The 57,671-nt window shown below is 43.7% G+C and carries 54 protein-coding genes, 2 pseudogenes and 2 riboswitches (2 of these 58 running past the window's edge); of the genes and pseudogenes, 36 read left to right on the forward strand and 20 right to left on the reverse strand.

All coding sequences use genetic code 11. The annotated features are described in order from the left end of the window. Positions 1–291 carry the 3' end of an L-methionine/branched-chain amino acid transporter gene (yjeH, locus tag R7P72_RS02625; RefSeq protein ID WP_005373616.1) on the forward strand. It extends 972 nt beyond the left edge of the window, so only the last 291 of its 1,263 coding nucleotides appear in the window; its start codon lies beyond the left edge, outside the window; it ends in the stop codon at positions 289–291. Here yjeH and R7P72_RS02630 read toward each other — a convergent pair whose 3' ends face one another. After that, entirely contained in the window at positions 292–1,737 is a 1,446-nt protein-coding gene (locus tag R7P72_RS02630) for a PLP-dependent aminotransferase family protein (RefSeq protein ID WP_318110373.1), read from the reverse strand. It abuts the gene before it with no gap. A gap of 100 nt (positions 1,738–1,837) precedes the next feature. On the opposite strand from R7P72_RS02630, the gene R7P72_RS02635 reads away from it, so the two are divergent. After that, the gene (locus R7P72_RS02635; protein ID WP_005373620.1) at positions 1,838–2,494 is read left to right on the forward strand and encodes a pyridoxamine 5'-phosphate oxidase family protein; all 657 of its coding nucleotides are present in this window, start codon (positions 1,838–1,840) and stop codon (positions 2,492–2,494) included. On the opposite strand, the gene R7P72_RS02640 is transcribed toward R7P72_RS02635, so the two are convergent. Continuing rightward, a complete protein-coding gene (locus tag R7P72_RS02640) occupies positions 2,475–3,797 on the reverse strand; it encodes an ATP-binding protein (RefSeq protein ID WP_005373622.1) in 1,323 nt (440 codons plus the stop codon). The genes R7P72_RS02635 and R7P72_RS02640 overlap by 20 nt on opposite strands. A 3-nt stretch (positions 3,798–3,800) precedes the next feature. Beyond that, the gene (locus R7P72_RS02645) at positions 3,801–4,493 is read right to left on the reverse strand and encodes a response regulator transcription factor (RefSeq protein WP_005373624.1); all 693 of its coding nucleotides are present in this window, start codon (positions 4,491–4,493) and stop codon (positions 3,801–3,803) included. 366 nt (positions 4,494–4,859) lie between these two features. Between R7P72_RS02645 and R7P72_RS02650 the strand changes: the two genes are divergently transcribed. Beyond that, positions 4,860–6,401 (forward strand): hypothetical protein, encoded by a 1,542-nt coding sequence (locus R7P72_RS02650; RefSeq protein WP_031778832.1) that lies wholly within the window; start codon positions 4,860–4,862, stop codon positions 6,399–6,401. Between the two features lie 12 nt (positions 6,402–6,413). Further along, positions 6,414–7,103, forward strand: coding sequence for a hypothetical protein (locus tag R7P72_RS02655; protein ID WP_031778833.1), 690 nt, complete (start codon positions 6,414–6,416; stop codon positions 7,101–7,103). 86 nt (positions 7,104–7,189) lie between these two features. Here the strand turns inward: R7P72_RS02655 and R7P72_RS02660 are convergent, their stop codons facing one another. Continuing rightward, complete coding sequence (locus tag R7P72_RS02660) at positions 7,190–8,191, reverse strand: AraC family transcriptional regulator (protein ID WP_005373633.1); 1,002 nt, start codon at positions 8,189–8,191, stop codon at positions 7,190–7,192. A gap of 107 nt (positions 8,192–8,298) precedes the next feature. Here R7P72_RS02660 and R7P72_RS02665 point away from each other — a divergent pair, with 107 nt between their 5' ends. The 14 genes from R7P72_RS02665 (at position 8,299) to R7P72_RS02730 (ending at position 22,960) form a co-directional block, all read left to right on the forward strand. After that, positions 8,299–8,625, forward strand: a complete 327-nt coding sequence (locus R7P72_RS02665; RefSeq protein WP_005373635.1) for an MFS transporter — start codon at positions 8,299–8,301, stop codon at positions 8,623–8,625. Beyond that, complete coding sequence (locus R7P72_RS02670; RefSeq protein WP_005373637.1) at positions 8,625–9,848, forward strand: HlyD family secretion protein; 1,224 nt, start codon at positions 8,625–8,627, stop codon at positions 9,846–9,848. The genes R7P72_RS02665 and R7P72_RS02670 overlap by 1 nt, the downstream gene beginning before the upstream one ends. A gap of 101 nt (positions 9,849–9,949) precedes the next feature. After that, positions 9,950–11,272: an ABC1 kinase family protein gene (locus tag R7P72_RS02675; RefSeq protein ID WP_005373639.1), complete on the forward strand. Its 1,323-nt coding sequence runs from the start codon at positions 9,950–9,952 to the stop codon at positions 11,270–11,272. A 112-nt stretch (positions 11,273–11,384) separates the two neighbouring features. After that, complete coding sequence (locus R7P72_RS02680) at positions 11,385–12,731, forward strand: magnesium transporter (RefSeq protein WP_005373641.1); 1,347 nt, start codon at positions 11,385–11,387, stop codon at positions 12,729–12,731. Between the two features lie 804 nt (positions 12,732–13,535). Next, positions 13,536–14,774 (forward strand): cytosine permease, encoded by a 1,239-nt coding sequence (codB, locus tag R7P72_RS02685; RefSeq protein ID WP_005373644.1) that lies wholly within the window; start codon positions 13,536–13,538, stop codon positions 14,772–14,774. A 9-nt stretch (positions 14,775–14,783) separates the two neighbouring features. Then, positions 14,784–16,061, forward strand: a complete 1,278-nt coding sequence (locus tag R7P72_RS02690) for a cytosine deaminase (RefSeq protein ID WP_213907148.1) — start codon at positions 14,784–14,786, stop codon at positions 16,059–16,061. Between the two features lie 248 nt (positions 16,062–16,309). After that, on the forward strand, positions 16,310–16,948 hold the full coding sequence (locus R7P72_RS02695) for an HD domain-containing protein (protein WP_017819864.1): 639 nt from the start codon (positions 16,310–16,312) through the stop codon (positions 16,946–16,948). Next, positions 16,949–17,707, forward strand: coding sequence for a helix-turn-helix domain-containing protein (locus R7P72_RS02700; RefSeq protein ID WP_005373649.1), 759 nt, complete (start codon positions 16,949–16,951; stop codon positions 17,705–17,707). A gap of 146 nt (positions 17,708–17,853) precedes the next feature. Beyond that, positions 17,854–19,707: an MFS transporter gene (locus tag R7P72_RS02705; RefSeq protein WP_005373651.1), complete on the forward strand. Its 1,854-nt coding sequence runs from the start codon at positions 17,854–17,856 to the stop codon at positions 19,705–19,707. Between the two features lie 117 nt (positions 19,708–19,824). Beyond that, on the forward strand, positions 19,825–20,442 hold the full coding sequence (locus tag R7P72_RS02710) for a hypothetical protein (protein ID WP_005373653.1): 618 nt from the start codon (positions 19,825–19,827) through the stop codon (positions 20,440–20,442). 104 nt (positions 20,443–20,546) lie between these two features. Next, positions 20,547–20,687: riboswitch (FMN riboswitch) on the forward strand. Positions 20,688–20,800: 113 nt separating this feature from the next. After that, positions 20,801–21,457, forward strand: a complete 657-nt coding sequence (ribB, locus tag R7P72_RS02715) for a 3,4-dihydroxy-2-butanone-4-phosphate synthase (RefSeq protein ID WP_005373655.1) — start codon at positions 20,801–20,803, stop codon at positions 21,455–21,457. Between the two features lie 105 nt (positions 21,458–21,562). After that, positions 21,563–22,108, forward strand: a complete 546-nt coding sequence (locus tag R7P72_RS02720; protein ID WP_005373657.1) for a glutathione peroxidase — start codon at positions 21,563–21,565, stop codon at positions 22,106–22,108. 10 nt (positions 22,109–22,118) lie between these two features. Continuing rightward, positions 22,119–22,562 carry a DUF3429 domain-containing protein gene (locus tag R7P72_RS02725; protein WP_005373660.1) on the forward strand — a complete coding sequence of 148 codons (444 nt, stop codon included), beginning with the start codon at positions 22,119–22,121 and terminating at the stop codon, positions 22,560–22,562. Positions 22,563–22,714: 152 nt separating this feature from the next. Then, positions 22,715–22,960: a hypothetical protein gene (locus R7P72_RS02730; RefSeq protein ID WP_005373664.1), complete on the forward strand. Its 246-nt coding sequence runs from the start codon at positions 22,715–22,717 to the stop codon at positions 22,958–22,960. A 70-nt stretch (positions 22,961–23,030) separates the two neighbouring features. Here the strand turns inward: R7P72_RS02730 and R7P72_RS02735 are convergent, their stop codons facing one another. Next, positions 23,031–23,630: a thiol:disulfide interchange protein DsbA/DsbL gene (locus R7P72_RS02735; protein WP_005373667.1), complete on the reverse strand. Its 600-nt coding sequence runs from the start codon at positions 23,628–23,630 to the stop codon at positions 23,031–23,033. Between the two features lie 83 nt (positions 23,631–23,713). Beyond that, positions 23,714–24,094, reverse strand: a complete 381-nt coding sequence (locus tag R7P72_RS02740) for a hypothetical protein (protein WP_192948007.1) — start codon at positions 24,092–24,094, stop codon at positions 23,714–23,716. Positions 24,095–24,372: 278 nt separating this feature from the next. Between R7P72_RS02740 and R7P72_RS02745 the strand changes: the two genes are divergently transcribed. The 10 genes from R7P72_RS02745 (at position 24,373) to R7P72_RS02790 (ending at position 33,410) form a co-directional block, all read left to right on the forward strand. Continuing rightward, a complete protein-coding gene (locus tag R7P72_RS02745) occupies positions 24,373–24,669 on the forward strand; it encodes an isoamylase early set domain-containing protein (protein WP_005373671.1) in 297 nt (98 codons plus the stop codon). A gap of 213 nt (positions 24,670–24,882) precedes the next feature. Further along, entirely contained in the window at positions 24,883–25,596 is a 714-nt protein-coding gene (locus R7P72_RS02750) for a response regulator (protein ID WP_104980484.1), read from the forward strand. Further along, positions 25,596–26,894, forward strand: a complete 1,299-nt coding sequence (locus R7P72_RS02755) for an ATP-binding protein (protein WP_104980482.1) — start codon at positions 25,596–25,598, stop codon at positions 26,892–26,894. The genes R7P72_RS02750 and R7P72_RS02755 overlap by 1 nt, the downstream gene beginning before the upstream one ends. Before the next feature lie 119 nt (positions 26,895–27,013). Then, the gene (locus tag R7P72_RS02760) at positions 27,014–27,406 is read left to right on the forward strand and encodes a glycine zipper family protein (RefSeq protein WP_005373677.1); all 393 of its coding nucleotides are present in this window, start codon (positions 27,014–27,016) and stop codon (positions 27,404–27,406) included. A gap of 127 nt (positions 27,407–27,533) precedes the next feature. Then, positions 27,534–27,890: a diacylglycerol kinase gene (locus R7P72_RS02765; protein ID WP_031778834.1), complete on the forward strand. Its 357-nt coding sequence runs from the start codon at positions 27,534–27,536 to the stop codon at positions 27,888–27,890. A 21-nt stretch (positions 27,891–27,911) separates the two neighbouring features. After that, a complete protein-coding gene (locus tag R7P72_RS02770; protein WP_005373681.1) occupies positions 27,912–29,567 on the forward strand; it encodes a phosphoethanolamine transferase in 1,656 nt (551 codons plus the stop codon). A gap of 123 nt (positions 29,568–29,690) precedes the next feature. Further along, on the forward strand, positions 29,691–30,623 hold the full coding sequence (locus tag R7P72_RS02775; RefSeq protein ID WP_017635148.1) for a Gfo/Idh/MocA family protein: 933 nt from the start codon (positions 29,691–29,693) through the stop codon (positions 30,621–30,623). A 218-nt stretch (positions 30,624–30,841) separates the two neighbouring features. Further along, positions 30,842–31,273 carry a YccF domain-containing protein gene (locus tag R7P72_RS02780; RefSeq protein WP_005373685.1) on the forward strand — a complete coding sequence of 144 codons (432 nt, stop codon included), beginning with the start codon at positions 30,842–30,844 and terminating at the stop codon, positions 31,271–31,273. 690 nt (positions 31,274–31,963) lie between these two features. Beyond that, positions 31,964–32,302: a hypothetical protein gene (locus R7P72_RS02785; RefSeq protein WP_017635147.1), complete on the forward strand. Its 339-nt coding sequence runs from the start codon at positions 31,964–31,966 to the stop codon at positions 32,300–32,302. Between the two features lie 259 nt (positions 32,303–32,561). Continuing rightward, entirely contained in the window at positions 32,562–33,410 is an 849-nt protein-coding gene (locus R7P72_RS02790) for a patatin family protein (protein WP_042522690.1), read from the forward strand. Positions 33,411–33,552: 142 nt separating this feature from the next. Here the strand turns inward: R7P72_RS02790 and R7P72_RS02795 are convergent, their stop codons facing one another. Continuing rightward, positions 33,553–34,401 (reverse strand): pirin family protein, encoded by an 849-nt coding sequence (locus tag R7P72_RS02795; protein WP_042522691.1) that lies wholly within the window; start codon positions 34,399–34,401, stop codon positions 33,553–33,555. A 401-nt stretch (positions 34,402–34,802) separates the two neighbouring features. Here R7P72_RS02795 and R7P72_RS02800 point away from each other — a divergent pair, with 401 nt between their 5' ends. The 5 genes from R7P72_RS02800 (at position 34,803) to R7P72_RS02820 (ending at position 37,696) form a co-directional block, all read left to right on the forward strand. Next, positions 34,803–35,012, forward strand: a complete 210-nt coding sequence (locus R7P72_RS02800) for a cold-shock protein (RefSeq protein ID WP_005373691.1) — start codon at positions 34,803–34,805, stop codon at positions 35,010–35,012. A 240-nt stretch (positions 35,013–35,252) separates the two neighbouring features. Continuing rightward, entirely contained in the window at positions 35,253–35,462 is a 210-nt protein-coding gene (locus tag R7P72_RS02805; protein ID WP_005373692.1) for a hypothetical protein, read from the forward strand. Positions 35,463–35,512: 50 nt separating this feature from the next. Then, on the forward strand, positions 35,513–35,653 hold the full coding sequence (locus tag R7P72_RS02810) for a PA3496 family putative envelope integrity protein (RefSeq protein WP_017633782.1): 141 nt from the start codon (positions 35,513–35,515) through the stop codon (positions 35,651–35,653). Positions 35,654–35,890: 237 nt separating this feature from the next. Continuing rightward, positions 35,891–35,990, forward strand: a riboswitch (purine riboswitch). An 89-nt stretch (positions 35,991–36,079) separates the two neighbouring features. After that, complete coding sequence (locus R7P72_RS02815) at positions 36,080–37,096, forward strand: adenosine deaminase (protein ID WP_017819853.1); 1,017 nt, start codon at positions 36,080–36,082, stop codon at positions 37,094–37,096. A 126-nt stretch (positions 37,097–37,222) separates the two neighbouring features. Continuing rightward, positions 37,223–37,696 (forward strand): peroxiredoxin, encoded by a 474-nt coding sequence (locus R7P72_RS02820; RefSeq protein WP_005373699.1) that lies wholly within the window; start codon positions 37,223–37,225, stop codon positions 37,694–37,696. Between the two features lie 50 nt (positions 37,697–37,746). Here the strand turns inward: R7P72_RS02820 and R7P72_RS02825 are convergent, their stop codons facing one another. From R7P72_RS02825 to yghU, 3 genes are all read right to left on the reverse strand, one after another. After that, positions 37,747–38,154 (reverse strand): SPOR domain-containing protein, encoded by a 408-nt coding sequence (locus R7P72_RS02825; RefSeq protein WP_005373701.1) that lies wholly within the window; start codon positions 38,152–38,154, stop codon positions 37,747–37,749. A 211-nt stretch (positions 38,155–38,365) separates the two neighbouring features. Beyond that, positions 38,366–39,535, reverse strand: coding sequence for a D-alanyl-D-alanine carboxypeptidase family protein (locus R7P72_RS02830; RefSeq protein WP_213866918.1), 1,170 nt, complete (start codon positions 39,533–39,535; stop codon positions 38,366–38,368). 1,183 nt (positions 39,536–40,718) lie between these two features. Next, entirely contained in the window at positions 40,719–41,576 is an 858-nt protein-coding gene (yghU, locus tag R7P72_RS02835; RefSeq protein ID WP_005373705.1) for a glutathione-dependent disulfide-bond oxidoreductase, read from the reverse strand. A 253-nt stretch (positions 41,577–41,829) separates the two neighbouring features. Between yghU and R7P72_RS02840 the strand changes: the two are divergent. Continuing rightward, a pseudogene (locus tag R7P72_RS02840) lies at positions 41,830–41,940 on the forward strand (dihydrofolate reductase); the annotation flags it as partial. A 77-nt stretch (positions 41,941–42,017) separates the two neighbouring features. Here the strand turns inward: R7P72_RS02840 and R7P72_RS02845 are convergent. From R7P72_RS02845 to R7P72_RS02855, 3 genes are all read right to left on the reverse strand, one after another. Then, positions 42,018–43,472 (reverse strand): sucrose-6-phosphate hydrolase, encoded by a 1,455-nt coding sequence (locus R7P72_RS02845; RefSeq protein ID WP_213893539.1) that lies wholly within the window; start codon positions 43,470–43,472, stop codon positions 42,018–42,020. Positions 43,473–43,503: 31 nt separating this feature from the next. Beyond that, positions 43,504–44,427 carry an aminoimidazole riboside kinase gene (locus tag R7P72_RS02850; protein WP_047102744.1) on the reverse strand — a complete coding sequence of 308 codons (924 nt, stop codon included), beginning with the start codon at positions 44,425–44,427 and terminating at the stop codon, positions 43,504–43,506. 165 nt (positions 44,428–44,592) lie between these two features. Next, a complete protein-coding gene (locus R7P72_RS02855) occupies positions 44,593–46,032 on the reverse strand; it encodes a sucrose-specific PTS transporter subunit IIBC (RefSeq protein WP_031778838.1) in 1,440 nt (479 codons plus the stop codon). 235 nt (positions 46,033–46,267) lie between these two features. On the opposite strand from R7P72_RS02855, the gene R7P72_RS02860 reads away from it, so the two are divergent. Further along, a complete protein-coding gene (locus tag R7P72_RS02860; RefSeq protein ID WP_005373712.1) occupies positions 46,268–47,254 on the forward strand; it encodes a LacI family DNA-binding transcriptional regulator in 987 nt (328 codons plus the stop codon). A 63-nt stretch (positions 47,255–47,317) separates the two neighbouring features. On the opposite strand, the gene R7P72_RS02865 is transcribed toward R7P72_RS02860, so the two are convergent. From R7P72_RS02865 to R7P72_RS02880, 4 genes and pseudogenes are all read right to left on the reverse strand, one after another. Then, positions 47,318–48,691, reverse strand: coding sequence for a carbohydrate porin (locus R7P72_RS02865; protein WP_318110380.1), 1,374 nt, complete (start codon positions 48,689–48,691; stop codon positions 47,318–47,320). 696 nt (positions 48,692–49,387) lie between these two features. Further along, positions 49,388–50,038 carry a hypothetical protein gene (locus R7P72_RS02870; protein WP_005373718.1) on the reverse strand — a complete coding sequence of 217 codons (651 nt, stop codon included), beginning with the start codon at positions 50,036–50,038 and terminating at the stop codon, positions 49,388–49,390. Next, positions 50,028–52,694, reverse strand: coding sequence for a DUF2235 domain-containing protein (locus R7P72_RS02875; RefSeq protein ID WP_005373720.1), 2,667 nt, complete (start codon positions 52,692–52,694; stop codon positions 50,028–50,030). Before R7P72_RS02875 ends, R7P72_RS02870 begins: the two co-directional genes overlap by 11 nt. 412 nt (positions 52,695–53,106) lie before the next feature. Continuing rightward, positions 53,107–53,375: pseudogene (locus tag R7P72_RS02880) on the reverse strand (transposase); the annotation flags it as partial. Positions 53,376–53,769: 394 nt separating this feature from the next. Between R7P72_RS02880 and R7P72_RS02885 the strand changes: the two are divergent. Next, a complete protein-coding gene (locus R7P72_RS02885) occupies positions 53,770–55,374 on the forward strand; it encodes a S8 family peptidase (protein ID WP_213907147.1) in 1,605 nt (534 codons plus the stop codon). A gap of 261 nt (positions 55,375–55,635) precedes the next feature. Here the strand turns inward: R7P72_RS02885 and fabG are convergent, their stop codons facing one another. The 3 genes from fabG to R7P72_RS02900 form a co-directional block, all read right to left on the reverse strand. Then, entirely contained in the window at positions 55,636–56,355 is a 720-nt protein-coding gene (gene fabG / locus R7P72_RS02890; RefSeq protein ID WP_033906346.1) for a 3-oxoacyl-ACP reductase FabG, read from the reverse strand. Positions 56,356–56,655: 300 nt separating this feature from the next. Beyond that, positions 56,656–57,450 (reverse strand): metal ABC transporter permease, encoded by a 795-nt coding sequence (locus R7P72_RS02895; RefSeq protein WP_005373725.1) that lies wholly within the window; start codon positions 57,448–57,450, stop codon positions 56,656–56,658. Positions 57,451–57,452: 2 nt separating this feature from the next. Further along, a protein-coding gene (locus tag R7P72_RS02900; RefSeq protein WP_025767961.1) for a metal ABC transporter solute-binding protein, Zn/Mn family crosses the window boundary here: on the reverse strand, positions 57,453–57,671 show its 3' end. Its footprint extends 708 nt past the window's final position; the window shows 219 of its 927 coding nt (coding positions 709–927); the start codon falls outside the window, past its right edge; its stop codon occupies positions 57,453–57,455.

Raw genomic sequence — 57,671 nt, forward strand, 5'->3', positions numbered from 1 at the left:
GGCATATTATTGATATCTTGTGTGATAGGAACCCTATCACAGCTCGATCTGGAGTTTTTCCTAAAACTCGCAAACAGTGTATTCGTTCTGGTTTACATGTTGGCGATGTTAGCCGCTTTCAAATTGCTTCGAGGATTTGGTAAAACACTTGCGGGACTGTCCCTACTGCTTTGTACCGGTGTTTTTATATGTTTAGGCTGGTCAATGTTTTATGCACTTGGCATTTTTACTCTACTTTTACTGCCTTGGAAACAGTGGCGACATAAGCGACAAACACGTGTAGTTGAATAGTCATCGCTTCCCATTTCGAAATATGTGAGCTAAACGTTGGATACCAGCGTCTATGTTCTCTAACGCGATATTGCCGTAACCAAGCACGGCACCATGCCAGTGACGTGCTTGAAAATCTGGGTATTCATAATAGCTCAAAGGTCGCAAGATGATCCCTTCATGCTCTGCTAGTTTCGTAAAACGCTGCTCATCCATACCGTCTTGCCATTTCAACGTAATATGAAGCCCCGCCGCTTGGCTAACGACGCAAACACGGTCGCCAAAATGCTGTTGAATGGATAAATGCATCTGTTCATGCTTAGTTTTGTACAGTCGACGCATTTTTCGAATATGACGTAATAACCCACCTTCAGTAATAAAATCTGCCAATGCTTCTTGTGTATGCGTCGACGAATCACCACTTAACGCATCCTTAACCACCAAACATTGCTCTACTAAACGTTCAGGAGCTACAAGGTAGCCAAGCCGCAATCCGTTAAACATCACTTTACTGAAGGAACCCACATACAACACACGCTCATCTCGACCCATTTGAGCCGCTAGCCCCTGTAAGCTGGTATAGGGACGATGAGCAAACTGGAATTCGCTGTCATAATCGTCTTCGATGATCCAACGTGACTGTTCGACTGCCCAGTTGATGATCTTCCCTCTTTGCTCAGTATTGAGTGTGGTGCCCATCGGATATTGATTGCTTGGGGTGATATACAGGGCATCGGCATCGCTTGTGGTCACCGCTTCCACATCAAAACCTAATGTCTCTCTTACGAACAAAGGCTCAAATTGATAGTTTTGGAACTGAATCAACTTCCGCATTTGCGCGTAACCTGGTTGCTCCATCAGAACCTTATCACCTTGTTTGAGCACTACCATCGTCGCAATTGACAACGCTTGCTGCGCCCCAGAGGTAATAATAATGCGCTCTGGAGAACAATTCACTGAACGGCTTGATGCGAGGTAGTCAGCTAAAGCACAGCGCAATGCCCAACTACCCTGAATATCTTGATTCCCCAACAAGCAAGTACGAGACATATGGCGAGTGAGTAACTTTTGCCATTGCGCCATCGGAAATGCGTCCAAATCCGGCACACCCGGTGCAAATGCGCGGTTGATATCAAAGTGAGCTTTCGGTGATGAGTCTCTCTGAACTGAACTAGGTTCAGGCAAGTACTGCTCTGGCAGTTCTACGGCAACATAAAAACCAGAACCTTTTTGGCTGTTCAAGTACCCTTCCGCCACTAACTGTTCGTAGGCAGAAATCACGGTATTCCTACTTAGATTAAGCTCTTGTGAAAGCTTCCGCGTAGAAGGCAGCTTCCCATTCTTCACCCACAGTCCTTGAACAATTTTCTTGCGAATAGCAAAAAACAACGCTTGCTGACGCGTTCCATCACTGTCTTTTAAATGCAGGTCACCGATATCAATCAAAGACAAACTGGATCCATCCATTAGTTAAAAGTGGCTCTCTTTAAGCTACCAGTTAAACGCTACATTGCAATCAAAGAATGAGGATCAATCGCTCGTAATCGTGAGCAAACAAGGAGAGAAAATGCTATCCAACACCAATAGAACGGAAATTAAGAAAGGCGCACATAAAGCCGTCTCTGATGTTAGCAAACTGCACGCCATCATAGATGAAAGCCTAATCGCTCATATTGCGATAACCAACGAGTCAGGCCCTGTGGTCATCCCTATGCTGGCATGGCGTGTCGATGATTACGTGTATATCCATGGTGCCAACAACAGTCGACTATTACGCTCACTCAAACAAGGAGTGCAAACGTGCTTAACCTTTACTTTGTTTGATGGTTGGGTATTGGCTCGAAGTGCGTTTCACCACAGTGCGCATTATCGCAGTGTTGTGGTCTTTGGCCAGTTTGAGATGGTGGAAGATAACCAAGAGAAAGACAGGTTGCTGAATCACTTTATTGAACAGATCGCTCCGGGGAGAACAGAACAAGTCCGTTTGAGTAATGAAAAAGAACTCAAAGCCACCATGCTGCTGCGTATTCCACTCCTAGAAGCATCAGTGAAAATCAGCAATTTTGGCGTCAACGACGATGCGGAAGACATGGACATCCCTGTTTGGGCAGGTGTCCTACCCTACCGAACCGTCGTAGGTCCGCTGCAAGCTTGTGACGATTTGTATGAAGGTATCGCAGAGCCAGACTACCGCAGTGCCTACTCTAACCGTTGGCAGGAATAAGCACCGTAAAACGTGCGCCGCCTAAGTGACTCTCGCCGACAGAAAGCTCCCACCCCAGTTGCCGCGCTGCACTGGTAGCAATGGCAAGCCCTAAACCAAAGCCTTTCATGTCGGCGTTGCGGCTTTTGTCTAAGCGCGAAAATGGCATAAATACTTCTTCTCGCATCGCCTCAGGGATGCCCGGACCATCGTCCTCAATATCGATGCTCCAGCAATCCGCTACCGTTCGAATCGTCACCTCAACGCAGGACTCACCATAACGCTTGGCGTTTTGCAGTAAATTATCGAGGACAAGGTTACCCAAAGTAGGCTGAAAGTGAATCAATTGGTTCGCGAGTTTATTTTCTGCTCTCAACATGGCGGACTCTAAGCCTAGGTAATTCATGCGGCTTTTACACCAAAGTGGCAGTTCCATGGTTTCAACAGAATCGATCCATGAGTGGTTTTTCACACTCAAGCGAGACAGCATGACAATGTCGGACGTTAAATCCGTCACGACATCAACGTATCGTTCAATATCGTCATGTAACTCTGCCTGCATTTCACCACTCGTGCGTCGAGCTAAATCCGTCGCTAGCTGAATACGACTCAGCGGAGTGCGCACTTCATGAGGAATAGCTTGAGTAAAGATGTGTGTTTGGCGCACTCGTCTCTCAATCTCTTCAGACATGCAGTTGAAGCCTTGGGCGAGCTCTTTCACGGGTTGCGAAAATTGCTTTAGCTCGACTCGCGTATTCAACTCACCAGAACCAAATTGTTGTTGCGCAGCCGTTAGTTGCCGAATTTGGCGGTCAAGACGTCGTACAGGTATGTAAACCATAATGCCTAAACTGCATACAACAACCAAAAGTAGAGTAAGTATAAATACAATCTCAGAATCTTCATTCCAATCAACGTGTGGGCTAAAGAAATCCGTTTTTTCTTTGAAAACTAAACTCTTCGAAGTGTTAGGCAAAGGGAATACCGCAGCATAGGTACTGCCATCAATAAGATAAACAGGTATCCCTTGCATACGGTACAGCAGATTACAATCTCGACAAGGCGGTGATCCGTCCCAGTTTTCAACCAATGTTAAATCAAAGATAAAGAAATCTTGCTTGCCGTTTTCGGTTAACTTCTTGTAGAGAGAATCCGGAGTGCCTCGTTGCTCAATGTATTGATCGACAAAATAAGCACCGTCACTCAAAAAAACACCGACTTCTGTTTTGCGCATGTACTCTTCCCCCATAAAGAGAAACAAAGCAACAGTCAGCGCAAGGCCAGTTACTAACCCCACATATAGACGAGTAAACAGGGAAAACATGCGTCATTTACCTGTCAGCATGTAGCCGTGGTGACGTATGGTTTTAATGGTAGCCGTATGGATATGAGCCTTAGAGAATTTCTTCCTTAGTGAGGATATACGCATATCAATCGAACGATCAGTAATACAGTATTCAATGCCTCGGGCAAGACGGCAACATGATTCACGAGATACTGGCTTATCGACATTCAGCATCAGGAGCTCTAAAATTTCAAACTCAGAACTCGTTAAACCAATATCTTTTTGCAAATAAAATGCTTGGGAGCGACGAAGACAAAGACTAATGCCATATCGGCTCAGCTTTTCTTCTTCAACGATATCAACTTGACGACAATAGCGACGCAACGCTGCTTCAATACGGGCGAGAAGGATATTGCCTTTTATCGGTTTGGTAAGGTAATCATCAGCACCAAACTTAAATAAGCTCACCTCGCTCATTTCATCATCGGTCGCAGTCAAAACAATGATAATACCATGATAAAACTTACGCGCCTCTTGACATATTTCTGCGCCATTTTTTCCTGGTAACATCAAATCTAACAGCACTAGGTCCGGCTTGAGCCCCTTAATCGTTTCTAATGCATTTTGACCGTTATCGATGACAGTTACCGTATATCCTTCGGCTTCGAGGTACATTTTGGTTAATCGAGCAATCTCTGAGTCGTCTTCTACCAGTAAGATTGTATTACCCACCATGAATCATTTACTCCACCAATATGATGGAGGGAGTATATCGCTCGTCCTATAGTGCGCAACCTACTTAAATGATAATTTTAATAAAACGCAGGCTTACATACGCTTACAAACCATACATATACGATAATCCTAATCATTCTATACCCCTAAAGCCATGCAATAACCTGAGGTTTTATTCATTATCAGAATATAGCTTCACATAGAAAATAAAATTCGGAATAAAAATCCACTATATTTTTAAATATATCGAATAATAGGTCTTACCAAAAAATAATATCAACATATATGACTTAGTTTGCTTATATAGACAGGACTTTATGTTGCTTCTAAGTTTCCTGCTCTAATAAAGTCTACGAGTAACATGAAATGAGATATTCCAAATTAACACCTTTAGCCATATTTTGCGCGATAAGTCTAACTGCTTGTGGCGGCAGTGAATCTAATTCGAAACCATCGACAACGACACCTCCAACACCACCAATGCCAACATTGAGCACTGTCACAATCCCAACTGTCGTTTCTACAAAGTTTCCAGCCAAGTTAAAAGTGGCTGCTGATTCGGGCTTCACCCACTATGTGAAAATCTCCCTTTCCGAAGCAAACAACAACGATACATTTCACATTGTGGCTGTTGATGACGGTGCGAATAATGAAAAAATCTTTCGTGCAGCCAAAATCATCCAACACCTTCTCACAAACCAACCAGACTCTAAGTACGGTGCTGACAAGTCTCGTATCGCTAAGACATTAGCCGAGCGTGATGCCACACTAATGCTGACCGAAAACGACGAACAGAATGATGAGATGTTAACCAAAATCTTTATCAACGAACTGATTCGCCAAGACAAACTGAACGACGCAGTTACAAACTCGGGCTTAGCACACTCTTTTGATACGAGTTCTCTAGAAAAGTTTGTTGTAAGCATGATGGTACTTAACGAAGATGATATGGATACACTTGTCACATCTATCGCGTCAACATTAGTAACTAGTAAAGAAACACCAAACTGGCTAAGGAATAGCCAATCTTTAATGTATCGAGAACTGACAGTTGAAGGCGATTGCCATTACATGAGTAATTTTGCCGATTACTGCGCCAATCTTGGCAAAAAAGCCGAACGAGACGCCGCTTTTGAAGAAATTTTACACTTGGTCCAAGCGCAAGGTATTGCACCTAACACGGCGACTGCGGCACTGCAAAATGACATTCAAGCTCATGCGTTAAGCATCTATAACGATATTCAATCGGGCAAACCGACGGTGTGGCGCCCTACTCAGTATGACTGGGACGATTGGAAATCAGACGACTTCGATCCTGAAAGTGTTAAACAAACGGGCCCTTCATATTCTCACGAATATTTTGCTGCCGCTTTTGAAGCTTACATGGGTGTAGCAAAAGCAAACGGACATGGTTTAGATGGCTACCAAGCGTTAACGCGTGAAGAAATGCAAACCCAAGATCCACAAGCCGTTGATTGGATCAGTGGCTTATTCCACGGATACTTGCAATATACCGCGAATATCGACTCTGCGGGCGTCAAGCTCTACACAGAAAAGACAAATCCAGGCACAGTACCTACCTTCCGTATGGCTCCCAACAAAGACGGTTTGATAGAAGCGTACACCTACAAATCTCAGTGGTTAACAAAAGTGAAGATCATTGGCGACGACGCGATGAATGTGATCGGTAATGATCAAAACAATACTTTTGAAGGCAACAGCAAAGACAACAGCATTTATGGTGAAGGCGGTATCAACACCTATATCGTGCCACACAAACTGGCGGAATGTACTGTTATCAAAGCAAAGAGCGTTTCTGTTGAGTGCCCAAATACAGGCACTGACGAGTTGTACGACATTCAGAACATCCAATTCACCGACCAAACCCTAGATGTAACCAAGCTATAAACAATGAAAAACATGAAGAAACTTATTCTATTCGCTCCCTTGCTCCTTGCTGGTTGTGGTGGCCTAGCCGTCATGGATCGTACTGATGCCGTAAAAGCACAACCAGAAATGCTGATCAAAACCGACGGTGATTTTTGGGGATTCGGTGCAGATGGCCATTTTGATTTTGCTGGTAAGTACAAAGGCAAGTATTCACGCAGTGCTTCTAACTCAAGTTGGTTTAACCGTATCTCTTTCAAAGAAGGTTCAATGGGCGCAGAAGTGACTCGTATCGACAGCGGAGAAACTTGGCTTTTGAACTGCACCGGAGGCGGTATGTCGGTTAACTACATGGGCGTCGATTTTGGTGGGAATGATCCTTACACCTGTGACATTACTCAAGATGGTAAAAAAGTCGGTGAGTTTGCGATGGAGCCAAAATCGGCTCTCATCGACATCAGCTTTGAAAAAAAAGAGACAGGCGTAGTGCGTATTGGTAGCACCCACTTTAATGTAGAAACTGTACATACTAGTCCTGACGCCATGATGGCGGTAGACATTCCATTGGGTTATAGCTTTAAGGAGGGCACACAAGAAATTGCCGCAGTGCAGACGAACGGTACCATTGCGGTACAGATGCTCCCTGAACTTAGCGAACAAAAAAAGGATGTAATTGCCATCGGCGCTGTTGCAAGTGCACTAAGTTGGCGTCCTAAGAAATAGCCACCACATAAAACGACACAAAAAAATAACAAAGCCCTCAACTTTGAGGGCTTTTATTGCTTGTACTCATAGAGATAAGTGGAGCACTACTTCTCTAATCTTCCCGTATACTGCTTGGGCGTTAATCCACGATGTTTCTTAAACATACGATTGAAGCTCGCCACATTGGTGTAACCAAGGCGCGTGGCAATGTCATCAATACTCACGCGCTTACTCAACAAACCAGCTGCAATATTACTCAATACATAGCCAGAAACCGTCGAAAAATTGAGCCCTAATTTATGCAAACGACGTTGAAACTGCTGTTCAGATAAATCAAGCAGAGAAGACACGCGCTCTAACGTTGGCAATCCATAATGGCTGCTGTAGTTCACCACTTCATAAATCACTTTCAACTCGTCTTCTGGATCGGGCATATTAAGCAAATCATCCAAGTCGGAAAAACTCATCGCTAGACGGCTGTCTTCTCGATGGCTCACTTGGCGGGAGGCTAATCGGTCATCTCCCGGGATCCAGATCTCTGTTTTTGGCTGACTCCATTCCACCTCGCAGCCGAAATATTCCCGGTATCGCTCAGTATTTTTTCTCGAGCCTGAAACCTTGACACGTAAAGGCTGGTAATCTTTGCCAAGAAATTCGCGTAACACCTTAATCATAAATACCGCACAGCGGATACTATCGTGCACCTTTACTGACGTTTCTATAAACGGGTTGTGGTAAGTCCATTTGATGATTTTACCCGACTGTTCGCCAGCAAAAAACGCCCCTGATTGTAGATTGCTCACACCATAATTCACTCGCCGAATGGTACTGGCTAAATCATTGCCGGAGAATAACCAGCGTCCCACTGGCCCTAGCTTTTGCAGTTCAATACCCCGGCTGAGACTCAACACCACATCCGGGTCAGCACTGGCTTGTTCAACACAACGATACCATTCCGCAACGGCTTTTAGCGGGATCAGTGTCATTGGGTTACGAAACACCGATACTGGGATTCCTAACTCATCCGAGTCCAAATTGTATTTAGATAACGCGAGGTTATGCATGTTTAGAATGCCCATCGCGCGAATAAACCGAACCGTTTTCATAACCAATTACATCAAATTTAATCCTATAGTGATTGAATCTGTCACAAAGAAAGCCGCAAATCAAATTCAGATCACAATACGCCAACAGTTTGATAGAGGAGTGTTTAATGAGTTTACTGAGTGTCCCATTTGTCGGTACAGGCGCAGATACGGCGTTACATGTTGTCGCTGCTGTCGTTTTAATTGCGAGTGTCGCGGGCGCGTGTTACGGCTTTTGGAAAATCCATGAATTGCCTATCAATAAAGCACACAGCAAAGACCATCATCAGTTAGGGCTCATCACTGCGCTGACCTGGATAGGGTTTGTCTGGCACTGGGTTTGGGTGCTAGCCGTGATCTTTGCATTTGTTGATATGGAAAAAGCCATCATCAATCTGCGTGATACATGGAAAAGTAAACCGCAAACAGAAACACAGCCAAAAGAGGAAGCATAATGTTAGAAGGTTTAGCGGTATGGGCACTCTTCATCTATCTGTTGCGTTTGGTTGGCATGCCTTGGAACAAAGCAACCAAATCGTTCGCTTATCTTGGCGGCTTGGGTTGGCTAATGTTCGTCTGGGTAGGTTTGATTAACTTCACCCCGATGGATTTATCCGGCGGTTCTGTCGTGCAGTCACCACACATCCAATTGCGTCCAGATTCAACCAATGTAAAAGGTAAAGTTGACCACATTTACATTGAGCCGAATCAGAAAGTTAAAGAAGGTCAGCTAATTTATGAACTTGACCCAACGCAATACAAAATCGCATTAAATCAAGCGAACGTATCCGCTGATTCTGCTCGCGTTGCATTAGCTACGGCAAAAGGCGACATCGAGATTGAAGAAGCTAACCACGAAGCGCTAGTGCAAGATCTAGAAACATCAAAGAGCCAGTTGGAAGCGGCGAAAGTTGACTACAAATTGCAGAAAAAAATGCTAGATCGTTATGTTGAGCAAAACCGAGTAGTGCACAACACCATCACGGAAAGCGATATCGACAAACAATCGAGTGCGGTTGATATGGCACGTCACAACGTGTTGACCCTTGAGTCTCAAATCAAGAAGAAACAAGTCGATATTTCCCGTGCAAAACTGGCGATTCATAAAGCGGAACTTGCAGTTGAAACTAAACAAGCCGAACTGCGCCAAGCTGAAGAGCAAATTGCAAAAGCGCAATGGGATTTGAATAGCACAAAAGTTCATGCCCCAACAGATGGCTTTGTCACCAACTTTATCCTGCGTGAAGGTCAGCGTGTATCGATGATGCCGCGTATCAACATGTACACTAACGAGAAGTACGTGCTGATGCGAGTCAACCACCAGGCGATTCGTAACATCAAACCGGGTCAGCCAGCGGAATTCTCTTCGTCCGTTTACCCAGGTAAGATCTTCTCAGCGACCGTCGAAGGCATTGTTGAAGCAACAGGTGAGTCACAAGGTAATCTACTGGGTTTCGATGATTCCGTACGTGTCACCACTGGAAAGAACTTACAGAACAAACACCACTTTGTTCGTCTTAAGATTGATGAGCCAGAAGGCTACGACATCCCTGTTGGCTCTGTTGGCCTCGCATGGGTCAGCGGTGAAAAACCGATAGGCTTCATGGCCTTCTTGGATGTGATTCGCGGGATCATCATCCGAATGAAGTCTCAACTGTACTTCTTCTACTCTATCTAAACTCGCAAACCGCCAGTTACGCTGGCGGTTTTCTTTTCATTTGTATCCAAACATATCCTTTTCCCGTATAACAATTAGTTAGTAAATAGCGGAGAAGATTCATGTCGGCAAAGGAAAGAAGCCTACCTACCCATCGCATCTCAAGATTCAGCAAGTTCGCTTCACTTGCTACCCGTGTCGCAGGCAATGTGATTACAGAAGGCACGAAGCAGATAGCCAAAGGCAACAAACCAAAAGCGAAAGACCTCTTGCTGACGCCACAGAACATCGCGCGTTTAACTGACCAACTTGCTCACCTACGTGGCGCTGCAATGAAGCTTGGTCAAATGCTGTCAATGGATGCTGGTGATGTTTTAGAACCTGAACTTGCCGATATTCTTTCCCGTCTTCGTTCCAACGCAGACCCAATGCCTGCAAAACAACTCAACGCAGTAATGGAAAGTTCGCTAGGAACGAATTGGAAAGCTGAGTTTCTGTCATTTAACTTCAAACCAATCGCCAGTGCATCAATAGGACAAGTGCACCAAGCTTACAGCGATGCGGGCGATAACCTAGCCGTCAAAGTGCAATATCCGGGCATACGGAAAAGTATCGATAGCGACGTCGATAATGTCGGTACACTGCTCAAGGTCGTTGGGTTGATTCCCGAGTCTGTCGACTACAAAGGATTGCTCGAAGAAGCGAAAAAGCAGCTACATGACGAGGCCGATTACGCACGAGAGGCACAATTTGCCATTCGTTATCATGACGCTTTGAAGGAGCACCCTCATTTTGTCGTACCGAAGATTCATACTGAAAGTTGCTCAGACTCCGTTCTCGCGATGGAATTCATTGATGGTAGCCCGATTGAGCAAATCGAACATTATGATCAGAGTACACGGGATTTTGTCATGCACAGCCTACTCGAATTACTGTTTCGAGAGCTGTTCGAATTTAAGATGGTACAAACCGACCCAAACTTCGCCAACTACTTATATATCGAAAACACTCGTCAAATCGGCTTGCTAGATTTCGGGGCGACCCGCGAATACAGCGAACGGTTCAGTACCGGCTATCGCCAAGCTTTTGCGTCTGTCGTGAATAATGACGAACAAGGCTTAAATGATGCGCTTGAACAAATAGGCTTCTTCAGCCAAACCATCCTTCCAGACCAGCGCCAAGCGATTCTCGATCTAGTGAAAATGGCATGTGAACCGATGTTAGTTGATGAGCCTTATGACTTTAAAGCCAGTGGCTTAGCACAAAAGCTTCGCGAAGCTGGCACTATTTTAAGCATGGAACAAGAATACTGGCATACTCCACCAGCAGATGCCCTATTTTTGCACAGAAAAATAGGCGGAATGTACTTGCTGGCAGCCCGTATTGGCGCAAAAGTGAACATTCGCCAATTGGTACAGCCATATCTCACCATCAACAGCAAATAGCCTATTGTTTTTCTGTTACTTTCAAGTACCTTGAGCAAGGTTAAGATGCATAGTTGTGCATCTCAATAACATGCCATACTTCCATAAAACGAATTAACTATCGGGGTACTCGGTGAGCAAGTTTCAAGATCTCTCCACTCTAATCCAGCAAATTGGCCAAGCCGAAGAAGCGGATCAAGTCGCAACGCTCAATGAATCTATTGAAGCGGGCCTCGAGCCCGGCGCGGTTGCCCTGATTCTAGAAGCATTTCCAATCGACGATCGTGTTCGCTTATGGCGAGCTTTACCACTAGAGCTACATATCGACGTGTTAACGGAAATGCGTGCGGACGTACGTTTCTCTATCATCAATGCGTTATCTGAAGTCGAGCTAAAGCTCACTCTCGCTAAACTCGACAACTTGTCGCTCATCGAATGGGCCGATTCGTTGCCAGAGTCGATCATCAACGAAGCGCTCTCGTTGATAGAAAAAGATGAGTTGGAACTTTACGATCAAGCAAACGAGTATGCTGATGAAGAACTCGGCCACTGGGCTGAACGTAAGATCATCACCCTGCCCTTCAACATTACGATTGGGACAGCTAAGCAGTTAATGGAGCGCTATAGCTACGACACGCCTCAACAGGTGTATCTGATTAATCGTAATAAACAGTATCGTGGAACGGTCAACTACTTCGATATCTTACGTGGTGACCCCGATACTCGCTTAAAAACACTCGTTATTGAGGCTGTGACGGTTCTAGACAGTAAAATGATGCTTCCTGAAGCGGTAGAGGCATTAGAACACAGCACACTGCCCGCTCTCCCTGTAACTGATGCAGACCAAACACTGATCGGTGAAGTCGATTGGCAGTTTGCATTGAGTACACAGCGTGAAATCTACGAAGCACGTTTGATGGCCGGTACAGGTATGGATGAAGGCGATGACTTGTTTGCGCCAGTATTAAAAAGCTCGCAAAAGCGCGGTGTTTGGTTAGGCATCAATTTGCTTACTGCGATTTTGGCGTCTGTCACTATCGGACTATTTGAAGATGTAATTGCGCAGGTGGTGGCTTTGGCGGTGCTCATGCCAATTGTTGCATCCATGGGGGGCATTGCTGGCAGCCAAACGCTCACTCTAATGATTCGTGCGATGGCGCTTAATCAGATCACCCCAGGTAACCGTTTCAAGCTATTGAAAAATGAGTTGGGTATTGGCTCTCTGAACGGCATTGCTTGGGCGTTAATCATCGGCGGGCTCGCCGGATTGTGGTTTCAATCTCCGGTTCTAGGTGGGACCATCGCGCTGGCCATTATCGTCAATATTATTACCGCAGCTTTATTTGGTGTGCTGATTCCCATCATTCTGGATAAGTTTAAATTGGACCCCGCTTTGGCTGGCTCGGTGATTCTAACAACAGTGACAGATGTAGTTGGTTTTTTCGCCTTTTTAGGAACGGCGAGTTTAGTCATGCTTTAAAAGGTTCATTGTTTATTAATCAATCATTAGCATAATAGAATCAAATTGCATAACGCAGTTGCAAATTGCAAACACACTCAAACTTTAAGCAACGCATGTCACAGAAACTACGTGTTTTAGGGCATATTAAAGTTGGCACAGTAACTGCATTATATAAATCGACCCTTCTTAAGCCGAGGGTCACCTAGCCAACTGACGTTGTTAGTGAACTTGATTTTGTTCACATGTATATAAGCCAATCGCACTCTTTGCGGTTGGCTATTTTTTTATGTGGCTATTGCCCTCTTATCCTCTGACCGAGCTCGGTTGTACTTTTCTTACCCACAACAGATTGTTTACTGTTTATAAAATTCAAATATTCGCCCACTAAACCATTAGAAATGCCAGCTTCAACAAAAATAAATCACCTACATAAAATAAAACCAAGAAAACACACCCAGAAAAGAACAAATAACGTCCAAACCAAAAACCTCATCATGAAATCGTTTTCTTTTCATAGAAATCGACTGAACAATCCAGAGTTATAGATAAATTTAATCCATAAAAACAAATAGCAATTCAAAACATTCATTTCACATAGAAAACCTGTCTATAAATCATAGAAAATACGTAAAATCAAAATTTCCACCTTTAGAATTTAAAAATCAAACCATTGTTATTAAAAGAAAAAATACACATCAAAAACAAAGCAAACGTTTAAATTGCAATTTTATCATTGACTATTAAATTTACATCACGATAATACGCGCCGTTTGCCTGAAAATCAGGTGCTATAATTTAATATTTCAATGTGCGGAGGTAATAATGGCTGGAGACAATAACTACAGTCTTGGACCAGTTCCTAACACGGCCAGAAAAGGCGTGGCGTCACTTACAATGGTGATGTTAGGACTCACTTTTTTCTCCGCAAGTATGTGGACTGGGGGTTCTCTCGGTACTGGGCTCTCCTTTAATGATTTTTTCCTCGCTGTTCTCATCGGTAACCTAATCCTCGGTATTTACACTTCTTTCCTCGGTTACATCGGCGCTTCTACTGGTCTCTCTACTCACCTTCTTGCTCGTTTCTCTTTTGGTTCTAAAGGCTCTTGGCTTCCTTCTGCTCTTCTTGGCGGTACTCAAGTTGGGTGGTTTGGAGTTGGTGTCGCGATGTTTGCGATTCCGGTGCACAAAGCAACGGGCATCGATACCAATACTTTGATCCTCGTCTCCGGTTTGCTCATGACCGCGACCGTTTACTTTGGCATCTCCGCACTGATGGTGTTGTCAGCAATTGCCGTTCCTGCCATTGCGCTACTTGGCGGCTACTCTGTCATCGAGGCAGTAAATAGTGTTGGCGGTATAAGCGAACTACAACAGGTTCAACCAACCGAGCCACTCGATTTTTCAATAGCTCTCGCGATGGTTGTCGGCTCTTTTGTCAGTGCTGGTACATTAACGGCGGATTTCGTACGCTTTGGTAAAAAGCCGCGCAGCGCCGTGATGATCACCATGGTGGCATTTTTCATCGGTAACTCGTTAATGTTTATCTTTGGCGCGGCAGGTGCGTCGGTGACGGGTCAATCAGACATTTCTGAAGTGATGATCGCGCAAGGTCTTCTTATTCCAGCTATCATCGTTCTTGGCTTGAACATCTGGACGACCAACGACAACGCGCTCTACGCATCGGGTCTTGGATTTTCCAACATCACAGGCTTACCAAGTAAATACATCTCAATGGCGAACGGTCTTGTTGGCACACTTTGCGCTCTCTGGCTCTACAATAACTTTGTTGGCTGGCTGACCTTCTTATCTTTGGCAATTCCACCGATTGGCGGTGTGATCATCGCTGACTTCTTCACGAACCGTAAACGCTACGCAAACTTTGAAGCCGCCCAATTCCAAAACGTTAACTGGGCTGGCATTATCGCTGTCGTGATTGGCGTTGGTGCGGGACACTTCCTGCCTGGCGTAGTGCCGATTAACGCTGTACTTGGCGGCGCAATTAGCTTCCTGATTCTTAATCCTATTCTTAACAAAAAAGCACTGGCTACACAGCCAGCGTAAGGAACCATCATGACAACACTACTGATCAAAAACTTAACGCTAAAAGGACAAGAAGGTCTGCAGCAAATTTTGATTGAAGATGGTCAATTCAAGCACATTGAAAGCAACGATGTGGAGCTTAGTCATAACGGTGACATCATCGATGCTGAAGGCGGTATGGCGGTTGCGCCTTTCTGCGAGCCACACATTCACTTAGATACAACTCAAACCGCAGGCGAGCCAAGCTGGAACATCTCTGGCACATTGTTTGAGGGTATTGAACGTTGGGCTGAGCGCAAAGAAATGCTGTCGATTGAAGACGTGAAAGCGCGCGCAAAACAAACCTTAAAATGGCAGATAGCAAACGGCGTACAACACGTTCGTACCCACGTCGATGTTTCAGACCCTACCCTAATTGCCCTAAAAGCGATGGTAGAAGTGCGTGAAGAGATGAAAGAATGGGTAGATATCCAAATCGTCGCCTTCCCGCAGGAAGGAATTCTCTCTTACCCAAATGGCAAAGAGCTGCTAGAAGAAGCCGTCAAATTAGGTGCGGACGTGATTGGCGCGATTCCACACTTTGAATTCACACGCGAATATGGCATTGAATCGCTGCACTACGTATTCGAGTTAGCGCAAAAATACGACCGCCTGATCGACGTGCATTGTGATGAAATCGATGACGAACAATCTCGCTTCGTTGAAACACTGGCAGCATTAGCGCACAAGTTTGATATGGGGAATAAAGTCACGGCCAGTCACACCACAGCGATGGGTTCCTACAACGGTGCATACGCATCTCGCCTGTTCCGTTTATTACGCATGTCCGGTATCAACTTCGTGGCAAATCCATTGGTGAACATTCACTTACAAGGCCGTTTTGATGATTACCCAAAACGTCGCGGCGTAACACGAGTGAAAGAGATGCTGAATGCCAACATCAACGTCTGCTTTGGACACGATGATGTATTTGACCCTTGGTACCCACTAGGCACTGCAAACATGCTGCAAGTGCTGCATATGGGTCTGCACGTGTGTCAGGTGATGGGTTACGACCAAATCAACAACTCACTGGATCTGATCAGCACCAATTCAGCACGTACACTGAACATTCAAGACAAGCACGGCATTGAAGAAGGCAAACCAGGTAGTTTACTGATTCTTCCCGCAGAAAATGGTTTTGACGCAGTACGTCGCCAAGTGCCGGTTCGTTACTCTGTTCGTCACGGTAAAGTGATTGCAGAAACACAGCCTGCGACAACTCATATTCATCTTGAACAAGCAGAGCAAGTAACGTTCAAACGCTAAAAAGATCGGCGAAAAGAAAAAGGCCTGACGACATCGTCAGGCCTTTTTTCTACTGGTAAACATCACTGCTCGCTCTGTCTATTCTTGTCTCATAAACCACTGAACACATTGAAAGGCCATATAAAACGGCTCAGTACCAAACGTTGCACAAGGTTCTGGTGGCTGAATCTCAATTACACCATCGCACTTGGAAATTATTCTAAGCGTTGGGCATACTTCTGACTTCATTTTAGTTGTAGATATGAACCATGACGTCATTAAGCCAGATAGAACCGCAATTTTTGGAATTTATGCAGCAAGAGATGCAAGTAGATGCAGCTCATGATCTTAAACACGTAAAACGCGTGGTCAAAACAGCGAAACAGCTCTGCAAAGAAGAAAATGCAGACATCGCGATTGTATTACCGGCTGCCTATTTGCATGATTGCTTTACTTACCCGAAAGATCACCCAAATCGCAAAGAGAGCTCAATCATCGCAGCCAAAAAAGCGGTCGCATTTTTAGAGAGTATCGATTATCCCCAGCAATATCATGATGCCATTGCTCATGCGATAGAGGCACACAGCTTTAGCGCAAACATCAGGCCAAATACGTTAGAAGCCAAAATCGTCCAAGATGCCGACCGTCTGGACGCTTTAGGCGCAATTGGCGTGACGCGATGCATTCAAGTCAGCACTCAATTTAACGCGCAACTTTACAACGACAGCGATATATTTGCCGAAGAACGTGAACTTAACGATAAACAATTCACTCTGGATCACTTTCAGACCAAGTTATTCAAAATCGCTGAAACTATGAACACAGAGTCAGCAAGACGCGAAGCGCAAAAACGCAAAACCTTTATGCAAACGTACCTAGAGCAGTTACACGACGAGGTAACAGCGTAAATGTCAGAAAGCTATACGTTAATTAAAGAGCTTAAACGCCAACTAAAGTTAGCTGGGCTGCATTATGCTGATGTTGCACAACACCTTGATTTAAGTGAAGGAAGCGTCAAACGTTTACTCGCTGAAGGTCAACACATTAGTCTTGAACGCTTAGAACGCATTTGCCAATTGATTGGTTTAGAAATGGCGGACCTGTTTAAGCTTGCGGCTGCGCACAATAAAGGTCTAGAGTCGCTAACGTTAGAGCAAGAAAAGCAGTTGGTTGATGATAAAGCCCTGCTACTCGTGGCAATCTGTGTTGTAAATGGCTATCAGTTTGAGCAAATCGTTCAGCAATACACCTTCAATGAATTTGAACTGGTGCAAAAGCTTGCTCATTTGGATCGTCTGAACATCATCGACTTGCAGCCAAATAACAAAATTCGTTTGCGTATATCTCCGACATTTAAGTGGCAGATGGGCGGCCCTATTCAACGGTTCTTCCAACAGCAAGTTCAAGACGCCTTTTTCCAAAGCTACTTTTCTGGTGAAGATGAAAAGTTCTCCATGGCAACAGGATTGATGAGTGTACCAACCAACAAGAAGCTACAACAGAAACTGCAAAAGGTCATCGATGAGTTTTATCAGGCTTGCCAAAATGATAGCTCTCTCGATATGGACGAAAAACACGGCACCTCTCTGATTATTGCGATGCGTCGTTGGACGTTCCCTCTGTTTGAACCATGGGAAAGAAAACCTACTCAGAAGTCTCGGAATTAGTAACTCAATAAACGAATGGAAATGAAAGTAACGAATTTCGTTACTTTTGGTGGCATACAACGTCACTTGAAAAAGAAAGCTGGTTTAATCGTTCATTGAGCATAAAGTGCTCCCATCTCATTCGACTTTGTTTAATCGGGGCCCGTATGTTTTTCTCAAAACGCTTTTTTCCTTACTTTGTGACGCAATGCCTTGGCGCACTCAATGACAACATCTACAAAAACGTTCTGTTATTGATGGTGACATACAGCCAAATTGATAACCTACCAATATCCGTCAATCTATTCGTTAATTTGGCGGCAGGCTTATTCATCCTACCTTTCTTTCTATTCTCAGCGCATGCTGGTGCCGTCGCTGACTGCATGGACAAAGCCAAGTTAATCCGACGTCTAAAGCTCATCGAACTAGCTATCATGTCTTGCGCAGCAACCGCTATTGCCACCCAAAGTGCCATGCTGATGCTGGTTCTGCTGTTTATGACAGGCACTCAATCGGCCTATTTTGGTCCCGTGAAATACGCCTTGCTACCACAAGCGCTCAAACCAAATGAGCTTGTTAAAGGAAATGCTTGGGTTGAAATGGGCACGTTCCTTTCGATTCTTATAGGTACGCTTTGTGCAGGCCTGCTGCTATCCATTCCTAATGGTACCTTGATTGCTTCTTGTACCGTGATTGCCTTGTCTTTGCTTGGGTTCATGAGCAGCGTGAATATTCCAGCGATGCCTAGCCAATCGAATGACAAAGCGAAATTTGAACCGATTTCTGGTTTAAAGGACACGTTAAAAGTGGCAAAAAAACAGAGAGGCATCTGGATGTCTATTCTTGCCATTAGTTGGTTCTGGTTCATGGGTGCGACTTACCTAACTCAATTCCCTAACTTCGCACGCGAACATTTGTTCGCAGATAGCACTGTCGTTTCTTTACTGTTGGCATTGTTTTCCATTGGTATCGCTACAGGCTCTTGGTTGTGTGAAAAACTTTCTTTCAACCACGTTGAGCTTGGTATTTTGCCATTCGGTATCCTTGGTCTGACAGTCTTTGGCGTCGACTTGCTATGGGCAGTCCCAAGTTATCCATCACTTCCGGTGCACTTTTATGATGTGCAAAGCTTCGTTGCTGAATCAAAACATCTGCGCGTCATGATTGACCTGTTCCTTGTTGGTGTAAGCGGCGGTGTCTTTATCGTTCCTCTTTATGCGTTCATCCAATCGCGTTCAAACAAAGGGGAGTGTGCACGTGCCATTGCTGCTAACAACATCATGAATGCGTTGTTTATGGTGGTGTCTGCTTTGGTTTCGATCGTTGTACTCAGCGTACTAGAGCTTTCTATTGTGGAACTGTTTGCCATGATGGCAATAGGTAACTTTTTCGTGGCGATCTATGTCTATCGCCAAGTACCGGAATTTACACAACGCTTTATCAGTTATTTACTCAGCCATTGTATGTATCGTGTGTCCGTAAAGGGGCGCCAACATATCCCTGAACAAGGTGCTGCGTTAATCGTGGCTAACCATGTTAGCTATGTCGATGCATTGATTTTGATGGGAACCTCTACTCGCCCGGTTCGTTTTGTGATGGACAAGTCCATCAGCGAGCTACCTGTTCTTAAATATGTATTCCGTCATGCCGGTGTTATCCCGATCTGTTCTCCACGTAAGTGTGCCGACACTTACCGACGAGCATTTGAACAGATTGAACAAGCACTTAACGACGGTGAGGTTGTCTGTATCTTCCCTGAGGGTCGTTTAACGTCTAACGGTCAATTGGGTGAGTTTCGCCCTGGTGTAGAGAAAATCCTTGAACGTAACCCTGTTCCTGTCATCCCTATGGCGTTAAAAGGGCTTTGGGGTTCTTTTTTCAGCCACAAAGGCGGACATGCTCTCACAAAACGACCGACTCGTTTTTGGTCAAAAGTGGATGTTGTTATCGGTGAAGTGTTAAGTCCTGCGTCTTTAAATCGTCATCAATTGCAACAACAAGTACAGGATTTACTGGGCTGAGTCGCTTGCTACAGCAGTCAAACTTTGCAGCAAAACGTAAATATGCACCACAAAGCACAAGTAGTTTCTTGTCAATTAGAGTAGGATATCTACGACGTCATAAATCTAGGAGGTATTATGAAAATCATCATCTTACATGGTCTTTATATGCATGGGCTGGTCATGCAGCCTCTTAGCCAAAAGCTGAGAAAACTCGGATACGAAACGCAAGTACTCAGCTATAACACTGTTGCTATCGATGAGTCTTCACTGTTTGATTCTATTGATCATTCGCTTAATCCACTGACCACAAACGTGCTCGTGGGACACAGCTTGGGAGGCTTGATGATTAAGCGCTATCTCGCCAACAGAAAACCGAGCACTAACTTAATCTCTCATGTTGTCGCTATCGGTTCGCCTCTTAAAGGCGCGTCCATAGTAGGTCGGATTCAAGATCTCGGATTGGGTGCAATTTTAGGCAATTCGCCACACCACGGATTAAACAAACATGATGACGCTTGGGATTTCCCTCAAAAACTCGGCAGTATCGCAGGAACGATGCCGATTGGCGCTCGCCCATTGTTGATCCGTAATGACAACACCATGTCGGACGGTACCGTTACCGTAGAAGAGACAAGACTGGACGGTATGCAAGATCATATCGAAGTGAAGCAAACGCATACGAGCCTGATTTACAACACCTTCGTGCCGCAGCAAATTGATCACTTTATTCGCACAGATTATTTCCGTCGATAGCACACTTTTCCATCATACAGATGGAATCGACTTTCCAAGCTATTCAGTTCGCAGTACTATCCTAGCTCCACTTCTTCACAACTTGGATGAAGTGGTACATTTTTAATTGTTCTCAGGGCGGGGCGAAATTCCCCACCGGCGGTATACTTTTTCAAGTGAGCCCGCGAGCGCTCGATTCGTCGAGGTCAGCAGATCTGGTGAGATGCCAGAGCCGACGGTTATAGTCCGGATGAAAGAGAATAAGAATACACCAGCATAGCGAGTCAGATCGCTAAGAATGCTGGTGCACTTCTTTTTGATCGTATTTTACGGCGATCTCTCATACCGCCCTGATTCTGGTGAAATTTAGGAGTTAACCATGAATCAGTCATCACTACTTGCCGAATTCGGCGACCCAATTACTCGCGTTGAAAACGCACTTATCGCTTTAAAAGAAGGCCGTGGCGTACTGCTTCTTGATGATGAAGATCGCGAAAACGAAGGCGATATCATTTATTCAGTCGAGCACCTCACTAACGAGCAAATGGCATTGATGATCCGCGAATGTAGCGGCATCGTTTGTTTGTGCTTAACAGATGCTCAAGCAGACAAACTGGAACTGCCTCCAATGGTGGTAAACAACAACAGTGCAAACCAAACCGCATTTACGGTTTCTATTGAAGCGAAAGTTGGTGTAACAACGGGTGTTTCAGCAGCAGACCGCGTAACGACCATTAAAACGGCGGCAAACCCGCACGCAAAACCGGAAGATCTTGCTCGCCCGGGTCACGTATTCCCTCTGCGCGCACGTCCAGGTGGTGTAATGACTCGCCGTGGTCACACAGAAGGTACGATTGATCTGATGCAAATGGCAGGGCTTCAACCCGCTGGCGTACTGTGTGAAGTGACCAATCCAGATGGCACGATGGCAAAGGCACCGGAGATCGTAGCATTCGGTCGCCTGCACAACATGCCGGTACTGACGATTGAAGACATGGTAATGTACCTGAACCAGTTCGAGTTGAAACTGGCATAGTCAGATCTCAGCTCTAGAAAAAAGCCGCGCATTTGTGCGGCTTTTTTGATCGATCCTCTTTGCACTTAAGTAGTTATACTTATTGAAAACAAGGGGAACAACACCATGAAAGGATTACTGAACTTCGCCGCTCTTGTTAGCTTTCTCTCCATGAATTCGCTTGCTCTTGCATCTGAGTGCCCTGATATTCTTCAAGGTAAGCAAAGGTTGTTAAACTCAACGGAAGAAGTCGATCTATGCGAAAGCTTTAAGGGAAAGACACTACTAATCGTCAATACAGCAAGCCAGTGCGGCTTCACTCCTCAGTTCGAACAGTTAGAAACCCTCTATCAAACTTACAAAGACCAAAACTTCACCGTTATCGGTTTCCCGAGCAATGACTTTCGACAAGATAGAGGAAGCGAAACAAACACAGCGAAAGTCTGTTATCTCGATTACGGGGTAACCTTTCCAATGATGGCTCGCTCTTCAGTATTAGGTGTAGATGCGAATCCAGTCTTCAACCAGATTACTAACCAAGCAGGCATAAAACCAAAATGGAACTTCTACAAGTTTCTAATTAGCTCTGAAGGTAAAGTTATTGCGACTTTTCCAAGCTCCACATCACCGACAAGTACTACGCTTACCAATATGATAGAGCAACAATTATAAGGTGACGACCATGACAACACGCTCAACCATGCTACAACTCGGTTACTTAGGCCTGGTTCCATTTGTGTTTAGTTTAGGGCTGATTTTCGCTGACATCTCACTCTTCAATTTAAGTGGTCAGCAATTTTTCATCGCATATAGCGCCGTTATATTAAGTTTTTTATCCGGCATCCTTTGGGGTAATGGCATTGAGCATTACTACCATCGCCTTAGCCGAAATATATTAATTCTCAGCAACCTTTTTGTCTTACTGGCTTGGGGTGCATTACTGCAGGGCCACAAACATTACGCGGTCGCTACCCTACTCTTAGCAATTGGGTATCTTGCTGTTTGGTATGCAGAAAAGCTCGTGAGGAAAGTCGAACAAGACGCCGAGCCCAAGGGATATCAAGGAATGAGGAGCAAACTGACCTTCGGCGTAATCGTAATGCACGGATTGGCTTTAGTTTCATAACCTGGTCTGTCCAGTACTAAGATCACAAAAAAACGTCTTTTTATAAAACAATGTTCATTTCGTGAATGCACACATATTTTGAACACTGTTTTGTTTCATTTATGAATCAATCCACATATAAGTAATTCAAAGCATTCACAAAGGATATGAATATGTTTTTTCGCAAACTTTTGTTTAGCACTGCGATGATCAATGCAACGACAGGTTGCGTGTCTTACCAGGCACAACAAGCCGCCGCTCAAACAGTAAATAATACAGGTGCCGTGCTTACCAATGTGATTAAAACCACGATTGCTCAGCCATGTAATGTTGCAATCACTGCTGCTAGCTTGTTTTATCCGCATGCCATATTTATGACTAGTGTTCCGACTCAAGCATGTACAAGCGTTCTTAGATAATACGAGAGTGATAAGCATAAAAAATGGCGACTCTACCGTCGCCATTTTTAAGCATCAATGCTATTTACAGTTACAGCGTCAATAAGTAATTAACTAATTGATTGTACTCGTCGTAAGTACGAATTTCGTTGGCCAAAACAATGTATTTATTGTTCACAACCACACCCGGAACCCCTCTTAACGTGCTGGCAGAGAATTGCTTATCAAAACCTTTCTGCATTGAGTTTACGGCGAAACTGTTGTACGCCGCATCAAACTTCTTACCTTCTACGCCATTATCAACGAAGAGTTGTTTCAGCTCAGCTTCGTCTTTTGGCGCTTGTCGCTTTTGATGAATTTGGGCAAACATGGCAGGAATCATTGTATCTTCAACCCCAAGCGACACCATCGTCGCGTAGGACTTGGCCATCGGAATCGCCATATCTCCGCCCATGAACCCCACATGTACCTTTTCAAACTTTGCCTCTTTTGGCAGAGCAGGTTTTAAACGCTCAATAAGAGACTCAAACTTGTAGCAATGTGGGCAATAAAAAGAAAAGAATTCCGTCACAACAGGTTTCGATGCTTTCTTTACATCCAGAACTTTGTAGTGCTTCCCTTCTTCAAATTGCGCTGCATGAGCGGTAAAAGTCAGTAAAAGTGCACTACATAAGGCAAGTAGTTTTTTCATTGTTTATTTCCTTGTGGCATTCAAATGCCAAATCATTTCATTTGGTAAAAAGGGGTAAACCCCAAGTAATTTGAGATGAGGAATTAAACAATCGGAGGACGATAAAGCTTGGTGATCACTGTCACTACTTTTTCGACTAGAGGCCTATCAATCAAAGCAAGGCTATAAGGAAGAATCAGTAAGTCGTTTTGAGATAAGTTGGCGGGAATTTTGACCATGCAGGAAGAGCTACAACTCGTGTGAGATTGTTGTGCCTTATTGATGGCTGACTCATCGTGATGTGATTCTACGCAGTCGTCATTGACGCCAAGTTGTTTGTGCAGAGCAGCCTGTTGAACAATAAGATCGCGTACTTCAATTGTTTTCATCGGAACGGAAGCCTGCGCCACAGGAGCGACACTACTCAAAAGCATAGCAACTAAGCAAACTATCGCAGTCAACAATGTACGGTTAAACTTCAACATAGCTACATCAAGGAAAATGGTGATTTAAGATAATACATGATAACGGTTTGACTTCAAGATACGGACTCTCGGCTCGCTAACAAACTCTGTTCTTTGACCATTTTAGGCTAGTGAATTTTCTCTCTAACGATCCCTCAGTACACGAAACCAGCACAACGAACTATTCACCGTTCGAATACTCCCCTCATCAGATACCAGCAACAATTCGATAAAACTTGAAATCATTATGAAACACGAGTAATAGTTAGAACAGTTTTTGTACGAACAAGGAAAGATCAATGCTTAAAAAGAGATTCTTTAAGACAAAAGATGAAGTCGAAGTCACGTTCGAGCTAGATAAAGATCAGTGGGACTCTGTCCAAATTGCTGGAGACTTCAACAACTGGCAGCCAGAACCGATGAAATTAGTGAAGAAAAGTCGTCAGTTTAAATTTAAAACCCGCTTACCTAAAGCGCAGAATGTTCAGTTCCGTTACTTGCTCGATGACGCGAAGTGGGAAAATGACCCACAAGCTGATGCTTACGTTCCAAATGCATTTGGCAGCGACAACAGCGTCGTGTGTACCACCGAATAAGCGGTAATTTCGCTTTAAGATTCCATACCTAGGCGCAAACGTTGCGCCTTTTTGCATCTCTCTAAATGTGATAGGTGATTAGATTTAAATCATTAATTGGCAATTTTATCCAATTAACTCATCCGATAACCTTATTCTGAGAAAGCTTTATTTGAAATAATTCGTAAATTTGTTTAAGTTCCATTGATATTAAATATTGTATACATCACTTAAATGAACGCACAACAAATCAAACCATCTCTAATCATTGTGGAAGACGATCCCAAATTACAAACTATGTTGGGAGAGTATTTTGTTGAACAAGGTTTTCAGGTCAAATGTATCGACAATGGGACGGACGCACCTAATGCGATTATTGACACACAACCAGACGTGGTGCTGTTAGATTTGATGCTACCCGGGCAAGATGGTCTGAGTGTATGTCGTCAAATCCGAGAATGCTACAAAGGCAAAGTGTTGATGCTGACAGCAAGTGATGATGACTTCGATCATGTCGCCGCATTAGAAATAGGCGCAGATGACTTTGTTACTAAACCCATCAAACCTCGCGTATTGCTAGCTCGTATTCGCATGCTATTAAGAAGAAAAGAGGCGGCGCCTACCGAGTCCGAAAACTGCCTACAAATTGGTGTTCTGTGTTTAAACCGGTTGCGTAAATCGTGCGTAATGAACCAAGAAGAAATTGCGCTGACAGACGGCGAGTTCGATTTGTTGTGGGTTCTTGCTACGCATGCTGAAAAAACACTATCACGTGAGTGGCTGACCAAAACACTACGTGGTATTGAATACGATGGAACAGACCGCACCATTGATAATCGCATAGTGACACTGAGAAAGAAGCTAGGCGATGCTTCTTGCTCACCACAAAAAATCATTACCGTTCGCGGCAAAGGCTACCTATTTATGCCTGATGCATGGAATGAATAATGAGACGGATTTATCTGGAAAGCTTTGTTGGCCTTATCATTCTGTTTATGGCTAGCTTGTGGGGATACGAGTTCTTAGTTTATGAGATCAACACAGATTATGACTACCTATTACAAGAGCATGAGGGTCAAGCTTTTCACGATCTGATCTACCCTATCTATAAAGAACACGGATTAGAATATACTCAACAACAGTTGGAACAATTTGCCACATCAAGCCATCGTTTGTTGGTGCCTCATACGCTTGAAGAGCTTCCAACAGACATCAAAAAGGCGTTTGAAAGTGATACCTCCGTTAACGTCGCTTACGATGAAGAAAGGGATATCTGGTTCCGCCTAGATGCGAGCACGCCTATCTTTAAAATGAGCGATAATCCGAATAGCCCTGTGGTTAAAGCTGCCAACTTTGATGACAATATCGTTTGGTTGTTCTTTTTAGCTGGATTTGCTCTGTATTGCATATTGTTGATCTGGTTCTTAAGCCGTCGGATTCGAGAGCTAGAGAGAGTGACCGTTGAGTTTGCCTCAGGTAACTTCAAGGCTCGAGCTAGTACCTCAAGCGCTAAGTCTGTTGGGACGTTAAACAAAAGCTTTAACACGATGGCCGATAAAGTATCTCGCTTGATCACTAGCAATAAAATGCTAACTAACGCCGTTGCACATGAATTGCGTACCCCAATCTTCCGCTTACAATGGCAAGCAGATTTGTTATCGGATTCAACCTTAACTGAACAACAGAAAAAGTATGTTTACAGTATCGTCGAAGACATTGACGAGATGGAAGAAATGGTTGAAGAATTGCTTTACTACGCAAAGATGGAGCGTCCTGACACAGCATTACAAACTCAAGAAGAAGTCGTCCTATTCAACTTAGTCAAAGAGTTACGACAGAGATGGCAAAAAGAGACTACGCTCGCTATCTCGCTTCAAGAAGTAAACTCAGAAAACGTTCTCGCGTTTGCTGACCCAAAATTGTTAAAGCGAGCCTTAGATAACTTGCTGCGCAATGCAATGCGGTACGCAGATAAGCAGATTTTAGTAGAGATAAAACACGATCAGCACCGCTGCTTCATCAATGTTCATGATGATGGCATAGGTATTGAAGAAAAGCATTGGCCTCATCTATTCGAACCATTTTACAGCGCGGATGAATCTCGCAACAAAAAGACGAGCGGGTTTGGGCTCGGTTTGGCGATTGTCAGACAGATAATAGAGCTTCAACGTGGAGAAGTTTCGATTTGCCATAGCCCACTTGGAGGAGCTTGCTTCACACTTAGCCTCAAAAAATCAGACAGTTAACTTAACCTTCCTACCCCGTTTACAGAAGACGACACTTCAATACACTCAAGCGACAGAGCCCAACAATAAAACAGTGTACATTTAATCCATAAGATTCACACACTAAATGGATAGTACTCATGTATAAATCTTTTATCCTGATTATGGCGCTTACTTCTACGCTTACAGCTTGCGCCTACAACCAAAAACCTGTCGTCGACATGACCAATGTTGACCCTAGTACATATGAACAAGACTTTCTTTACTGCCAAGGCTATGCAGAAAATGTCGACAAATCAGAGGCAGCGAAATCTGAAGCCACTAATGGGGCAGTTACAGGCGCATTGATCGGCGCAGCTGCTGGTGCGCTAGAAGACGGATTAGGTGGAGCGGCTGTCGGTGCTGCTGCCGGCGGTGCTGTAGGAGCTGGAGCTGGTGCTTTGAGTGGAACAAATGATTCAACCAAAACCCAATCTCTCGTATTGCGTAAATGTCTCCAGAACAAAGGCTATACCGTCTACGATCTTGATTAAATAAGCACTTTTCTTAAATTATCGCGCGATGGATTCTATTCACAAATGTTTCACGCTGTAACGATTAATCTCGTTACCTCTCTGGGATATGTGTTCCATCCCAATGCTTAAATAGTAAGGTCATATTTTGAAGCCAGGTAAAACAGGTATACGCCGTGTCATGGATGCGACCGGCTATTCATTTCAAGGATTGAAAGCCGCATGGACACACGAAGCCGCTTTTAGACAAGAATTGATTCTCGCCTTGGTGCTTTCCGTCTATGCTTTTTTCCTTCCTGTCACCACATACGAAAGAGTGCTGATGATCAGTAGCCTGTTCTTGGTATTGATCGTCGAACTCATTAATTCCGCCGTAGAAGCGGTTGTCGACCGTGTTAGCGATGACTGGCACGAGCTCAGTGGTAGAGCCAAAGATATTGGTTCAGCAGCAGTATTTGTTGCGTTAACTCTTGCCCTTTTTATTTGGGCTTCGTTCTTGCTCTAATTTTTATTCAAGACACTCATTATGAAGACACATGATTTACAACAGAGAGGTATCTCTTACGTTACCTTTACTTTCCTGTTGGCGCTGTATTTCGCTCTCGTCGTAAACATCCCTATTTATAAAGAACTGATCGGCATCTTTACACACTTAGATAATGTCAAGATTGGATTTATTATCACAATACCAATTTTCTTTCTTGCCGCGCTCAATTTCCTTTTTAATTTATTTAGTTGGCCTTGGATCGGCAAGCCGTTCTTTATAATTTTAATCATTGTTTCAAGTATGGTGAGCTACGCAAGCTATAACTATGGCACACTTTTCGATTCTGGAATGATTGCCAATATTGTTGAAACCGATTCGAGCGAGGCGAGTTCTTACCTGAGTGCTCACTCTGTAATTTGGACGCTGATTATGGGAGTTATCCCAGCGATAATTATCTTTAAGGTCAAGCTGCAATCTCAACGTCACCAATTACTGTACTTCTCTGTTACCAAATTAGTATCGATGCTGTCGTCGCTAGCTGTCATCGCCGTCATTGCCAGCGTGTACTATCAAGACTACGCATCTGTAGGGCGCAACAATAGCCACCTAAAAAAAATCATCATACCCACCCAGTTCGTTTACAGCGCGACCGGGTATGTGAAGGAGAAATATTTCACCACGCCAGAGCCATATCGAGAAATCGGCACAGATGCAAAGCAGTCAGATAGCGCCGTACAGCAAGCACAGCGCAAACCAACACTACTGGTTTTTGTCGTAGGAGAAACCGCTCGAACGCAGAACTACCAACTCAATGGCTATACACGAGAGACAAATCCTTATACTAGTAAACTGGATGTTATCTCATTTCAAGACGTCGCGTCTTGTGGCACCGCGACTGCTGTATCTGTGCCTTGTATGTTTTCACAGCTCACGCGAAACGAGTTTGAACGCACCAAAGCGGATAACCAGGACAATGCTCTCGATATAATGCTGCGCGCTGGGGTTGACCTCATTTGGAAAGAAAATGACGGTGGGGATAAAGAAGTAGCCCACAAGATCAAGAAAATTGAAGTGGATCGAAAGCAAGTAAACCCTATGTGTAATGGCCAAACTTGTTACGACATGGCGCTATTAGATCATTTTGATCAGGAAGTCGCGGATATGCACGGTAACCGAGTGGTCGCCATGCACCTTATAGGAAGCCACGGTCCGACCTACTTTCAGCGTTACCCAAGAGACAACGCCTTCTTTAAACCAGACTGTCCACGTGCAGACATCGAAAACTGTAGCATCGAACAAATAGTGAACACATATGACAATACAATACGCTACACCGATCTTGTATTGGCAGAAACCATCAAAAAACTTAAAGCGTTAGAGTCTGAGTATAATACCGCGCTAATTTACATATCGGATCACGGTGAGTCACTAGGCGAAAACGGATTGTTCTTACATGGTATGCCTTATGGCCTTGCACCAGATTTCCAAAAACGTGTTCCTTTGATTATGTGGCTGTCTTCGGGCTTTAAACAAGCGAAGCAGATCAATACCGACTGTTTGTATAAACAAGCACAGAATGCAGGCCAATACTCACATGATAACGTGTTCCACTCTTTATTAGGCATTATGGATGTACAAACTCAAGCCTACGATAGCAAGTTAGATATATTCAAAGCCTGCCGAGCCGTTTCCTAAACCATTCAATAAAGCCTGGCTCAAAGTGTGAATCAGGCTTTTTCTAACAAGGTATTTAAACTCATCGCCGCGCCAAGCGTTATACTGACAGTCCGCGATCCATACATCGAGATAAGGACTAGGATGAAAATTGGTATTATTGGTCTAGGGGATATCGCTCAGAAAGCATACCTTCCTGTTATCACTCAGCTTCCAAATATCGAACTTGTATTTTGTACCCGCAACCCAAACACACTTGAGAGCCTGGCTAAGCAGTATCGAATCTCAGAGATCTGCCAAGACTACCAGCAACTTCTGCACTTTGGCGTCGATGCCGTCATGATTCATGCGGCAACAAGCGTACACCCTCAAATAGCGGCATTTTTTCTGCAGCATGGAATTCCAACCTTTGTCGACAAACCATTAGCGAATAGTGCTGATGACGTAGAAAAGCTGTACGACATTGCCGAAAAAGAGAGACAGCCACTCTATGTGGGCTTTAACCGTCGTCACATTCCACTTTACAACCAACATATGCCACAAGTGCAGCAAGGCAACATATCTGACTTAAAGTCGCTACGCTGGGAAAAGAACCGTCACCAACTACCGGGGGATGTTCGTACCTTTATATTTGATGATTTTATTCACCCATTAGACAGCGTTAACGTCACAGCCAAAGCCGATCTAAAAGATGCTTATGTAACTCATCAACTTGAAGGTAGTCAGTTGGCGCGTTTAGATATTCAGTGGCAACATGGAGATACTTTGCTCCACGCCTCGATGAATCGCCACTTCGGTATCACTACAGAGCGCGTTCAAGCTTGTTATGCAAACAAGGCAGTTGAGTTCGACTCCTTCGTTGAAGGCAAACTATGGCAAGCTAACCAAGAGCAAAAAATCAATTTGAAAGACTGGACGCCAATGCTAACGAGTAAAGGTTTCCATTCGATGTTGCTCGACTGGTTTGGCGTCGTTGAGTCTGGAAATATTGCTAATGAAGTAGTAAAACGCAACATTGCCAGCCATCGATTGGCAGAGCAAATTTGTCAATATATCGAGAAAGTTGTCTCTAGATAATGCGATTCTTGGCTATATGCTTGATTGAGTATTACGCTCTATACTAAAAAGACTTGCCTTAGGGAAGGCATTCATTCTCTGTTAAGACTACAGCGATTATTCTATCAATCAGGTCAATGAGGGCACAAAAGCACACATCGACAAAACAGACGGTTTAGATTTGTTTTACGCTGCTCTCAGGTATCTGAATCATCACATTCAAGAATAAAGGAAATAGAATGAGAACACTTGGTAACATCATTTGGTTTGTATTTGGTGGCGTATTTATGGGGTTGCTATGGTGGTTTTTTGGTATTTTGGCCTTTATTAGCATCATCGGAATACCTTGGGGGCGTGCGTGTATCGTTATGGGTAATTTTTCCTTTTTCCCATTCGGTAAAGAGGCCATCTCACGCGATGAATTGACCAATGAAATGGACATTGGCACGAGTCCGCTCGGCGTTATTGGTAACGTCCTTTGGTTTGTATTTGCAGGCCTTTGGTTAGCTATCGGTCACGTACTTTCTGCCGCAGCATGCTTTGTCACCATAATCGGCATTCCGTTTGCGCTCCAACACCTCAAGCTAGCGGTTATTTCACTCGCACCAATTGGTAAAACGGTTGTATCGTCAGAAGAAGCTGCAATGGCTCGATACAACATCAATCGTTAGCAAAAAGCTAATGCGCTTTCTATCCTCTGGGCAGTCATGCTCAGAGGGTAACGCCCGTCAAAAGTAAGCCTATAATCGCTATCGCATATTCAATAATGGCTGATTGTATATTCATACCGTCACCTTTACGTTGAAGTTTATCCTAGCTCAGCACTGCTTTACTTTTATAATTAATTAATACGCCCAATCGAGTTCAAGATGCTAGACTCATAGCGTCGTCACTGACTCAAACTCCAAGAACGACGTAACGAAAAAGCGAGCTATCCTATGCTCGAAATATGGATTCTTTCCCCCTCGAAGTAGAGTTCAACAACAAAAAGACGAACTATAATCATAGCCAAAATTAATGCTTTTCGACCTAAAATATCTCACATCAATCAAAGAAAGCTTCTAAGATTTTCTCTTTTTGAGTAAATATAGACAGTTACAGTAGCGAAATTCTTCTCGGTAAAACTCCCCACTCAATCTCATGATCAGTTTTTTAAAAAAACAACAAAAATTCGTTGTTATCTAGAGTAATTATTTTATTTGTCGCAGAGCAATTCCATCAATATCATTTGCGACATCGGAGTGCTAGAGCATTGAACTTTTTAGCATTTATCACAGGTATAGAACGTAAAAAACCTTTTATTACTTATTTTTCTTTTTACATATGTTCTAACTCAACGTCTATTCAGACAGGAATATACCGTGGATAAATATCAAGCAGCTTATGCTAAGCGTCTAGAGAAACTAAATGGGGATCCATCTCCTAAAACGATAGCCCGCCTTTCGGCTTGGGATGCGTTTTTTAACAAGGAGTACGAGCTCCAAGACTTGGAATACCAGCTATCGGACGCTGCGCACCAGCACTATGAACAGTCGCATGCGAAGAGCGACATTAGCTTCAAAGAATTCAAACGAGCGTTCTATAATGAATCCATCAAAATTTACAATTTAACTGATGGCGCTTCTATCCAGAAAGTATTCACCCCATTACTTTTGCTTACAACGCTCTGGATAGTGTTTGTATGCCTATTTAACAAGTGATCATCAAACTATTCCAACAACGATCAGTATGGGACTACAGGTATGGCTCTATGTAAGGGGGCTAATTCGCTCGGTCTCCTTCACTAAATTAGCGACTCAATTACCCGCAATTCCATAAGCTAAAAGTGACAAGGGCATCCGTTGATGCCCTTTTTATTCAAAGGAACGCAACCAATAGACCTTTGGCCCACTTGGGTATAAAACCATTATGCGTTAAGCTGCACGCTATTATCCGATTGATAAAGAGTGGAGCGAAGTGATGGAAAAAGTAGGCTCTCGAGCATTGATTGTCGAAGGTGGAGCCATGCGAGGCGTATTTTCATGCGGCATACTCGATCATTTTCTTGCTAGCGAGTTCTCTCCATTTGATAGCTTTTGGGGAGTGTCTGCGGGTGCTAGCAACTTGGCTGCCTACTTAGCTAAAATGCCCGGACGTAACTTAAAAATCTACCTCGATTACAGCTTAAGAAAAGAATTTATCTCTCCATCTCAACTTCTACGTGGTGGTGATATGATGAACTTAGACTGGATGTGGAATGTCACCCTCGAAGAACTTGGAATCGATAAATCTGCGCTCAAAGCTGATTCACGACCTTTCTTTTTAGGCGTGACGCGTCAAGACAATGGGCAAGCGGAGTACCACCTTCCTGATGTCGACGACTTGGCAGAAACAATGAAAGCCAGCAGCGCACTGCCTGTACTTTACCGAAATGGCGTATCACTGAACGGAATTCAATACGTTGATGGTGGCGTCTCAGACGCACTTCCTGTTGCAGAAGCAATAAAGCGAGGAGCCAAAAAGATTATGGTTTTACGCAGTCAGCCCGCAAGCTATCAAAAGCCAAGAGGAAAATTCAGCGCCCTAACTAGGAGGATGTTGAAAGAAACGCCCGGATTAATTGAACCTATGTTGACACGTGAAGTTCGCTACAATCAGACCTTAGCGCTGATCAACAACCCACCACCTGGTATCGAAATCATTCAAGTGTGTCCTCCTGAAACATTCAAGTTGAAACGGCTGAGTCGATCGCCAGCACCACTGCGTCATGCTTATGAGTTAGGAATTGAAGCAGGAAAGGAAGCCATCATACGCTGGAGTCAGAAGTAGAAAAAAGCCACGTGGATTAAACGTGGCTAACGCAAATTCGATGGCAGTGGATTATCGTATTTGCTTCTGGTCGAGCCCAATATTCAGGCTCAAAACTGTTTTAATTTGCTCGCTAACTGAGAAAGCGAGTAGGCTGTCAAAACTAGTAAGTTTCAAACAACCCAGAGTTGTAGTCTTGGATGGCTTGTTCTATCTCTTCCATGCTATTCATGACAAAAGGGCCATAATGCACCACGGGTTCATTAATTGGCTCACCTATAAAGATCAGTGCACCACTCTCTTTTTCGGCCTGTAATTCAACCCATTCACCTTTCGATAAAATGGCCATTTCGCCTTGATTGATCTCACGACCTTTTAATTGAATACGACCTTTATAGACATAGAGCATCATGTTGTTGTCTTGATCCGTGTTCAAATTCAAAGCTTGACCACCCATCGCTCTCCAATCGGCTACCGTGGCAGCAACACCTGTCTCTGTTAGCGGCCCCTGAATTCGTTCGTTGTTTATAGTCATATGACCCGCAATCAAACGTACAACCCCCGTATTCGGAGTATCAAACTCAGTGATCGTTTCAGGTTGAAAGTCATGATATTGAGCTGGCTGCATCTTATTTTTCGCAGGCTGGTTAATCCAAATTTGGAAACCATGCAGTTCGCCTTCCTTCATAATAGGCATTTCGCTATGGATGACGCCTCTTCCTGCCGCCATCCACTGTGCACCACCGGAACGAAGCTCGCCAACATTATCCATATGATCACGATGCTGGAAATGACCTTTCAACATATAAGTAAGCGTCTCGATACCGCGGTGCGGATGCGGAGGGAAACCGCCGATATAGTCAGCACGGTCTTCTGATTTGAGTTCATCCATCATCAAAAATGGAGAAAAGCTAGCATGATTGAAACCCGCTACTCGGCGAATTTTCACTCCATCACCATCAGCAGTAGGTTGCGCAGGAATAAGCTGACGAATGTCTCTGAATGTACTCATACTAGTTCTCCTAGTTTATCTTTGTGACCGCTTGCAAATCGCATGTTCAATCTATGGCTATCGATAAGGTTCTATTTTAGGTTGATGAGCTAAAATTATGAGCCATACTATTCGTTCTACTTATTCAACTTTTTCGAACAATACAATTTATCGAGTTAATAATGAGCACATTTAATTTATCTAAAATAAATGTAGCTATTTTCTAAACAAGGTGTATAGTGTGCCTTGGCTCTTAGAAGAGAGCTGTTAATGCAACATTTAGTTTAAGTTTCCTCTCAGTAAAATCTTGAATCCCCAATTCAGACACCTGCGTACAACTTCCTCTTGATTGAACATTCAATAGCTTAGAAAAGATCCACAAAACAAATCATAATTTTAATGTTTAATTCAAAGGTATTTTTATGTCTAAAGTAACTGGTTCAGTAAAATGGTTTAACGAAACTAAAGGCTTCGGTTTTCTATCTCAAGACAACGGCGGCCAAGATGTATTCGTACACTTTAACGCTATCGTTTCTGACGGTTTCAAAACACTGACTGAAGGTCAGAAAGTAAGCTTCAATGTAGAGCAAGGTAAAAAAGGTCCTCAAGCGACTGAAGTAACTCCTCTATAAGACTGCTTTTCTTGGTGTAGCATGCCCATGCTGCACCAAACCTCTCTCCTTCAAAAATATTCTTTGATCAATCACTCAACCTAATTTTAGGCATTGCTTTGTGCTATCTAAAATAAACTGAATAGTACTGCTTAATTTATTATTTATAGGAAAAATCATGTCCTCAAAAAGAACTGGCCGTCAAAGGCATTGGTATCAATTACTTAACAAAGAGAAAATCACTAAAAAACAGGAGAATAAATGTTAGAAATTGAATTTAATTTAGAACAACCTCAAACCTCTTGGAACGCTAAAATACATCAATTAAATGGTGATATTTTACGAAGGCACGTATTACCGAAACTTCTTTCTCATAGCTTCATGATCGATTTTGAATATTGTGAGAAAACGCAATCTGGAACTATTCTCTGTGATTCAGGTTCAAAGTTAGGAAGTTTTACTGTTAACTGATTCAGTTTTCATGCATTAATGGATAATGCAACTAATTTGGAAGGTATCCAATGGCTAGAAAAAGTAAGAAGCAGTCAGAAAAAGACAAAAAAGAGTCTGAACAAAACGCGGCGGCGGTAAAGCAGAAAACTCGACGCCGCATAGAAGACATTATGGAACAAAGAGAATTTGATAAGTTATTCGATCTATAAATGCTCTCTAGTGCTTTCTCTGCCTTTATCGTTGTGCAAGGTACCGCCACCTACCTTTGCTCAAACGAATCTCCACTCTTTTAGACTACTCTTCTAATTACACGTGCCTCTCACACACGCAAAAACAACTGGCTCCTCTATACTCAAGTGACTTGCAAATAGTCGTTTCGCTCACAGGAAACCCCGTGACTAATGACAGCTAGGTTATTTGCGTATAGCCAAAGCGATATTTTTGCGTATAATCCCTCTCGTTTGCTTCGTATAACCCCAATGATATGGTTTGGGGGTCTCTACCAGTTCCCGCAAAGTGCTGATTACGAAGAGTTGAGATCATCGTGGGTCTTACTCTTTGTGATAGCGTTCGATTTATTTCTATCTATACCTATTCTTAGAGTAACTGCATCCACAATACACATAAGGTGGAATATGAACGCATTTATTCAAGGTCTTCCAAAAGTAGAGCTGCACTTACATATCGAAGGTTCACTTGAGCCGGAACTCTTATTCAAATTAGCAAAACGAAACGGCATCGAGATCCCTTACTCTTCTCCGAGTGAACTACGCAGCGCATATCAGTTCACAGACTTACAATCATTTCTCGACCTCTATTACCAAGGAGCGGGAGTTCTGCGTACGGAGCAAGATTTTTACGATCTCACTTGGGAATACTTACTGCACTGTAAAGAAGACAACGTTATTCATACCGAAATCTTTTTTGACCCTCAAACACACACAGAACGCGGCATAGACTTTGACACTGTTATCAATGGAATCGCTCGTGCGCTAAAAGATGGTCACGAAAAACTTGGCATTACTTCGCAAATTATTGCGTGTTTTCTCCGTCACCTTTCAGAAGAGAGCGCCATAGAGACCCTGCAGGCTATTCTGAAACACCGTGATAAGATCATTGGTGTTGGGCTAGATTCTTCAGAACAAGGTCATCCGCCAGCTAAATTCAAGCGCGTATTTAAACAAGCAGTAGAAGAAGGCTTACTTACCGTTGCTCACGCAGGTGAAGAAGGCCCCGCACAAAATATTAGCGATGCAATTGAAATGCTTTACGTGAGCCGTGTGGATCACGGTGTTCGCTGTGTTGATGATGAAGCATTAGTTGAATCCTTAATCGAAAGCCAAATGCCACTGACAGTGTGTCCGTTATCGAATCTTAAGCTATGTGTATTCGACGATATGAAAGATCACAATATTGTGGATTTGCTACGAAAAGGTGTCGCCGTAACGATTAACTCAGACGATCCTGTGTACTTTGGTGGCTACATGACGGATAACTTTCTGGCCGTCAACAACGCACATCCAATGAGTAAGAGTGAACTTGCCCAATTTACAATGAACGCGATTGATGCCAGCTTTATCGATAACGAGTTAAAGGCGAAATATCGTCACCTTGTTAGCCAATACGTAAACCAGCACGAAGCGTTGCAATAAAGGCATCAGTGCCACGCCTTAGGTCAAACGCGTAGGTATTAAAACCCTACAAAGACTCTGTGGTTAACCGCATTTATAAACGCTAGACTGAGAAAGCTAAACTAGCACACAAAAAGGAATAGAATCATGATTCAACAAGGCCAAGCTCTACCAGTTGCAACTCTTAGTGAGTTGACTGCCGATGGTATGGTTAACCACGACGTTACAGAACTGTTTGCGAACAAGAAAGTCGTACTATTTGCTGTACCTGGCGCATTCACCCCTACCTGTTCAGAAGCTCATCTACCAGGCTATGTGGTATTAGCTGATGAGCTAAAGGCAAAAGGTGTTGATTTAATTGCTTGCGTTTCTGTAAACGATGCATTTGTGATGCAAGCGTGGGGCGAAGCTCAAAACGCTTCTGAGATTCTGATGTTGGGTGATGGCGACGCTAGCTTTACTAAAGCATTGGGTCTTGAAATGGATACAGGCGGCTTTGGTGGTATTCGCTCACAACGTTACGCGATGATCATTGAAAACGGCACAGTGACTAAGCTTAACGTTGAAGAGCCAAAAGAGTTTGAAGCAAGCAAAGCAGAAACGATTTTAGCGGCGCTTTAAGCTTACTCCTAAATACAAAAACGGAAGCCATCGCTTCCGTTTTTTGTTGGCTAACGCATTCTCACAACACTCGTTTGTTGCTTACGCTGCATTTCCGCAAAAGTCAGCACAAACGGGGATGACTGCTTTACACGGCTTGGTAATGAAGAAAGCGCATTGTAGGCATCCTGTTTCGTTTTAAAATCACCAACAGTTACCGTATACCAACGCGTGCCTCGGCTGTTTTTCCAGTTAACCCAAACCGGATGCTTAGGATCGATATAGCGAATATAATCTTTCACATCTTTTTCTTGCTTTAGCGCGAGTACCTGCATCGTGTAATGGTTTGGGTTTAAATAACCATATGCATCCTGAGAGGTCATGACTCCAACACATTGGCCGCTATCGACCTCCTGCTGGTAAGGCATAGCGCAGCCCATGAGCGATAAAATCAATGTCAAAGATAAAATCTTGTGCACGTGTCACTCCATTCTTGTTCTAGTTTCTTTTCTCTCGCACCCAAAAACACAAAACGCTCTTGGTCAGGTAAAACACACCCTTACAAGAAGGCCTGCGTTTTAACGCAACGAGTATTCCAAAAACGTAAGGCGACCACGTTGGTCGCCTTAGTAAACTGATTTAATAGAAAATTAACAAGATAGAGTGATATAGACAGAAGTTCGCTACTGTTTAGAACCAGCTAGCGACCAATTGCTTAAACCAGTCTAAAATTCGCTTGAATAAACTGCCTTCCTCCACGGACTCCAATGCAACGAGCTCGGCTTCATTTACGACCTTACCGTCGACTTTGTAAAGCACTTTACCAACCACTTGTTGCTCAGAAATTGGCGCAACTAAATCACCGTTGTATTCAACATCCGCTTGCAGATTTTTTACATCTCCTTTTGGCAAAGTGAGATAAACATCGTTAGCTACGCCGACAGTAAGCTCGTCTTTTTCGCCCATCCAAACTCGAGCTTTCGCAAGTTCCGCACCCGCCTCAGTCGGCATTACCGTATCGTAAAAGCGGAAGCCATAACTCAACAGCTGCTTGCTTTCTGATTCACGAACATTCTCACTCTTCGCTCCCATCACTACGGCAATCAAACGCATATCACCTTGTGTTGCAGAAGTCGCTAGACTATAACCCGCGCCGCTTGTATAACCAGTTTTCATGCCATCGACATTCATACTACGATCACGAAGCAAGCCATTACGGTTGTATTGAGTGATGCCATTGTAAGTAAACGAGGTTTCGCTATACAGCGGATAGATATCAGGTAAGTCACGAATAATCGCTTGGCCCAACTTGGCAATATCATAAGGTGTCGAATATAAACCGTCACTGTCTAGGCCGTGAGGGTTGGTGAATGCCGTGTTAGACAATTCAAGCTTGGCGGCCCAACTATTCATCAAACTCACAAACCCTGATTCACTTCCCGCAACATGCTCAGCAATAGCGACACTGGCATCGTTACCAGATTGAACAATCAGACCACGGTATAAGTCAGACAAAGAAACGGAAGTATTGACTTCAATAAACATTTTTGAAGAATCTGGGAAATTTTTTGCCCAAGCATTTCGGCTGATGACAACCTCATCATTCAACGTAATATTGCCTGTATTAATTTCTTGACCAGCTACATAAGCAGTCATCAACTTCGTTAAACTCGCGGGGTTTAAACGTTTGTGGGCATCACGTTCAACCAGTACTTTCCCCGTATGGAAGTCCATCAAAACATAACCACGAGAACTGAGTTCCGGCGCATTTGGCACAACTGAAGGCGCAGCATAAGCCAACGAGGATACAGCAGCGAACCCTGTAATTAACACTGTGTGTAATATAGTACTTTTTCTCATCATGACATCTTATCTTATTAGCATTTAAGGCTTACAAACGGTACCCGAATGAATTCAAAGCGCGGGATTACCTAGTTAAAAAACGAGTATATTGAAACGGCGCTCAGTTACAGCCACCTTGTTACGATTGGTTACTTTTACTCAATGTTTGTCGAAAATAATGAGAGGTAGGTAGAGCTTTCGTCTTGAAGAATGAAACAGGAGCGAAAATAATTCCGTAACGCTATGTTTTTTGAGAGGAGAGAAAAAGCGCACAAGTCAATTCAGGGAGTAAGTTGGTATAGGAAAAGTAGTTGAGCTTTTATCCATATCTAAATAGGAAACAACAAAAACAACCAACAATAAGTCCAGTTAATTACTTACCAAGAAAACATATTAAAAACGCATCATAAAATCGCAATTAATTATCGATAAATTTAAAAACCTCAGATTATCATTTATGTAAATTTCATTTATTATTAAATCGGAGAAAAATACAGCTTTCCTTTCTTAAAACTAAGAGACGATTTTTTCGATGTTTTTAGGTTTATCTCATCAGAGAACTTGGTATAACAGTGAGGGATAAGGCATCCGGACTTAGCGCGAAAGGATAACCCACTGTTATTTAAGTTCACACGCTGCTTTTTAATGACTAGAGACTTTAAACTGCGGTTACCTTCGGTTTGTGCGGCTATCCTTTGACGTATCCCAACCCAGTACGACTCAAACGACGACATCATACATATCCTCTTTCATGATATAAGTATTAATAATTAAACATCGCTAAAAGCTAAGCTTGTCATAAATAAAAGTATTAGAAATTAATTTTATCTCATCAAAAAAAATCAACCCGCACATTCCACACAAAATTAGTGGTTATGTCAAATATTAATTATCATTAATTTTATTTATAATGGATATAAAATCAGTTTATAATTTTTAAATAATTTAATTATTAGAAAGCAGTATAACCAGTCCATATTTAACATGGAAATATGAGCTTTGTTTTGCATCATAATATATAAATACATTAAAGATTCATCTACGAACTAAATGCTCTTCAAGAGGTGATATAAATTAGCATTTCGAGACTAAATGAGAATAAAAATAGCGCACCGTATATGGTGCGCTATAGATTTGATTAAGGTCACTGTATAAGCATAGATAAAACTAAACTCATTTGACGTAGCTAGGCCAAGATTGCTTATGGTTTAAGTTTCAATACTTTATCAATATCTTCTGCGCTGTGGCGCTCAGGTAACTGCTCCCATTCTTCACCCCATGAACGGTTCACAATTCGACCACGTTTTACCGCTTCACGCTCATCAATTACTTTTGCCCAACGCACAACGTTTTTGTAGCTTTCTACGTCTAAGAATTCAGCCGCATCGTAAGCACGACCCAACACAAGGTTGCCGTACCATGGCCATGTTGCGATATCAGCGATGCTGTACTCATCGCCACCTAGGAATTCATTGTTCGCAAGACGCTTGTCTAATACATCTAACTGACGTTTTGCTTCCATTGTAAAGCGGTTGATTGGGTACTCGAACTTCTCTGGTGCGTACGCGTAGAAGTGACCAAAACCACCGCCTAGATATGGCGCAGAACCTTGCAGCCAGAATAACCAGTTCATTACCTCAGCACGCTTAGCGCCTTCTTTTGGTAAGAAATGATCAAACTTCTCTGCTAGATAAAACAAGATGTTGCCAGATTCAAACACGTTCACTGGCTCAGAACCCGAACGGTCAACCAATGCCGGAATTTTAGAGTTTGGGTTAACAGCCACAAAGCCAGAGCCAAACTGGTCGCCATCGCCAATCTTAATCAGGTATGCATCGTATTCTGCTGCCGTTACGCCAGCCGCCAAAAGCTCTTCAAACATGATCGTCACTTTCTGACCATTTGGGGTACCCATTGAGTAAAGTTGGAATGGGTGCTCACCAACTGGAAGCTCTTGCTCATGACGTGCGCCAGAATCCGGACGGTTGATGCTCGCCCACTGACCGCCGTTTTCATTATCGTTTGTCCAAACTTTTGGTGGAATGTATTCGTTAGCCATTGTTTTCCCTTATTGTGTTTGAATGCATCTTCAAACTGACGGGTCTTACGCGCCAGCAAGCATTATTAACATCACCTCTTCGCCAAGTGCGATTAGGCATACTCAAGATATTAGGTCGAATTCGCTAAATAAAAGTCCTGCAATCTCTTTTAGTTAGAACCTTTGGTTATGGGATTTTCTTTCACGCTATAAGTAAAAACGTCACGGTAATGTGAACTAGGTTCGAGATGCCAACGATGAGTAAGCTACACTCGGCGGCGCACCTCTATTTGTGGATTTAGAACAACCGCTAAACTTCAAAGTCACCAAGAGTGAAGTTGTTCTGGATACCCTAGTTCAAACCACTTACGTACGTGAAAGGTAATCTACCTAGGTAATTTGAACAAAAGAAAAACGCCCTTCACTAAATCAATGAAGGGCGTTTTAATGTATTCGAAACCGTTACTTAGCTGATTCAAACAAACCCGTTATACCTTTCAAAGGGAAAAGCCTTGCTTGTTCCAACCCTATCAACGTTACTTTACTAAGGTCATCAATAAAGAAACGACTGGTCATCGTGTGTTTGCCATCATTAATGAAAATCTCGATGACAGAATTGTCGATATATATATCAATCGTCTGCTTAGCGTCCAATCTTGGTGCTTTTCGAATACCACCAAATTCTTCTGCGTACAAATGAGACATGTGACGACGGTCCAGCATAAACTCGTGCTTTGTCGCACTAAAGACGATGTTGTCACCTTTGAGGTTACTCAGCTCAAGTTCAAAGCCATCGCCCTCAAGGTCTAATTGGATCAAACAACTTGTGCTTTCCAGTGTATGGGACTGTGCAAAGACCACCTCTTCTTTTCTTAAACTCTCCAATTCAGGGAGTGGAGTTTGAACAAGAAAACCATCTTTCAACGTTAGTTCTCTAGGAAGAGACAACATTCCTGCCCACTGGTGTGTGACCGATGGTGTGTCGATTTCTGGCAACCCTATCCATGCAATAAGAATGCGACGCCCATTCTCATCTAAATAGGTTTGTGGGGCGTAGAAATCAAACCCATAATCTGGCTGCAAAATATCTTGGTGGTTTTCTAAAATCATCGACTCTAGGTTCAACTGATCACCCACGATATATGCGACAGAATAGATGTTTTTGAAATCATAAGGATTACTACTGCTCACGCCCTGTGGAGAAAACAGCATCACCGATTGACCATGAATCTCAAAGAAATCAGGACACTCCCACATGTACCCAAGGTCAGAAAACTTGGTCTTGATAGGACCTTTATGCTGCCACGTTTTCAAATCTTTGCTTTGATAGAGCGCCATTGAACCATGCTCGGTTTTGGTTTGAGCACCCACCACCATCAAATAGTCGTCGCCTTTCTTCCAAACTTTTGGATCACGAAAGTGCTCCGTGTAATGTTCGTTCTCAATGACCACACCATGCTTTTCAATGTTGCCATCTGAATCCATGGTGGCAAAGCACTGTGTTGGAATTCGATTCCAGTTTTGGTCACGCTTATTACCAGTAAAAAACAGCAAAGCCTTGTTGTTTTCCACCAAAGCACCGCCCGAATAGACACCATGTGAATCGTAGTCTTGGTCGGGATGAAGACCCACACCATGATCAGTAAAATGGATGAAGTCTTTAGTAGAAAGGTGGTACCAATACTTCATTCCATGGACTGGTCCCACAGGCGTCCACTGGTAAAAGATGTGGTGCTCACCATTGAAATAGCACAACCCATTTGGGTCATTTAACAGCCCAAATCTAGGGGCGATATGAAAACTAGGAAAGCCTTTATCTTGCTGACGTGAAAGTGTCATTTCTTCGATATCACACTGAGGGATTTGCTCAAGTCGGCGATATCTTTGCTCTACAGTCCAACGGTTGTTTAAGCTCATAATTTTTCTCAACTGAAACTGGATCTGGAGATCATTGCCCAATAAATTGCAGCAATTCTGTCTGGGTCGGAAGCGCGGTCATTGCGCCTTTTTGCGTCGTCGCTAATGCACCACAGCCATTTGCCCATTGAATCGCAGAGCTAACAACAGGATGATTTTTCCAATCGTCATACCTAGACAGGCATGCCAGTAGCCCTCCGACAAAAGCATCACCCGCACCTGTGGTATCAATCGGACTAACGACTTGACCTGTGATCAGTTCACTCTGACTTTCAAAGACGCGCCAAACACCTTTCGCACCTTGTGTCACCAAGACCAAAGCAATATTCAAAGCGGCTATTTGTTTTAAACCTTGCGCCATCGATGTTGAGTCAGTTAAGAACAAAAGCTCTTCTTCAGAGAACTTAACCACATCGGCCATCGCTACAGCCTTCATCACGACAGCTTGGATTTCTGATTGATCTTGCCACACTTCATCACGCAAGTTAGGGTCAAAGCTAATGAAACCACCAGCGGCTTTTGCTCTTTTGATCGCCTCAAATGTGCTGCTTCGACTTGGCTCATTTGCCAGTGAAATCGAGCAGACATGCAGCCAATCACCTTGCTTAAAGTTTGGGATGTCTTCAACAGACATAAACTGATCAGCGCTCGGTTTTACCATAAACGTAAAGCTGCGCTCACCTTGCTCGTCTAAATCCACCACCACTGTTGATGTTCTTTGCTCAGGATCATTAACGAGAAACTCCGTGCTCACGCCCTCTTGATCGAGCGTTGATTGCATGAAGCGACCAAATGGGTCATCACCTACACGTCCAAAAAACGCACTCTTACCAGATAGACGAGCAATAGCTACGGCGACATTCGCTGGTGCACCACCGGGACATTTGAGTAAAGAAGTCTCAGATTCCGGTATTAGATCGACAACAGCATCACCAGTTACCCACACTTGATTCATCTTGCTTACCTTGAAATTAAAGCCCTGATAGTCCAACGTGTTGAACACCTTCACTACCAAGTAAAAATTGAAAAAGGCTAGCCAAGCCATTAGTGCTTGGCTAGCACCCCAAACATTTAGGAAAAGAAGTGGATTTTGGGGGACTCCACCCCTAAGGAGTTCAGATTAAGCCGCTGCTTTTCTACCGGCTTTAGCGCGGTCACGCATACCTAGAACAATGGTGAGAACAAATGCGGTCAAGAACGCGATCACCATACCCGCGATGTAGTACCCAATCTTCTCTGGCGTAATGGAAATGATGCCTGGAAGACCAGCTGCGCCCAATGCCTGAGCTTTCACATTAAACATTGTGATGAACGCACTTGATAACGCCGCAGCGCAAACTGCCGCAATAAATGGGTAACGTAGTTTTAAGTTAACACCAAACATAGCCGGTTCTGTAATACCCAGCAAACCCGTAACACCCGATGGAATCGCAATACCTTTCATCTTCTTATCTTTGCTCATCACGCCCACCGCCAACGCTGCCGCTCCTTGAGAAACGTTAGACATCGCCGCAATAGGAAAGATAAAGGTGCCGCCCGTCGTCGCAATATCCGCAAGAAGTTGAGTTTCAATCGCAATGAAGCTGTGATGCATACCAGTAATAACAAACGGAGCATAAATAAGACCAAATACCGCACCACCAACAAAGCCAGCAGTGTTGTATAGCCAGTTCAGACCATCACCCAATAGGAAACCGATATCACGCGTGAACGGACCGACGACAGTAAACGTCAGCAAACCCGCTATGAAAATCGCCAGTAATGGCGTTAAAAGGTTGTCTAAAACAGAAGGTATGACTTTACGTAAGCCTAGCTCAACCTTCGCAAGAATGAATGCCGATACCAAAACCGGTAACACCGAACCTTGGTAACCCACTTTTTGGATTTCAAAGCCAAGAATATTCCAAACCGGAATGTTGCCAGACACAGATGCGCCGCCGAATCCCCAACCATTCAGCAAGTCAGGGTGAACCATCAACATACCTAGCGCCGCCCCTAAATATGGGTTACCGCCAAACTTCTTACTGGCTGAAAATGCCAGCAGAATAGGCAGGTAAACAAACGGCGCGTTTGCAAACGTGTTGATCATGTTCGCCAAGTCTGTCAGTCCTGGGTTGGCATCAATCAAAGATTTTCCATCAATGAACAAGCCTTGAGCAGTCAATAGGTTATAGATACCCATCAACAAACCGCCAGCGACGATTGCGGGAATGATTGGGACGAAAATATCAGACAGCCCTTTCACCGCGCGCTGAACGATGTTTTGTTTCTCTGCGCCAGCAGACGCAACGTCGTTGGTGGACATTTCACTCATACCCGTCAACTTCGCCATTTCTGCATAAACTTGGTTTACGATGCCTGATCCAAAAATGATTTGGTACTGACCCGCAACTTTGAACTGCCCTTTGACCCCTTCAAGGTTATCAATCGCTTGTTCATCTATTTTTTGCTCATCTGCAACGGCAAGGCGTAAGCGTGTCGCACAATGCGCAAGTGCGGTGATGTTGCTTTTACCACCTAATAGAGTTAACAACTCTTTTGCTACTGCCGGATAATTCATTTCATACCCCATTGGATTATTATCTGAGCTTGCGAAATTTTCGGGAACGTTTGCAAAACAGATTTTTGCCCAATAAAACCAAATGATCAAAGATAAAGCAGAGAGAATGTGAGAATGATCGTCAAATTCTCTCCCTAAGAGCAGTATAGGAGGTTAGAATCGCTACTTATCAAAGAGCTTTTCATCTTCTCTTTGCAAACAATCCCAAAAACGAAAAACAGAATGGATAGGAACAATGGCGAGTCTGCATGATGTCGCCCGTCTGGCTGGCGTATCAAAATCAACAGTGTCACGGGTTATAAACGATGAATATGGCGTAAAAGAAGCGACAAAACTGAAGGTCCGCCAAGCAGTAGCGGAGTGTGGCTATGTGCCAAACCAAGTCGCTAAAGATCTAAAATCTCAAAAGACCAATCTGGTTGGTGTCATTGTTCCTCGGGTTTCCTCTCATGCCACATCCCAAGGTGTCGATGGATTAACAGATGTCCTTGAAAAAGCAGGGAAACATGTCTTACTTGCTAGCACTCACCAAGCCCACGAAAAAGAACTGGAATACATTCAGATCTTTAACCAAAAACGGGTTGAAGGGATCATTCTTTACGCCACCCACCTCGATTCCAAGCTGGTAAAAGCAATTCAAAACTCAGCCGTCCCAGTTGTGCTCGTCGGTCAAGATGGTTCCATGTTTAATATTCCAAGCATCATTCATGATGACGCACGAGTAGGGTTTGAAGCAGGAAATAGACTGGTTGCAAAAGGTTGCCAAACCATGGGTTTTATTGGTGTGCAAGGTGACGATATCGCGGTAGATAAGCAACGCTCTGAAGGATTTGTTCAAGCGCTGCAACACCATGGTTTTGAGATCGCCTTCCATGCTCGTGGTGACTTTACAATCGATTCTGGCTATTCATTGGCAAAACAACACTTAACAAAGAACCCTAAGCTAGATGGCTTGTTCTGTGCGACAGACCGTATTGCTATCGGTGCGATGAGAGCGATTCAAGAGCTCGGGTTAACACCGGGTAAAGACGTTTTAGTGCTAGGAGTTGGTGATGATGAGCTCGCATCAGTGTGCACCCCAACCTTATCAACATTTAACTATGCATTTGATAAAGCAGGTGAAAATGGTGCGAAACTGCTACTAGATAGAATTGCCAACAGAAGTTTTGAAATGAGTAAGATGGTACTAACCTTCAAAACAATTGAGCGTCAGTCCTGTTAATGAAAAAGCGCCAACTGAAATCAGTTGGCGCTTTTCTTATTACTCTTTGTCGGTTAGATCCCTTTAGAACCAAGTTTCCATTTGCAGTGCAAACAAAACTTCACCACCATCACCCATCGTTGCAGCACCCGCATCCTGGCTAATCGAGTAGCCATTCAAGTCTTCGCTCCAATCAACGTAGCTAACTGCAAAACGTAGCTCCGGACGGTCAAAGAAACCTGCAGCGGTAGACATCTTAAGCGTTGGTGCGATTGTCGCTTTGTAAAAACTGCCACTTGCTTTATCAATCGCATTGTCTAGGTCCATGTATTGGTATGAGCCTTCATAAACCATCTCAAAGTTCTGCGTAAACTCTTGCGCTAAGCGGATGTTGAACGATGCCCACGTAAATTCATCATTTTCAGCAAAGCGATCTTGGCTGTGTTCTGCTAGCAACGCAGGTGCTACACGCCAGTTGTCGCCGATGCGTGTTACACCATAGCTGAACAAGCGTACGGCTTTTGCGTCTTCTAACAAATCTCCGTTTGAACCGATGCCTTTAAGTTCCGCACCCAGTCCATCACCCATCAAAATACCGGTTTTAGAGAAGCCTTCACTCATGCCAAAGAAGTTATCGCCATGGTAAGCAAACATCGCATGTAAACCTTTGTCCGCTGAGCCTTCTACGCGATCATTGTTATCAGCTGACGTCATGCCGCTCAGCATCAATTGCCAACTACCGAAGCGGTTGTTCATTGTCGCGATATAGTTTTCAACATCCGTTGACGAGCTATCAATCTCACCAAAATCACGACCATAGATCGAGAAGTTTGCTTTCCACGAATCGCTCATTTGGACGTCATACACGCCAGCACCAGTGCCAGATAAGAAAACGATATCCGAGTCAAAGAAGTGAATGTCAAAGTTATCACTGTCAAATCGTTTACCTGCCCAAAACGTTGCGTCAGCAAACGCACTTGATTCAGAGAACATGCTCAACTTGTTTAGCTCAGCATATATCTGACGAACGTTTAATTGACTCTCACTCGCTGTCCATTCGTTATTGGTTTCCGTACTATCTGCCAACATGATTCGGAACAATGCGCTGGAACCATCATCTGCAAAGCGTTTGTGAATAAGGTTTGCTTCCACATAATGATCATCCTCAACCCCTAATCGTCCAATTGGCGCGCCAATAGCACCAGCTGCCGTCATGTAAGGACCAGTACCCACTGCACCATTCAGATCATCATTAATGAGCAGCCCGGAACGAGCGTAGCCATGAAACTCAAAGCTTGAGGCTTTCTCATTTGCTTCTGTGGATGCTTTTTCTGTCTGCTCAAGTCTCTGTTCTAATTCATTAATTCGCTTTTCAAGAGCGTCAACATCTGTTGCTGCGAATACAGGTGCAGTAACCAGTCCAAGCGCTACTGCCATCGTCAAAGTGTGTAGTTTCATTTCCATAGTCTCACGTAAATTTATACTTAGGCATATTGCAAACGTTCCCAAGAAAAATCGCAAACTTATGGTGACTTTAAATGTCCATCTAAAGCCTGAATTTCAGAGCGCTCGTACTCAGAGCGTCTCTACTACTTATATCAATGAGGGCGATAATATATAAACTTTTCGGGAACGTTACCGCAAAGAGGTAATTTTGTTACTTCTATCACGTTCAATTGTGTTACTTACAGAAAAATCATTAACCAGCGCACATTTGAATTAATTGTTAGCGCTAGAGGAAGTAGTTTGAAGGTGACAGGCTACAAAGAAGGGGTTTAGTGTTCATTTGAGAGAATAGTGCTCACTCGCTTCCCTATGCTACTTGATGGTAACTCATCTCTATTTGTTGATGAAAAGTAGCAGCTAAGGTTGAACGTAACTAGGAGCGAAGCGGATCTCGATACCTCATTTCAAACAACTTGAAAGGCAGTTAAGACGAGATAAACACCCTTCACCTTCTGTGAATAGCGCTTTGTTATTCTAATTCAAGCTAACGAAACTCATTTTTGGACAAAAATGAGTTTCGGAAAAGCAAACATTAGCAAACCATAAATAACTACATGTATGACAAAGTGAAAAAGCCCACTGTTAGGTTAGATGAACGTGGGCTAAGGTTGTACAGGTTAAGGCATGGAAAATCGGCAGTTTCAATGACTAAGGTGTATTATCCGTAAATGGTTTGTCTGAGACCTCACCTCTGCCTTCATAAAGAACAACCACAGTTGAGTTCTTATGCTTGCTATACGGTGCTACTTGAACCCATCCATTAGGGTCTGCTCCCTCTCTGACCGTGCAGTCATCGTTTATTTCTGGAGTACAGCCGTAAGCGTACAAAAGTAAGACCCTATCATTATTTACAAGAAGCTTCATGACTGGGTTTGCATGATGGTTCTTGTAGTAATGGTTCATTGTTTCAATTTTTTTCTTGGCAAGCTCACTATCTATCGCATCATCAATTCGAAACCATTTAGTATCATAATTCTCATCGAAATTACCCCATTCGGGCTTCCAACGCTTTTGCCACTTTTCACGGGATGAGCCGCCACCAACTCCATTTTCCCATTTACCTTTTATGGCGCTAGGGATACCAATGCCAATGCTTGCGCTAGCACAACAGCCCTGAACGCTCCCATACGCAAAGTTTGCACCTCCACCATATATATCACTGACCCACATATCACGAATAAAATGAGGACCGCTTAAAGACCCTGCATTGCCAATGCTCGCAACTGAAACTGGCTTACTCTCAAAGCAACCATTAAGCAAAAAGCACATGCTTACAGCAATTAAAAATCTATACTTCATTATCAAATACCACTCGTTTGAGTTGGTTTCCTTCTTTCGTTACCGCGTTAACAAGATTGTCCATAGCAGTCTCACACCCCGCGTTGATTAGTGCATCATGAGGCCGATGTATCCATTCCTTTCCATACTGGCTAATCTCACCCTGCCAATGTGTTGGTGCAATGCTTCCTAACGGTTGAGCTAATAACTTTTCATTCAAGGTTTTTAAAGCCACATCATTTCCTGTCAATTGACTAAAATCTTGTTGATAGGCGAGCTTTTCGTCATCCCAATTAACACCTGCAACCTCTGCCTGCTGTTTCATTCTTTCTAATGGCAAAGCCGAAAGAGCATTGCTAATAGGCTGTAACTCGTAATAATAAAGGATGCCATTCACCAGTGTCACAACACCATATATACCCTTAGTTCTGCATTCCAAATTCCAAGCATCTTGAGCTTGCTTGTGTAGGCGCTCACTGTATGCGGCGGCTCCATAAACATTCTGTTGTGCTTGTATATCTTCCCTTATGGATTCTGTTTTTATTAACTCACGATTATAAGTTGCAGACAGAGGCATTCCATACCTTTCAGGTAAACCTTGCTTTGCATACTGCTCTTTTGAAGGATAACCGCCACCAATGTCTGTGTGACAGCCAGCAAACACCTCCTCATAAAAGTTAGAAGGTAGAATGCTATCGCTAGGTAGCAGTGACGTTAGAGGGAAGTTTTTCCTGTATTCGTGATGGGCGCTTATCTGGAATACACGCTCCGCACAACTAGTATCAAGTCCTAGTTCAAAATTGCCTTCATCGTTGTTTCCTGCTAGATAGAACGAGCCTACGGTATCGAACAACCCAACAAAGCGAACACTACAGGTACGTGTCTCGTCAGGATAATAACCATGTTTAAGCTGGCTACTGATATCATTTTGGTGTGTTAATAAGTTTGGGAAAACTTCACCGAATGACTCTCCATCACGCGGCTTATTATAATCAGGTAACCCATCTTTAACGGCATTAACAAAGTGACGAGCTAAAGCCGCTCCGCGACTAAAACCAAATACATCGAACTCAATATGTGTTATAGCTTGGTATTTTTGCTGGCGGATCAAATCAGTGATAATTCCATAAAATTGTTTTGTCCAATTTTGCCACTTATAAAATGCCCCAGTATCGTCAGCGACAAGGTTATAAGCCCTATCAATGAACGTCCATGTTTTCTCTAAATTATTGGGGCTGACACCAAACGCCTGAGCTAGATCGACCTCATCTTTTCCTTCATCTATCAAGGCTGGGGTTTGCCACGCTCCATCCACAGTCCCGACCCCTGCAATATAAATTTTATTGGTATCATCATCTAATGGGTAAATTTCAAATAGCCGTGCCACATTAGTGCGTGATTTTACTCCACGTGTTTCTTTGTAGAGATCATTCAGATGGTTTTGCCCAGTTCCATCAAAGAAAACCCCAATCCGTAGTACTTTTTCTTCGACTTTTTTTACATTGAGGACTGGTGTTGTCTGAGAAACACCTTGAAGCTCAAAGATGTGTTTCATTGACGGAGAAAGCAGTGGCTGATTGTACTTCCCCCATGTATTACCTAATACATAGCTCTCGCCAACTTTTATCTCCGTTAACGGTGAGGGAGATTCTTTGGTTTCTTGAGCTTCATCGACAACATCCGATTTTTCAACAATAAGAACATCGCCAGCTCTCAAAGCCATCGGATCTTGTTCGAATGATGAGTTTAATTTGAGGAGTTCTTTCGGGCTAAGGTCGTAATACCCTGCAATGTCACTCCAACTTTCATGCTGTCCATTATCCTTCATATTCACTTTATGGGTTTGAATTTCTTTGGCAGCGGTATCGTTGATATCAGAAGGTGTTTCTCTTGGTAGAAGATGCTGTTGTAAAGAAGAAACAAGAAGAGCCGTATCAATCAGTGTCGCATTTTCGTCGAGCCAAGCCATACTCACTTCGCCCAGTTGTTCGTTGGTCAACTTAGCACGGGAATAGAGTATGTGTTGTTTCCCTGGTTCTTTTCCTTCAATTTTCACTGGAACCAGTAGAGAATTAAAAATCTGATTGCTTGCGAGGGTGTTAGATATGCCATCAGATGAAGATTGAGTAATATGCCAACCCCACTTGCCGTCTCCTAGTATATCGAGTTCATACAACAACTTACCTTCGTAGAAGTAGTAATAGAAGCCATGCAAAGACCAACCTAATTTAGACTCGCTCTCTAGAGATGGCAACAAGGGGATAAACTCAGCATTAAAGTACCCTGAGCCGACAGATCTTGGCGTAACGTCAAAGGATGTGCTGATGCCAAAATTCTGATGAAACTCATGAGTCAGCTTTTTTGATTCTTCGACATGGCACTCTCCTGTGAGCACGGTATACTTTGCCGAGTCTAACGCCTCTTCAGAGTGCCAGCGTTTAATGCTCTCCTCATTATCAGATTTACTAAGAGAGAAGACACCTAATTTCAGGCTAGAGAGATCGGACTTTGGTGCATAGATCTTAATACGGCACTCAAACCCTGCTACAGGCTCAGGTTCGAGCGCTGGGGTTGGAGTTGGGGGAGCGAGAGGGGTATCCTCCTGAACTGGGGCATATCCAGCACTTGTTAACCGTTTCGGCTTAGGGAATTCTATTGGCATATCATATACTTTCATTTCAAAAGTACATTTTACCAACAGTGCATAGATCACACAGTAAGCAAGTGAATTGTTTTGCTATGCAATATGCTTGATTTCTTAGGTATTTTAACTAAAAAGACAAGCTCTGTGCACATTTACAGAATGTTTGATGGTCTTTAATCCCTAAATAGCCTTGGTACAAAGACGATATCAATTCAAAACCACCTTTTAATGAAAAATCTTTGCCTCTTCACATTAGCAATATTTGTGCAAAACTCGGCTAACTATGACCGTAGGCTTTTTGACGACACCAATAAAGGGGCAAAGGTGTGTTTCAGTTCTTAAATGGGGAAGTGTTTTCCTCATATTCCTCAACCAATACAGCTAGCCTTTCAAGTTTACAAATTAGTCTTATATTTGCTTTATCGAAAGGCATTGAGGTTACTTACCTTGGCGCGAGATTTTTTAAAGTGCTCAATACCGTGTTGTATGCGACATTCAACACTTGTACTGTTTCCCTAACGCCAGAGCTATTCATTGACATATCAACAATTTTTTCTTTTACATCTGGCTTGCGGGCTTCGTAAACTTAATCAAGTTAAAGCTCTTTCGACACTCGATACATCTGGAGCGAGGAGAGCCAGAATGCCCTTTTCCATGTTCACGAACGGGCTCTGTTTTATTACAGAAACGATATTGAACTTGGATAGTAACCATGAGTTAAAAACATCAGAAATCAGGTGGCTATATTAACATCTATCAACCGATTTGAGTTATGACCAATAAAAGGATAGTTAGGTTTTTATTGCGTAAATTATCGGTAAGATGAAGTCATATAACAGGCAATATGTCAGGTGTGTAGAATTATTCTATTTTAGGGATTTTGCTCTAAGTCTAAATGAATCTTTGCATTTCAATTTCAATAAAGCTTGGTTATTGATCATGTTTCTGAGTATGCGAATTATTATCAGTTATGCATATGATTGCTCATTGTCTAGTTTGACTTGTGTAACGTCACTTCAGCACGCACTACGCTGATTGTCTGTGTTTTCGTGTTGACAGTTTGGTACTAGGTAAAAATCAACAAGACTATGATTTCAAGGAACATTTTATGTTAAAGAAACTACTAAGTTGTTGTATCACCTCCGCGCTCTGTTTTCATTCTTCTCTCGCTTTTTCGCAACCCAATGAGATTGCGGACAGTGCAGAGTTACAACAAGCTCCCGACACATTGCCTGCCACTTTGATGCTTGCACCGGACGACATCGCCATTGCAGATCGCTATATTGTGGTATTTCAACAGCCGCAAATGATGGTGAGCAATTCAACGGAATTCGAGCAATTCACGCAACAATCCGTAGACCGCATGTCTGGTTTGTATTCGATACAAGTGGAGTCGGTTTTTGACCACTCGATAAGTGGATTTGTCGCTAACTTGAGTCCTGAGCAACTAAAAGATCTGCGTTCTGATCCTCGTGTGGACTACATTGAGCAAGACAGAATCCTATCGCTTGACCCAATAGTCTCGGCAGACGCAAATCAAACCAATGCCATTTGGGGACTAGACCGAATCGACCAACGAAACTTGCCACTCGATAACAACTACAGTGCCAACTTTGATGGGACTGGGGTAACGGCTTATGTTATCGATACGGGTGTGAATAACGCGCATGTTGAGTTCGGTGGTCGCTCAGTTTCAGGGTATGACTTTGTCGATAACGATGCAGATGCAAGTGACTGTAATGGACACGGCACACACGTAGCTGGCACCATTGGCGGCAGCTTGTATGGTGTTGCAAAAAACGTCAACCTTGTCGGCGTGAGAGTATTGAGCTGTACCGGATCGGGTTCTACTTCTGGTGTTATTGCCGGTGTGGACTGGGTGGCTGCGAATGCTTCCGGACCTTCAGTCGCCAACATGAGTTTAGGTGGCGGTCAATCTGTCGCTCTCGATAGTGCGGTGCAAAGTGCGGTTCAATCGGGTGTCAGCTTTATGCTTGCAGCAGGTAACTCCAACGCCGATGCGTGTAACTATTCTCCAGCGCGCGTTGCTACTGGTGTCACTGTCGGCTCGACCACCAGCACGGATGCACGTTCGAGTTTTTCAAACTGGGGCAGTTGTGTGGATGTATTTGCGCCAGGCTCACAAATCAAATCTGCATGGTATGACGGTGGTTACAAAACCATTAGTGGTACTTCGATGGCGACGCCACATGTAGCGGGTGTAGCAGCACTGTATCTTCAAGAAAACAGTTCGTTGTCGCCAAGCCAAGTGGAAGCCTTGATCGTTAGCCGTGCAACAAGCGGAAAGGTGACGGATACAAGAGGCAGCGTGAACAAGCTACTTTATAGCTTAACCGATGCTGATTGTGGGCAAGACTGTGGTGGCCCTGATCCAACACCGGACCCAGAAGGCAAATTAACCTCGGGCGTGCCAGTAAGTGGTTTAAGTGGTTCAACTGGTCAAGTAGCGTATTACTATGTTGATGTAGAAGCTGGGCAGCGCTTAACCGTACAAATGTATGGTGGCAGTGGCGATGCGGATTTGTATCTCCGTTTTGGAGCAAAACCAGCACTGAATGCATGGGACTGCCGACCTTTCAAATACGGTAACAATGAAACATGTACGGTCAGTGCGACGCAAAGTGGACGTTATCACGTCATGATTCAAGGTTACTCAAACTATAGCGGTGTCAGCATTCAAGCGAGCTACTAGTTATTTTTCTCGTTATTAGAAGAGAACAAAGCCCGCTTTTCGGTGGGCTTTTCTTTTGGGAATACTGTGCTTTAGGGAATGCAGTGTTTAAGAGGAGACGCTATTCAAACGTATTGGCCTTTTGCTTCAAAAACTCAACTCGAAGCGGCATCGAAGCTTTCTATTAGTAGTTAGTAGTACTCACATAAGTCGGGTTCCTCAAACAAAAACGCCCTTCATATAAGTAAAGGGCGTTTGTTATTTGACGTTTTGATTAGCGAGCTATAATACCAACCCACCGTCAATCTTGAGCACTTGGCCTGTGATGTAGGCGCTCTTGTCTGAGGTTAGGAAAGAGACGCCATTGGCAATATCTTGAACTGAGCCCATGCGCCCTAATGGGGTTTTGCCTTCCATCATTTGAATGACTTTCTCTGGCAGGTTCTTGGTCATATCGGTGGCGATAAAGCCTGGCGCGACACAGTTGACGCGTATCTGTGCACCCTTTCTTGACAGCTCTTTCGCCCAGCCTTTGCTCATTGAGATGACGCCGCCTTTACTTGCGCCATAGTTGCTCTGGCCGATGTTACCATCCGTTCCCACTATAGAAGAAATACTGACAATACTACCTGCACCCTGCTCTAGCATGACAGGAGCAACACGTTGGGTGAGTAAGAACACCGCTTTTAGGTTCACGTCGATCACGCTGTCCCAGTCTTGCTCTAACATATCTGGCAACAATGCATCTCGAGTGATGCCCGCGTTGTTAACCAGAGCATCGATTCTTCCGTGCTGCTCTACAACACTTTCTACTACTTCACTGACGGCTTCGGCATCACACAAGTTGACTTGATAACTGCTTAGCTGCGCCGACTGACTCCATTCCACGGGAGATATGTCTAGCCCGATTACGTGGAATCCATCCTCCAGTAATTGCTCACAAATCGCTTGGCCAATACCACGAGCCGCACCAGTGACTACTGCTACTTTTTCCGGTTTCATCTTGGTCTTCCTTAAATGTTGAGATTACAAATTCGCTTGTATCCCTAGCGTTTTTTGTTTTTATGCCTAGTCGCGTTACAGCTGCGCTTCTCATACGCAGGGTCTTTTATATCTTATAAAAACTATAGAAACAGTCTGGGAGTCGGATGTGAACTAATCAAGGCAACTTGATGACTATGGCAAGATCAACGTAAGAAAGTGTGTTGGAAGGCGCAAAGTTACGCGATTGGAGGACTTGGATAGAAAAGTATTGGTCTGATTAATCAAATACTACTTCATCAGACCAATATTACTTGTCTCTTAATCTCTTACAAAAGCTGGTTTTGTTATTTTCACCAGAAAAGGCTGAAGCAAGAGATTAAACAACATGCCAGCAATAAACAGGGTGATCACAATACTCGCACCACTCGGTAAGTCATAGCGAGCCGATGCGGCAATACCCGATAAGATCCCAACAATACCAATGCTGATACTAGCGACAAAGAATCGAGTTCCCTTCAATGCTGCCGCACATAAAGCTGGAATCACCAACAAAGCAAATTCTAAATAAATGCCGGTTAACTTGACCGTAATGGGCATCAGGATTGCAAAGATCAGATAAAAACCACTACCGCGCATAAACGCAGGTTTTAACCAAACCAATAGCAACATCGCAGCGGTAATGAGTGCCAGAGGCCAAACGTCTGCCCAAGTCGCCCATAACAATTGCCCATTAAGAATGCCTTGAATAAAGTCTCCGCCGTGTGGGTCTTTACTCACCAGCAGGATCGCCAGCGATGCAGACACGACAAACAAGCTGCCAATCATGGGCTCTAAATGTTGCTGGTATCGTTTCTCCATTAAGGCAATCAAACCGCAAAGCATCAAAGACATCACCCAAGGGCCAATCATTTCGCCAAAGAATGAGCCTGAGAACAGCGCGTATTGGCTCAACCAGTAGTGGCTTAGTGCTGCCCCCAATGCCGCAACTTGCGCCACCGCCAAATCTATAAAGATGATCTGACGATTAAGAACTTGTTGCCCCAGAACGATGTTGCCAACCAACGCAATTAAACCACACAAAACCGCAGGTAAAAGCCATGCATAATCCGCCATACTTAGATCCTCACAGGAACGGGCGGCACTAACACATCCAGTAAATCATCAATGACCTGATCGTACATCTCATCCAAGCTTTCACCCTCAGAAACGGTCAATGGCAGTTGAATCACAGGTTTGTCAGTATGATCTTGCAACCAGTTCGCTGGACGCTGATCCTGATGAGAGGAGTAAACAATCGCATCAAAACTGTCGGCATTTAACTTGGTGAGTGATTG

The sequence above is a fragment of the Vibrio sp. Vb0888 genome, assembly GCF_033338835.1.
Classification (GTDB): Bacteria; Pseudomonadota; Gammaproteobacteria; order Enterobacterales; family Vibrionaceae; genus Vibrio; species Vibrio alginolyticus.

Coding starts and splice junctions, on each gene's coding strand:
- R7P72_RS02630 (WP_318110373.1), bottom strand. CDS start 1,737: ATGGATGGATCCAGTTTGTCTTTGATTGATATCGGTGACCTGCATTTA.
- R7P72_RS02635 (WP_005373620.1), top strand. CDS start 1,838: ATGCTATCCAACACCAATAGAACGGAAATTAAGAAAGGCGCACATAAA.
- R7P72_RS02640 (WP_005373622.1), bottom strand. CDS start 3,797: ATGTTTTCCCTGTTTACTCGTCTATATGTGGGGTTAGTAACTGGCCTT.
- R7P72_RS02645 (WP_005373624.1), bottom strand. CDS start 4,493: ATGGTGGGTAATACAATCTTACTGGTAGAAGACGACTCAGAGATTGCT.
- R7P72_RS02650 (WP_031778832.1), top strand. CDS start 4,860: ATGAGATATTCCAAATTAACACCTTTAGCCATATTTTGCGCGATAAGT.
- R7P72_RS02655 (WP_031778833.1), top strand. CDS start 6,414: ATGAAGAAACTTATTCTATTCGCTCCCTTGCTCCTTGCTGGTTGTGGT.
- R7P72_RS02660 (WP_005373633.1), bottom strand. CDS start 8,191: ATGAAAACGGTTCGGTTTATTCGCGCGATGGGCATTCTAAACATGCAT.
- R7P72_RS02665 (WP_005373635.1), top strand. CDS start 8,299: ATGAGTTTACTGAGTGTCCCATTTGTCGGTACAGGCGCAGATACGGCG.
- R7P72_RS02670 (WP_005373637.1), top strand. CDS start 8,625: ATGTTAGAAGGTTTAGCGGTATGGGCACTCTTCATCTATCTGTTGCGT.
- R7P72_RS02675 (WP_005373639.1), top strand. CDS start 9,950: ATGTCGGCAAAGGAAAGAAGCCTACCTACCCATCGCATCTCAAGATTC.
- codB (WP_005373644.1), top strand. CDS start 13,536: ATGGCTGGAGACAATAACTACAGTCTTGGACCAGTTCCTAACACGGCC.
- R7P72_RS02690 (WP_213907148.1), top strand. CDS start 14,784: ATGACAACACTACTGATCAAAAACTTAACGCTAAAAGGACAAGAAGGT.
- R7P72_RS02695 (WP_017819864.1), top strand. CDS start 16,310: ATGACGTCATTAAGCCAGATAGAACCGCAATTTTTGGAATTTATGCAG.
- R7P72_RS02700 (WP_005373649.1), top strand. CDS start 16,949: ATGTCAGAAAGCTATACGTTAATTAAAGAGCTTAAACGCCAACTAAAG.
- R7P72_RS02705 (WP_005373651.1), top strand. CDS start 17,854: ATGTTTTTCTCAAAACGCTTTTTTCCTTACTTTGTGACGCAATGCCTT.
- R7P72_RS02710 (WP_005373653.1), top strand. CDS start 19,825: ATGAAAATCATCATCTTACATGGTCTTTATATGCATGGGCTGGTCATG.
- ribB (WP_005373655.1), top strand. CDS start 20,801: ATGAATCAGTCATCACTACTTGCCGAATTCGGCGACCCAATTACTCGC.
- R7P72_RS02720 (WP_005373657.1), top strand. CDS start 21,563: ATGAAAGGATTACTGAACTTCGCCGCTCTTGTTAGCTTTCTCTCCATG.
- R7P72_RS02725 (WP_005373660.1), top strand. CDS start 22,119: ATGACAACACGCTCAACCATGCTACAACTCGGTTACTTAGGCCTGGTT.
- R7P72_RS02730 (WP_005373664.1), top strand. CDS start 22,715: ATGTTTTTTCGCAAACTTTTGTTTAGCACTGCGATGATCAATGCAACG.
- R7P72_RS02735 (WP_005373667.1), bottom strand. CDS start 23,630: ATGAAAAAACTACTTGCCTTATGTAGTGCACTTTTACTGACTTTTACC.
- R7P72_RS02740 (WP_192948007.1), bottom strand. CDS start 24,094: ATGTTGAAGTTTAACCGTACATTGTTGACTGCGATAGTTTGCTTAGTT.
- R7P72_RS02745 (WP_005373671.1), top strand. CDS start 24,373: ATGCTTAAAAAGAGATTCTTTAAGACAAAAGATGAAGTCGAAGTCACG.
- R7P72_RS02750 (WP_104980484.1), top strand. CDS start 24,883: ATGAACGCACAACAAATCAAACCATCTCTAATCATTGTGGAAGACGAT.
- R7P72_RS02755 (WP_104980482.1), top strand. CDS start 25,596: ATGAGACGGATTTATCTGGAAAGCTTTGTTGGCCTTATCATTCTGTTT.
- R7P72_RS02760 (WP_005373677.1), top strand. CDS start 27,014: ATGTATAAATCTTTTATCCTGATTATGGCGCTTACTTCTACGCTTACA.
- R7P72_RS02770 (WP_005373681.1), top strand. CDS start 27,912: ATGAAGACACATGATTTACAACAGAGAGGTATCTCTTACGTTACCTTT.
- R7P72_RS02775 (WP_017635148.1), top strand. CDS start 29,691: ATGAAAATTGGTATTATTGGTCTAGGGGATATCGCTCAGAAAGCATAC.
- R7P72_RS02780 (WP_005373685.1), top strand. CDS start 30,842: ATGAGAACACTTGGTAACATCATTTGGTTTGTATTTGGTGGCGTATTT.
- R7P72_RS02790 (WP_042522690.1), top strand. CDS start 32,562: ATGGAAAAAGTAGGCTCTCGAGCATTGATTGTCGAAGGTGGAGCCATG.
- R7P72_RS02795 (WP_042522691.1), bottom strand. CDS start 34,401: ATGAGTACATTCAGAGACATTCGTCAGCTTATTCCTGCGCAACCTACT.
- R7P72_RS02800 (WP_005373691.1), top strand. CDS start 34,803: ATGTCTAAAGTAACTGGTTCAGTAAAATGGTTTAACGAAACTAAAGGC.
- R7P72_RS02805 (WP_005373692.1), top strand. CDS start 35,253: ATGTTAGAAATTGAATTTAATTTAGAACAACCTCAAACCTCTTGGAAC.
- R7P72_RS02810 (WP_017633782.1), top strand. CDS start 35,513: ATGGCTAGAAAAAGTAAGAAGCAGTCAGAAAAAGACAAAAAAGAGTCT.
- R7P72_RS02815 (WP_017819853.1), top strand. CDS start 36,080: ATGAACGCATTTATTCAAGGTCTTCCAAAAGTAGAGCTGCACTTACAT.
- R7P72_RS02820 (WP_005373699.1), top strand. CDS start 37,223: ATGATTCAACAAGGCCAAGCTCTACCAGTTGCAACTCTTAGTGAGTTG.
- R7P72_RS02830 (WP_213866918.1), bottom strand. CDS start 39,535: ATGAGAAAAAGTACTATATTACACACAGTGTTAATTACAGGGTTCGCT.
- yghU (WP_005373705.1), bottom strand. CDS start 41,576: ATGGCTAACGAATACATTCCACCAAAAGTTTGGACAAACGATAATGAA.
- R7P72_RS02845 (WP_213893539.1), bottom strand. CDS start 43,472: ATGAGCTTAAACAACCGTTGGACTGTAGAGCAAAGATATCGCCGACTT.
- R7P72_RS02850 (WP_047102744.1), bottom strand. CDS start 44,427: ATGAATCAAGTGTGGGTAACTGGTGATGCTGTTGTCGATCTAATACCG.
- R7P72_RS02855 (WP_031778838.1), bottom strand. CDS start 46,032: ATGAATTATCCGGCAGTAGCAAAAGAGTTGTTAACTCTATTAGGTGGT.
- R7P72_RS02860 (WP_005373712.1), top strand. CDS start 46,268: ATGGCGAGTCTGCATGATGTCGCCCGTCTGGCTGGCGTATCAAAATCA.
- R7P72_RS02865 (WP_318110380.1), bottom strand. CDS start 48,691: ATGAAACTACACACTTTGACGATGGCAGTAGCGCTTGGACTGGTTACT.
- R7P72_RS02870 (WP_005373718.1), bottom strand. CDS start 50,038: ATGAAGTATAGATTTTTAATTGCTGTAAGCATGTGCTTTTTGCTTAAT.
- R7P72_RS02875 (WP_005373720.1), bottom strand. CDS start 52,694: ATGAAAGTATATGATATGCCAATAGAATTCCCTAAGCCGAAACGGTTA.
- R7P72_RS02885 (WP_213907147.1), top strand. CDS start 53,770: ATGTTAAAGAAACTACTAAGTTGTTGTATCACCTCCGCGCTCTGTTTT.
- fabG (WP_033906346.1), bottom strand. CDS start 56,355: ATGAAACCGGAAAAAGTAGCAGTAGTCACTGGTGCGGCTCGTGGTATT.
- R7P72_RS02895 (WP_005373725.1), bottom strand. CDS start 57,450: ATGGCGGATTATGCATGGCTTTTACCTGCGGTTTTGTGTGGTTTAATT.